The sequence below is a fragment of the Paraburkholderia sp. CNPSo 3272 genome (assembly GCF_024206495.1).
GTDB lineage: Bacteria > Pseudomonadota > Gammaproteobacteria > Burkholderiales > Burkholderiaceae > Paraburkholderia.
The window spans coordinates 1-43,318 of sequence record NZ_JAMBPQ010000053.1 but is presented as its reverse complement, the minus strand read 5'-3'; the positions used below and the strand labels follow the sequence as shown (position 1 = coordinate 43,318).

At 63.6% G+C, this 43,318-nt stretch carries 37 protein-coding genes and 3 pseudogenes; 23 read left to right on the top strand and 17 right to left on the bottom strand.

The genetic code is table 11. From position 1 onward, the window contains the following. From ilvA to M3I53_RS34490, 5 genes are all read right to left on the bottom strand, one after another. On the bottom strand, nucleotides 1-1,275 hold a 1,275-nt coding region (ilvA, locus tag M3I53_RS34510; protein WP_254320265.1), incomplete at its 3' end, for a threonine ammonia-lyase, biosynthetic. A gap of 517 nt (nucleotides 1,276-1,792) precedes the next feature. Continuing rightward, nucleotides 1,793-2,830, bottom strand: a complete 1,038-nt coding sequence (locus M3I53_RS34505) for a ParB/RepB/Spo0J family partition protein (protein ID WP_254320264.1) — start codon at nucleotides 2,828-2,830, stop codon at nucleotides 1,793-1,795. Beyond that, nucleotides 2,820-3,509 (bottom strand): ParA family partition ATPase, encoded by a 690-nt coding sequence (parA, locus tag M3I53_RS34500; RefSeq protein ID WP_254320263.1) that lies wholly within the window; start codon nucleotides 3,507-3,509, stop codon nucleotides 2,820-2,822. Before parA ends, M3I53_RS34505 begins: the two co-directional genes overlap by 11 nt. A 958-nt stretch (nucleotides 3,510-4,467) precedes the next feature. After that, the gene (locus M3I53_RS34495) at nucleotides 4,468-5,841 is read right to left on the bottom strand and encodes a replication initiation protein (protein ID WP_254320262.1); all 1,374 of its coding nucleotides are present in this window, start codon (nucleotides 5,839-5,841) and stop codon (nucleotides 4,468-4,470) included. Nucleotides 5,842-7,341: 1,500 nt separating this feature from the next. After that, nucleotides 7,342-7,566, bottom strand: coding sequence for a hypothetical protein (locus M3I53_RS34490; protein ID WP_254320261.1), 225 nt, complete (start codon nucleotides 7,564-7,566; stop codon nucleotides 7,342-7,344). A 271-nt stretch (nucleotides 7,567-7,837) separates the two neighbouring features. On the opposite strand from M3I53_RS34490, the gene M3I53_RS34485 reads away from it, so the two are divergent. Together M3I53_RS34485 and M3I53_RS34480 are read left to right on the top strand one after the other, a co-directional pair. Further along, on the top strand, nucleotides 7,838-8,206 hold the full coding sequence (locus tag M3I53_RS34485; protein ID WP_254320260.1) for a hypothetical protein: 369 nt from the start codon (nucleotides 7,838-7,840) through the stop codon (nucleotides 8,204-8,206). Continuing rightward, entirely contained in the window at nucleotides 8,188-8,364 is a 177-nt protein-coding gene (locus M3I53_RS34480) for a helix-turn-helix domain-containing protein (RefSeq protein ID WP_254320259.1), read from the top strand. Before M3I53_RS34485 ends, M3I53_RS34480 begins: the two co-directional genes overlap by 19 nt. Before the next feature lie 135 nt (nucleotides 8,365-8,499). Here the strand turns inward: M3I53_RS34480 and M3I53_RS34475 are convergent. The 3 genes and pseudogenes from M3I53_RS34475 to M3I53_RS34465 form a co-directional block, all read right to left on the bottom strand. Then, a pseudogene (locus M3I53_RS34475) lies at nucleotides 8,500-8,628 on the bottom strand (DUF4148 domain-containing protein); the annotation flags it as partial. Between the two features lie 261 nt (nucleotides 8,629-8,889). After that, the gene (locus M3I53_RS34470) at nucleotides 8,890-10,329 is read right to left on the bottom strand and encodes an MFS transporter (protein ID WP_254320258.1); all 1,440 of its coding nucleotides are present in this window, start codon (nucleotides 10,327-10,329) and stop codon (nucleotides 8,890-8,892) included. Nucleotides 10,330-10,373: 44 nt separating this feature from the next. After that, entirely contained in the window at nucleotides 10,374-10,976 is a 603-nt protein-coding gene (locus M3I53_RS34465; RefSeq protein WP_254320257.1) for a TetR/AcrR family transcriptional regulator, read from the bottom strand. 161 nt (nucleotides 10,977-11,137) lie between these two features. Between M3I53_RS34465 and M3I53_RS34460 the strand changes: the two genes are divergently transcribed. Next, nucleotides 11,138-12,229 (top strand): HPP family protein, encoded by a 1,092-nt coding sequence (locus tag M3I53_RS34460; RefSeq protein WP_254320256.1) that lies wholly within the window; start codon nucleotides 11,138-11,140, stop codon nucleotides 12,227-12,229. Nucleotides 12,230-12,247: 18 nt separating this feature from the next. Here M3I53_RS34460 and M3I53_RS34455 read toward each other — a convergent pair whose 3' ends face one another. Next, nucleotides 12,248-13,246: a sodium:calcium antiporter gene (locus tag M3I53_RS34455; RefSeq protein WP_254320255.1), complete on the bottom strand. Its 999-nt coding sequence runs from the start codon at nucleotides 13,244-13,246 to the stop codon at nucleotides 12,248-12,250. A 458-nt stretch (nucleotides 13,247-13,704) separates the two neighbouring features. Between M3I53_RS34455 and M3I53_RS34450 the strand changes: the two genes are divergently transcribed. Together M3I53_RS34450 and ugpB are read left to right on the top strand one after the other, a co-directional pair. Beyond that, nucleotides 13,705-13,851 (top strand): hypothetical protein, encoded by a 147-nt coding sequence (locus M3I53_RS34450; protein ID WP_254320254.1) that lies wholly within the window; start codon nucleotides 13,705-13,707, stop codon nucleotides 13,849-13,851. Nucleotides 13,852-14,229: 378 nt separating this feature from the next. Further along, a complete protein-coding gene (ugpB, locus tag M3I53_RS34445) occupies nucleotides 14,230-15,576 on the top strand; it encodes a sn-glycerol-3-phosphate ABC transporter substrate-binding protein UgpB (RefSeq protein WP_254320253.1) in 1,347 nt (448 codons plus the stop codon). A gap of 117 nt (nucleotides 15,577-15,693) precedes the next feature. Here the strand turns inward: ugpB and M3I53_RS34440 are convergent, their stop codons facing one another. Both M3I53_RS34440 and M3I53_RS34435 read right to left on the bottom strand, forming a co-directional pair. Continuing rightward, a complete protein-coding gene (locus tag M3I53_RS34440; RefSeq protein ID WP_254320252.1) occupies nucleotides 15,694-17,541 on the bottom strand; it encodes an acyl-CoA dehydrogenase in 1,848 nt (615 codons plus the stop codon). Further along, the gene (locus tag M3I53_RS34435; RefSeq protein WP_254320251.1) at nucleotides 17,532-17,942 is read right to left on the bottom strand and encodes an AraC family transcriptional regulator; all 411 of its coding nucleotides are present in this window, start codon (nucleotides 17,940-17,942) and stop codon (nucleotides 17,532-17,534) included. Before M3I53_RS34435 ends, M3I53_RS34440 begins: the two co-directional genes overlap by 10 nt. On the opposite strand from M3I53_RS34435, the gene M3I53_RS34430 reads away from it, so the two are divergent. The 6 genes from M3I53_RS34430 (at nucleotide 17,941) to M3I53_RS34405 (ending at nucleotide 24,236) form a co-directional block, all read left to right on the top strand. Beyond that, nucleotides 17,941-18,054 carry a DUF2345 domain-containing protein gene (locus tag M3I53_RS34430; protein WP_254320250.1) on the top strand — a complete coding sequence of 38 codons (114 nt, stop codon included), beginning with the start codon at nucleotides 17,941-17,943 and terminating at the stop codon, nucleotides 18,052-18,054. The genes M3I53_RS34435 and M3I53_RS34430 overlap by 2 nt on opposite strands. Nucleotides 18,055-18,187: 133 nt before the next feature. After that, complete coding sequence (locus tag M3I53_RS34425; RefSeq protein ID WP_254320249.1) at nucleotides 18,188-18,346, top strand: hypothetical protein; 159 nt, start codon at nucleotides 18,188-18,190, stop codon at nucleotides 18,344-18,346. Between the two features lie 69 nt (nucleotides 18,347-18,415). Then, nucleotides 18,416-19,987 (top strand): triacylglycerol lipase, encoded by a 1,572-nt coding sequence (locus M3I53_RS34420; protein WP_254320248.1) that lies wholly within the window; start codon nucleotides 18,416-18,418, stop codon nucleotides 19,985-19,987. Nucleotides 19,988-20,088: 101 nt separating this feature from the next. Beyond that, on the top strand, nucleotides 20,089-21,057 hold the full coding sequence (locus M3I53_RS34415) for a T6SS immunity protein Tli4 family protein (protein ID WP_254320247.1): 969 nt from the start codon (nucleotides 20,089-20,091) through the stop codon (nucleotides 21,055-21,057). 753 nt (nucleotides 21,058-21,810) lie between these two features. After that, on the top strand, nucleotides 21,811-22,128 hold the full coding sequence (locus M3I53_RS34410) for a hypothetical protein (RefSeq protein ID WP_254320246.1): 318 nt from the start codon (nucleotides 21,811-21,813) through the stop codon (nucleotides 22,126-22,128). Then, nucleotides 22,125-24,236 carry a bifunctional diguanylate cyclase/phosphodiesterase gene (locus M3I53_RS34405; protein WP_254320245.1) on the top strand — a complete coding sequence of 704 codons (2,112 nt, stop codon included), beginning with the start codon at nucleotides 22,125-22,127 and terminating at the stop codon, nucleotides 24,234-24,236. Before M3I53_RS34410 ends, M3I53_RS34405 begins: the two co-directional genes overlap by 4 nt. Here M3I53_RS34405 and M3I53_RS34400 read toward each other — a convergent pair. Genes M3I53_RS34400 through M3I53_RS34385 form a run of 4 tightly spaced genes read right to left on the bottom strand, consistent with a single transcriptional unit; the run spans nucleotide 24,233 to nucleotide 28,876 of the window. Further along, the gene (locus tag M3I53_RS34400; RefSeq protein ID WP_254320244.1) at nucleotides 24,233-25,255 is read right to left on the bottom strand and encodes a CaiB/BaiF CoA-transferase family protein; all 1,023 of its coding nucleotides are present in this window, start codon (nucleotides 25,253-25,255) and stop codon (nucleotides 24,233-24,235) included. The genes M3I53_RS34405 and M3I53_RS34400 overlap by 4 nt on opposite strands. Before the next feature lie 44 nt (nucleotides 25,256-25,299). Next, nucleotides 25,300-26,430 carry an acyl-CoA dehydrogenase family protein gene (locus tag M3I53_RS34395; protein ID WP_254320243.1) on the bottom strand — a complete coding sequence of 377 codons (1,131 nt, stop codon included), beginning with the start codon at nucleotides 26,428-26,430 and terminating at the stop codon, nucleotides 25,300-25,302. A gap of 41 nt (nucleotides 26,431-26,471) precedes the next feature. Further along, complete coding sequence (locus M3I53_RS34390; protein WP_254320242.1) at nucleotides 26,472-28,049, bottom strand: AMP-binding protein; 1,578 nt, start codon at nucleotides 28,047-28,049, stop codon at nucleotides 26,472-26,474. Beyond that, entirely contained in the window at nucleotides 28,028-28,876 is an 849-nt protein-coding gene (locus M3I53_RS34385) for an IclR family transcriptional regulator (protein ID WP_254320241.1), read from the bottom strand. The genes M3I53_RS34390 and M3I53_RS34385 overlap by 22 nt, the downstream gene beginning before the upstream one ends. A gap of 341 nt (nucleotides 28,877-29,217) precedes the next feature. Here M3I53_RS34385 and M3I53_RS34380 point away from each other — a divergent pair, with 341 nt between their 5' ends. The 3 genes and pseudogenes from M3I53_RS34380 to M3I53_RS34370 form a co-directional block, all read left to right on the top strand. After that, nucleotides 29,218-30,411 (top strand): thiolase family protein, encoded by a 1,194-nt coding sequence (locus M3I53_RS34380; RefSeq protein ID WP_254320240.1) that lies wholly within the window; start codon nucleotides 29,218-29,220, stop codon nucleotides 30,409-30,411. Between the two features lie 34 nt (nucleotides 30,412-30,445). Next, entirely contained in the window at nucleotides 30,446-31,225 is a 780-nt protein-coding gene (locus M3I53_RS34375) for an SDR family NAD(P)-dependent oxidoreductase (protein ID WP_254320239.1), read from the top strand. 55 nt (nucleotides 31,226-31,280) lie between these two features. After that, a pseudogene (locus tag M3I53_RS34370) lies at nucleotides 31,281-31,916 on the top strand (crotonase/enoyl-CoA hydratase family protein); the annotation flags it as partial. Nucleotides 31,917-31,928: 12 nt separating this feature from the next. Here the strand turns inward: M3I53_RS34370 and M3I53_RS34365 are convergent. Together M3I53_RS34365 and M3I53_RS34360 are read right to left on the bottom strand one after the other, a co-directional pair. Beyond that, a complete protein-coding gene (locus M3I53_RS34365; RefSeq protein WP_254320238.1) occupies nucleotides 31,929-32,690 on the bottom strand; it encodes an aldolase in 762 nt (253 codons plus the stop codon). A gap of 59 nt (nucleotides 32,691-32,749) precedes the next feature. Next, nucleotides 32,750-33,229, bottom strand: coding sequence for an Lrp/AsnC family transcriptional regulator (locus tag M3I53_RS34360; RefSeq protein ID WP_254320237.1), 480 nt, complete (start codon nucleotides 33,227-33,229; stop codon nucleotides 32,750-32,752). Between the two features lie 115 nt (nucleotides 33,230-33,344). Between M3I53_RS34360 and M3I53_RS34355 the strand changes: the two genes are divergently transcribed. From M3I53_RS34355 to M3I53_RS34315, 9 genes and pseudogenes are all read left to right on the top strand, one after another. Next, nucleotides 33,345-34,559, top strand: a complete 1,215-nt coding sequence (locus M3I53_RS34355; RefSeq protein WP_254320236.1) for a diaminopropionate ammonia-lyase — start codon at nucleotides 33,345-33,347, stop codon at nucleotides 34,557-34,559. A gap of 19 nt (nucleotides 34,560-34,578) precedes the next feature. Then, nucleotides 34,579-35,754: a M20 aminoacylase family protein gene (locus M3I53_RS34350; protein ID WP_254320235.1), complete on the top strand. Its 1,176-nt coding sequence runs from the start codon at nucleotides 34,579-34,581 to the stop codon at nucleotides 35,752-35,754. Next, nucleotides 35,751-35,936 (top strand): annotated as a pseudogene (locus M3I53_RS34345) (Zn-dependent hydrolase); the annotation flags it as partial. The gene M3I53_RS34350 and the pseudogene M3I53_RS34345, both read left to right, overlap by 4 nt. 243 nt (nucleotides 35,937-36,179) lie before the next feature. Next, complete coding sequence (locus tag M3I53_RS34340) at nucleotides 36,180-37,613, top strand: DNA-binding protein (RefSeq protein ID WP_254320234.1); 1,434 nt, start codon at nucleotides 36,180-36,182, stop codon at nucleotides 37,611-37,613. Nucleotides 37,614-37,919: 306 nt separating this feature from the next. Then, nucleotides 37,920-39,149, top strand: a complete 1,230-nt coding sequence (locus M3I53_RS34335; protein WP_254320233.1) for an ABC transporter substrate-binding protein — start codon at nucleotides 37,920-37,922, stop codon at nucleotides 39,147-39,149. Between the two features lie 85 nt (nucleotides 39,150-39,234). Next, a complete protein-coding gene (locus M3I53_RS34330) occupies nucleotides 39,235-40,446 on the top strand; it encodes an ABC transporter substrate-binding protein (RefSeq protein WP_254320232.1) in 1,212 nt (403 codons plus the stop codon). A 28-nt stretch (nucleotides 40,447-40,474) separates the two neighbouring features. Continuing rightward, nucleotides 40,475-41,347: a branched-chain amino acid ABC transporter permease gene (locus tag M3I53_RS34325; protein WP_254320231.1), complete on the top strand. Its 873-nt coding sequence runs from the start codon at nucleotides 40,475-40,477 to the stop codon at nucleotides 41,345-41,347. A gap of 5 nt (nucleotides 41,348-41,352) precedes the next feature. After that, nucleotides 41,353-42,342, top strand: coding sequence for a branched-chain amino acid ABC transporter permease (locus M3I53_RS34320; RefSeq protein ID WP_254320230.1), 990 nt, complete (start codon nucleotides 41,353-41,355; stop codon nucleotides 42,340-42,342). Then, nucleotides 42,329-43,069 (top strand): ABC transporter ATP-binding protein, encoded by a 741-nt coding sequence (locus M3I53_RS34315; protein ID WP_254320229.1) that lies wholly within the window; start codon nucleotides 42,329-42,331, stop codon nucleotides 43,067-43,069. The genes M3I53_RS34320 and M3I53_RS34315 overlap by 14 nt, the downstream gene beginning before the upstream one ends. Nucleotides 43,070-43,318 lie beyond the last annotated feature (249 nt).

Sequence of the window (43,318 nt, the reverse complement as noted above, 5' to 3'; positions counted from 1 at the left end):
AAAGCCGTGATCGACGAAGGTCTTCGCGATCTGCTGCGACTCGCCGCGGTTGCGGATCTGCACGCCCACGAAGATGTGCGCGCGCTCGGCGTCGTCGATGCGGTAGTTGAACTCGGTCACGCTGCGCGTGCCGACCAGCTCGCAGAAGCGCTTGAAGCTGCCGCGCTCCTCGGGGATCGTCACGGCGAACACCGCTTCGCGCGCCTCACCCACCTCGGCGCGCTCGGCCACGAAGCGCATGCGGTCGAAGTTCATGTTCGCGCCCGAGGTGATCGCCACCAGCGTTTGCCCCTCGATGCCCTCGCGCTCCGCATACTGCTTCGCGCCCGCCACGGCCAGTGCGCCTGCGGGTTCGAGCACGCTGCGCGTGTCCTGGAAGACGTCCTTGATCGCGGCGCAAAGGGCATCCGTATCGACGGTGAGCACTTCGTCGAGATAGTGCTGGCACAGGCGGAAGGTTTCCTCGCCCACGAGCTTGACGGCCGTGCCGTCCGAGAACAGGCCGACTTCGGTCAGTTCCACGCGCCTGCCGGCCTTGATCGACTGCGCCATCGCGCAGGAATCGTCGGTCTGCACGCCGATCACCTTGATCTCGGGGCGCACGGCCTTCACGTACGCCGCGACACCCGCGGCCAGCCCGCCGCCGCCAATCGGCACGAAGATCGCGTGAATCGGGGCCTGATGCTGGCTCAGCACTTCCATCGCCACGGTGCCCTGGCCGGCGATCACGTGGGGATCGTCGAAGGGATGCACAAAGGTCAGGCCGCGTTCTTCCTGCAGGCGCACGGCGTGGGCGTAGGCGTCGCTGTACGACTCGCCGGCCTGCACGACCTCGACGGTGGCGCCGCCGTGGGCGCGCACGGCATCGACCTTCACCTGCGGCGTGGTCACCGGCACGCAGATCACGGCCTTCACGCCGAGCTTCGCCGCCGACAGCGCCACGCCCTGCGCGTGATTGCCCGCCGAGGCGGTGATCACGCCGCGCTCCAGTTGCGCGGGCGAGAGATGCGCCATCTTGTTGTAGGCGCCGCGCAGCTTGAAGGAGAACACCGGCTGGTTGTCCTCGCGCTTGAGGAACACGGCGTTGCGCAGGCGCGCCGAGAGGTTCGGGGCGCGCTCGAGTTCGGTCTCGCGGGCGGCGTCGTAGACACGCGCCGTGAGAATCTTCCGGAGATAGTCGTTTTCGTCGCGACGAGACTGCGAGGAATCAGTGGCTTCGGCGACTTCGGTGGCTACGTTTGCTTCGGCGGTGGGGCGGCTCTGATGCACCTGCATGACGGCTCCTGTACTCACTTTCGTTTTGGCCAGGAGGCGGAAACAAAAAACCCGCCTCTTGGGGCGGGTTGTTGTCACTGCTGCCAGACGTGCGCTAACCCACCATTCGTTGAATGGTGCTAATAATCAGCGCAATGGTGGAGAGGCGACAGTTCATCTCATGAACGATGACCGAGGGCGTGGGTGTTGTCAATTGCTTACAACCTTGCCGCTTGGAATGCATTACAAACTACGTATTATTTGATACGTTTCTCGCTCGTCATGGATATCTACATGGTGCCCACGGCGAAAAGCGCAATTTAACTCTGCCCCAGCAAACATGTTTCGTGAAACATTCTAGAAAAGACGATCCAACCCGTTGAATTTAAATGGTTATTGCGGATCCGATAGTTTTCTTCGGCTGTTTCACGGTTTCGACCGCGGTGGTGGCTGGCCTACAGGTCACGTCGCTGCCACAATAAGAAAAAGCGCGTCTACGACGCCCTCCCCTGCTGCTGCTAGCCGATGCTCCCGACGCTCAGGTCGTGGTCCCGGTCGTATCCATTTCCGAAGCCCATTGCTCGATGACTGCCTTCACGCGCTCGGCCAGACGTTGTTGATCGGAAGGCGCGATGCCCTTCAGGCTCAACTCCGCGCGCCCGTCGCCGAACAGCTTCAGCTCGCCTAGCGCGACGCCGTCGGGTCGGTTGAACTGGACGCGGGACTGGTAGTGCGTACGGCGCGGCCCGACGCTGCGCGCGCCGGCTTCAGCCGAGGCCGCAGCCTCGAGCTTGCGCACGCTCGCCTTCCCTTCGACCACCTGCTGAAGCCAATGCTCGGCAACGGTTGCGCCCGCCCGGTCGAAGATCAGTTTGATGTTGTAGGCGTGTCCGAGTCCGACGTCCTTGCGATTCTGCGCCATTCTCTGCAGCAGGTAAGGCGGCAGCGACGTGAGCGCGATCACCTTGCTGATGTGCTTCGGATCTTCGCCTACGGCCACCCCCAACTCGACCTGGTCGACGTAGACGCGATCGTCGAGCAGCTTCTTCCATGCGAGCGCATCGTCGAATACCGTCTGTTCCTCGCGCTCCTTGTTGGCGTGATAGGCACGCAGGTACAGGTTCTGGTTGTCGAGACCCTCGCGGACATCGGCGTCGATAAACTTGTCGCCGCGCGAACGCGCAGCGCGGATACGCCGCTCGCCATCGACGATCACATATTGGCCGGGAAACGCCGCGAGTCTCGTGACCAGGATCGGCGTGATCTGGCCTTGCGTGGCAAAGCTTTCGGCGAGTTCGTCGATCGTCTCGGCACTGTAGAACGCGCGCGGATTGTACGGATTAGAGACGACATCTTCGACAGAAATCTTCCGAACCGCATGCAGCGAAAGCGGCGCTTCGAGCGCTTCGATGACTTCGGCAGGCTGGGCGGCCGACGTATCCGCGACGTTAGGTGCACCCGCGTCGCGCTGCGCGATATTGACGACATCGGCTTCGGCGAGCCGCTCGCCAGCCGAAACGCGCTCGGCAGCCATGCCCGCCCGGACCTTGCTGGTGAAGTTCAGCTTAGCGGCCATGGACCATCTCCTCTTCTTCTTCCTGAACCAGCGCAATGATCTCGTTGTAGACGGCGCTGATCTCGTCCTTCGCGACTTTCGTCCCGCGCACGCCGCGCACATCGAAGACGGTGCGGCCGAGCGCTGCCGTCTGGCGATAGAGTTCGCGCTGTTTGATAGTCGCCGCAAATACGCGGACATTGCTCTCGGCGAGGATGGCGCTCATCTGCGTGTGTAGCAGCGTCTTCGAATTAGATTTATTCAGCAAAATTGCGAACTTTCCGGCCGGATTGGCAACGCGGGTTCGCTCGACCAACTCCATCATCCCTTCACTACTCCAGATGTCGATCGGCGATGCATCCGTCGGAATGACAGTGGCGTCGGCTACGGCAAGCACTCGCGCGGTAGTCAGGTCATTGATATTAGGCGGACAGTCGACGATAACGACGTCGTAGTCATTCGCCAGTGCGGCGATCTCCGGCCCAATCATCTTCTCCAGCTTGTGAATGCTGCCGACTCGAAAAGGCAGAGGGGTTTCGGGACCGGCCGCTGCACACCAACTCATGCAAGATTGCTGGCCATCGGCATCGGCAACATAGACCTTATAGCCTTCAGCCTGAAATGCCCCAGCCAGATTCATGCTGGTGGTGGTTTTGCCAACCCCACCTTTTTGGTTCGCTACGGCTATCACGAGACCCATTCTTTTCTCCATGCAATTGTTCAACAGCGGACGAGCCTCCCAGGCGCACTCTCCACGTGGAGACTTCAGCAAGTCATTCGAGAGTCTACTGGCAACTTAAAGTAAATTCTAGGAATTCCGCCTCTGACGTTGTCAGTTCACAACCAACTACCCGAACGGATAAGGTTTGGACACAACGAAGGGCATTAGCGAGTGGGCGGATCGACTGAATGGGGAAGTCGCAAGGACAGTGGAATCTGATCTCCACGTGGAGATCCCACAATGCCATCAACGATGCGAAGCCTGCCCGTCCACAGGTCGATGAGTCGCAGTATGGCTGCACAGGCGTGTAATGCGCTCGTGACGGTGTGGACAAGGTTAAGGTTGCAGAAGCACCCGAGCGGCATTTACCGGCGGAGGGAGTTGAGAAGTATCGATCAAATCTCCACGTGGAGATTCACCGACTTGACCTCGATTAGCCCGGTGCTGTGAGTGTGGTGCGGAAGAACTAGAAGTGTTCCGGCTGTCCGTGTACATGTTGAATCTCCACGTGGAGACTCAACAATCGGCAAGGAAGAATGCTGTCGCGCGAGCAGGCGCTACGCAGATGGCGGAAGGATGGGTTGTGATGGCAAGCGGAGACTAACCGGCAAGAGTATGCCACCGGAAGCGCAAATTCTTGATTGCCTGAAGCAGTGATTCTCCACGTGGAGATCAATGCGAACAGCGCGAACTAACCAAGCGGTATCTGCAGTACGCCGAGACGGATCACGAACGTCATTGCAGGACACTCAAGCAGCCGAAACCTGGCGTACTACCTAGAATCCAGCCCTCTACCTCGCAAAAATTTTCGGAAAATATATTTAACTACGAGTTCTACGTTGTTATATTTAACCAAATTTCCTTGCGTGCCTAAGCTCATAGCGAATCGCACAAAAAAGCGGCGGCCGAAGCCGCCGTTCTATTACCTCATTCGCGTTCACTCGTCCCGTGCCTTAAATGCAAGATCGATTTCCGCTGCCTGAAGCGCTTCGCCCCCGGCCAGCCCCTGTTGTCCGCTCAACAGGAATTCAAGCAGGTCCCCGGCAGTCGGTTGGCCCCAGGTGTCCAGCACCACCCAACGGAAGAAGTTCGTCGATGCCATCTTGCTCGGCACCTTCGCCGTCGAGACCTTGAGCTTGTCCATGCCGACCGTCTCGTTGTAGCGCTTGATCAGCGCAGTCTGATCATCGTATTCGAGCTCGTTGAAGTAGGCGCGCGCCTCGTTGATCTTCGCGGCAATATAGCGGTCCTTCACCTGATCCTGACTTTCGCGCGCGCGGCCAGCGTCGGCGGCGGGGGAGGCGGCATTCGCACCGGGCAACTCATAGCCATCGCTCAGCGCCTTGCGGAAATACGCCGCAACGTTGGCGAGCGGCGCTGCATTTTTCTGCGCGACTCGCGCCGCGGTATAAGCCACCGCGGTGCGAATCTTGTCCTCGCCGTATTGTTTCAGCAGGCGCCGCGCCTCGGAAACCGGGATGCTGAACTTCGACATCTCGCCAATCAGCAGCGTTTCGTTTGCACGCAGCTCCTGAGACGGATCGGTCTCCGGCTTGCGGGTCACGCGGAACTGCAGGGCGACGACCGAGCGTCCCACCTTGTGCTCGATGAGCTCGAAATTGTGATCCGAAATCTCGTTGACTTCCTTGATGCAGGGAACCAGCACACGGCTCTTGAACTGCTTGTACAGCTTGTACGATTGCGCTGATGTGTCCTGCCCAAGGATCAGGTCACGCAGCGTCGCGAGCGGAAAGCGCGCCGTCACACCCACGGCCTCGTAGCGAACGACGTTCTCCCACAACGCGAGCGAATGCGCCTTCCTGAACTGACGCGTGATGCGCATATCGATCATCGCGTAGATTTCAGGATTGAGCAGTTCGCCGCGAATCTGCTCGGAGAAGGTGTAGCGCAATACCGATCGCTCGAGTTCGGCGCCGGCAAGCAAACCGGAGGCCTTCCAGATGCTGCGTTTGTCCTGTGTGAGATAGTCCCAGTTGACGACCGTGCTGATCAGCGAGTTGATTGTTTCCTTGACGTACTCGGTGTTGTTACTATTCAGATCGACGTCCTGGGAGAGGGCCGAGATCGTGATCTCGAACGACGAGCGGCCGCGGTCGAGGGAATCCTGGCGAATGGCGTTCTTGATCAGCGAGCTGAACATCTTGCGCTGCTGCAGGCTGATCGATCCGGACTTCGGTGCGATATGAATCGCCGGTACAGCCTTGCGGAACAGATCAGGCGGCTGGCCTTGCTGGAATACGAGTGCACCTTGTTTGTCGGCGTCGCCGGCTTCGGCCTTTTTTCTTGCCATATGACCCACGATGAAAGGGAACCTGGTCGGTTGGTAACTGTATACCAAGCGATCAGGTGACTCAAGGCCGCAAACGCAATAGTGGCGCGGCACGACACCCACGGGCGAAGCGCATTGACAGCCGGCGATTCTCTGCCTCGATGGCCGCCAGGAACCCGTCCAGGGCACTCAGGACCGTCACCACGCGCGAACCCATAACCGGTGACCTTAGCATCGCTGCGCATTGGAAACTATCCCATAGTCCGTGACCTTTCGGCAGAATGTGAGTACTCACTCAGTGAATGTCGGTTCAACAGGTAGCCGCCAATGGGATTTTTCACATCGCTATTCTGGTTGTCGCCCGGTGCAGCTCGGCCGAGCTTCGTCATGCTCAAGACTGCCCATAAATGGTGACCTGAACCGGCTCCCACAAATGGCTACCCTTGCGGCGGCAAATACGACGCTGGAACTGTGCGAATCAGTACTTGCCACCATAACCGGTGACCCATGCCGCATCCCATAGACTGTTACCTTGCTCCAGCTAGCGTCTCTGCATGCAAGGACTCATGCGGGGAGCCGATACGTTGCTCGATAGACCCACTATTCCTCTTCCGAGAAGCCACCATATCGGGTTACCCATGCCGGTCCCCAAAAACGGTTACCTGAAACCAGGCTGGTCAGCGTCTTAAATGCGGTCAGGAGGGGCGGCTCCTCCCATAAGCGGCGACCTTCACTGACTCCCATAAACAGTGACCTAAAGGCAAAACTCCTCGTTTCCCCATAGCGGGCAACCTTCCCCCCATATCCACAACCCGTAAGCCCCATGCCCGGCTACCGAAGTCCCATATCCACAACCCCGAACTCCCATACCCGGGACCACAAATCCCATAACGCGCCACCAAATCGGCCGCAAAGCCTTGCCTGGTAAGGCTTTGCGAAGCCTAAAGGTTTACTAAAGTTGTTAAAGCGTAAAAGGTAAACACTGAAACACGCGTTCGATGAGAAAGACGTCTCCCAAAACCGGAGACCTTAACGCATGTAAGTGGTCACCAACCTCCGTAACCCCATTCCTGGTTACCTAGCCCGTCTACCAACGCTTTCCGGGCACCACAGATCACGACCTAAACCCGCTCGTCTTGAGAATCGACATTCAGACACTAAGATAGGTCATTGATTCGCCGACAAAAAACCTTAATGGTGTCCGCTTATGGTGCTCTTCTCCGCTCAAAGGTAACTGCTTATGGGATCCGCTGAATGACTACATTCCGCTGGGACCCGATTGCAAAGCGCTCTGCCAGCCCTGAACACCGCACGATCGAGGTAACCGGAACGAACGACGTTGGAGAAGAGCCCTCGTGGACCCATCGTTCCTCCCATTTTTGGTTACCCAGCTGAGGGCACCAGATATGGGAGTTGCCAAAGGTCCACCGCGACCCAATGAAGGAAAGCTCCGCGCAACCCGGACAAGGTGCACTGCACAAAATCCATCGGTGACCTGCTGCCCGCCTAGCGCCCCCAATCTCAGTCCGAATTCGCGGGAAAGGTCACCGCGGCCGCGGTGTGCTGCGGCAGCCAATCGCTGCTGTACAGGTCGGCGAGACGCTGCTGGGCGGCTTCGATATCGGCGGGATAGGTGTTGTCGTGCGAGTTCGGTTCGGAGCCCACCGCCTCGAGTTCACCGAGTTCCGTATCAGATCCGCATGCGTGACCTCGTGGGCCGGTTTGACGAACGGGTAGCTGTGACATTCCTGCCGCCTCAGATGCGGCGTGGCGACCGCGCTTACGCTCACCGCTCCCATAAACGGCATGCCGCGATTCCGTTGTGTTGAGGGCACGCCACTATGATGGCCACGCAGAGCGCGTCCGCGTTCGGGGTTCGCCAGTGAGTCGTCGAGCCGACCATTCATTGCCATCGGGGGGGAGCCACGTCAGTCAGCGAGAAAGTACCGTGCATCACGTGCACGACCGCGCGCGTACCGGCGCTGCACGACGCTGGGCCCCGTAGACGAGGCGCGCGATGAACCAGCCTGCCTCGGTGGCGCTCGGGCGTGGCCTGCTCGCGCCGGCGCGCGCGATGCCCACGGGTCTTGCGCTGGACCTCGAAGGTGCTGCGCGCGGGCACCGAAGCGTGCTTTCGCTACCGCTCTCGTTCATTGGAAATGCACGAGCGTATGCACGCGCTATGGCGCACACGGCGCACATGGCGCACATGGCGCACATGGCGGCGCGCGGCAGCGGCGCACCGGCCGTCCAGAACGCGCTACAGCTCACTGCGGGTACGCGCGAGATCGCGGAGGGCGCGCGCCGCGCGGAGCTCACACTCCGCGGGTGCTCGTCGAATGCCTGCTGCGTCAAACCGACGTGCGCGTGCCGCGCGGCCAGATGATCCGCTACGCGTGGCCTGAGAAAGAGGACATCGACGCTTCAACCGTCGACCTCGTCGTCTCGCGGCTGCGGTGCAAGCTCGCGCGCGATGGCATCGAAGAGCGCATCGACACCATCAGCCGCTACGGCGATCAACTGACCTTGCCGACGTTCGAGTGATGCGCGCGCTGAGGTAACCGTTTGTGGGAACCGGTTACCTAACCGTGCGCGGACGCATGAGTTTGTTAACTCAAAAAGCAAACGGTACGCTGAGAGCGTGCCGTTCACCCGTGCCTGAAAAGCCCCACCTCGTGCTCAGTGCGCGTAGAGCGTGGAGTTCAGGTACGCAAGCTGACCATCCTGCTTCGCCTGAACGAGTTCGTGATACACATCGGCGTGCGTCTTTTCATGGACCGCTTGCCCATAAGGCGGTACCCATCCGCCGGGCGCCACACCACGTCAAGCCTGAAGGGCTGCTGCGAAATGAAACGCAGCAGAGAGGCGCGACAGCCCATCCAGATAAAGGCGTCCCTCGGTGAGCGAGCGGCTGCGCGTGGAGCAGTTCAGGGAGGCGCATGCTCAGAAAACAAATTTAGAAAGCGACGATTTGCTTTCCCGTCATGGCGGCATTGCGCGCAGGTCGTGTTCATCACGCGGCCCGGCGAATGGCCATCGTTTCATGCAGCGCTCGGGGCGCACTTATTCTTATACCTGCTGATTGTGCAAATGCGGCACGTGATTATTGCGCCCGCCGGCGAGAAACGCCGCGATGAAAAGCAGAATGCCGATAATCGCAACGGTCGTCGCAAATGCGCGAGCCACGTGCGCGCTGCTCGAATCCGGCCCCGCAAGCGCAAAAAACAAGCCGCCGAGCAGCGCCACGGCGAGCGCGGCACTGACCTGCAAAACCGAACTGACGAGCCCGGCGGCAAGACCGGACCAGCGTCTATCCACACATTCGACGTTGCGCCTGACGAGTGCGGGCAGCGCCACGCCCTGGCCGAAGCCGATCAGAAAGAGCGATGCGTTTAGGGAGTGCAGTTGAGCATCGTGAACAAGCATGGCAGTCCAAAGTAATCCGCAGCCCTCGATTACCATGCCGGCCGCCGCCGCACGATAACCGAACTGGCGCACGATCAGCGGATTGAGCAGCGGCCCGATCAGAAGGCCGACGCCCAGGGGCAGAATACGCAACCCGACTTCGAGCGGCGCGAGCCCGAGCGCGCGCTGCACGTAAATCGCGAACATCATGAAGAACGGCGCGAGCGAATAGAAGAAGAGCGTAGCAACGAGCCCGCGCACGAGACCGGGAGCAGCGAAGATGATGGGCGGCACGAGCGCATCGTGCCCGGCAGCTGCGACGCGGGCCTCGTAGCGCCAGAAGATCGCGAACAGGGGCGCGGCGCCAACGAGCAACGCCCACGTCCAGACCGGCCAGCCGCGCTCACGGCCTTCGATCAGTGGAACGACGAGCGCTGCCAGCGCCACGGCGAGCAAGACCATGCCGCCTGGATCGAGCTTAGCGGGGTGGTCCGAGCGGCTTTCGCGCACGAGCCAGTACGCAGCGGGCGCGGCCACCATCACGACAGGCAGGTTGATGAGAAAAATGCTGCGCCAGGCCAATCCGAACACGTTGGCCGAGACGAGCACGCCGCCGAGCGCCTGGCCGGCGACCGAAGCGATCCCATAAGCCGTACCAAACAGGCTGAGCGCAAGCCCCTTCTGATGCGCCGGAAAGAGCGCGTGGATCGACGCGAGCGCCTGGGGCGCCATGACGGCTGCGGCGGCGCCCTGAAGGATGCGTCCCGTCACCAGTGCAGCGGGCGAACTGGCGAACCCGCAAACGGCCGAAGCCGCCGCGAACGCAAGGATCCCCACGAGGAAGATGCGCCGCCGCCCGTACAGGTCGCCGAGCCGGCCGCCCGTTATGAGAAAAATCGCGTAGGTCGCCGCATAGGCCGAAATCACCAGTTGCGCGATGGCGGCGCTCGCATGCAGGCCGGACTGCATGGACGGCAGCGCTACGTTGACGATAAAGAAGTCGAGCGGCGGCAACAGTGTGCCCATCAGCAGCACCGTCAACGCCCACCAGGTGCGGGCGCCCGCTCGCGTGGGCGGCATTTCCAAAGTCGAAATGGTCGTCATACGGCCTCCATATGGAACTAATCGGTTCCTAATTAGCCAAAAAACTAGCGGATGGCGCTCAGCGCGATTTCAGCGATTGCATCCATCGCGTCCTCGCCGGCATCGGTCTTGCCCAGCACGCGCATGCCTTCGATCGTGCAGAGCAGGAAGCGCGCGAGATCGTCGGCATTCTGGTCGGCGGCCAGCTCGCCCGCTGCCTGGCCGCGCCGGATTGCGCCGGCGAGCAGCGCTTGCATGCGCGTGAACATGTCCGTGACCCGGGCTTTCACCTCGGAATCGAACGGCAGGCACTCGGTGGCGGCGGCCGTAACCGGGCAGCCCGCAAGCCCTTCGAGGCCGATGGCAAGGCGCACGTAGTGATGCAGCGCCCTGCGCAGCGCGGTGCGCGCCGAGGCGTGCCGCAGGTTGCGCGTGAGCCGTGCGATACCGCGCTCGGTATAGAAGTCGAGCGCCGCGAGAAAGAGCTGGTGCTTGTCGCCGAACGCCTTGTAGAGGCTGCCGCGCGAAAGCTGCGTACCTTCGATCAGGTCAGGCAGCGACGTTGCGGCATAGCCGCGCGCGCGGAATACCTCGAGCGCATTCTGCACGGCTTCCTGCTCGTCGAATTCGCGTGGACGGCCGGGGCCAGAACGGAGATCGGATTTCATGTCGACATTCTAGACCAAGCGATTCCAAATTGCCGAGAAAATGCGCGCGGCGAGCTCAAACATGCATACAGGATGAATTATATGTACGCACAGAAATATCAATTGTTGATATTCGGCGCGCGTCGGTAATCTGGCCGACATACCGACCAGACGGCCCCGCTATGACCCGCACCGCGCTCATCGAATGGTTCACGAGTTTCGTGCCCAACCCGGCCGCGCCGCAATGGCGCGAGCGGGGGCGACGCTGTGCCGGAGCGTTGATCGGGATCGCACTCACGGGACTCTCGACCCACGTGATGTTCGGCGCGGCGGGCGATATCCCCTTGCTCGTGGCGCCCATGGGTGCTTCCGCGGTGCTGCTGTTCGGCGCGTCGGACAGCCCGCTTGCGCAGCCGTGGTCGATTCTTGGCGGCAACTTCGTCTCCGCGCTGGTGGGCGTAGCGTGCGCGCAATGGATCGCGTCGCCGGTCGCGGCGGCTTCCGTCGCGGTGGCGCTCGCCATCTGCGCGATGTTCCTGTGCCGCTGCGTGCATCCGCCTTCAGGCGCGGTCGCGCTGACCGCCGTGCTCGGCGGCCCTGCCGTTCATGCGCTCGGCTTTCATTTCGTGCTTGCGCCGATCGCGTTCCAGTCCGTTGCGTTGCTCAGTGCGGCGCTCGCCTTCCACGCGCTGACCGGGCACCGCTATCCGCGCGCCGCGTTTCCTCCCGCGCCGCAAGCCGCTGCCGCGCCGCTTGCCGTGCTGTCGCAACATCTACTCGCGCCGCCGGATTTTCCGCGAAAATCGTTCGAACAACTAACTTGTGAGGAGATCATGTCGATCGGCTGTCCCGCCGTGCCCGTGACAATGGGCGCGCGGGCGGCGCACGAGATGTTCCGCCGCCACGGTGCTTCGACGCTCCCCGTGGTCGATGCGATGGATCGCGTGGTCGGCGTCGTCGCGCATCATGCGCTCGGCGACCTTGCGCCGGCGGCTGGGCTCAAGCGATTCTGGACCGCACTGCGTCGCGCTGCGCTGCGCGAATCGGCGCGCGTGGAAGAAACGGTCGAAGCCGTGATGGCAGCCGGCGTGCACGCCGTCCATCGGGCCACGCCGCTCGCGCATCTGGTGCCGATCTTTATCGAGCACGCCTATCACGACATTCCGGTGATGGACGATGCGCGTCGGCTGGTCGGCGTGGTCAGGCATTCGGACATGATCCGCTGGCTCCATCACCACGCGGGCGCCGCCCAGGCCGCCGCTGCGGCAGCCTGAGCCCGGCGCCAGGCCGCGTCACACCACGAACAACAACACCGCGAACACTGCATAGAGCCAGCCGACATGTGTGAGCTGACGGCTACGTACCTTCGGCGCGCGAAACGCCCATTGCAGGATCAGGATGGCGATCATGGTCGTCACGGCCGCGAGAATCGAAGGCGTGCCGAGATGCCACGGTGTGAAGAAGAGGCCGAACGCCGTGGGAATGGTGGCCTGAATCATCATGGCGCCGCTGATGTTCGCCAGCGCCAGCCGCTCCTTGCCCTGGCGCACCCAGATGATCGCGTTCATGATCTCAGGCAGCTCGGTGGCGATCGGGCTGAACAATACGGCGGTCAACTGGGGGCTGAGCCCAAGCCACGGTCCCACCGCACCGATCTGCTGCACGAACAGATGCGAGGCCGCGAAGATCACCGCGAGCGCGCCCAGCGTCTGCAGCAGAATCCACACCATAGCCGGATTGTCGTCGTGCGGCCGCAGCTTGAGCGGCTCGAGATCGCCTTCCACCTCGCCGCTGTCTTCGGCGGAAAGCTCCTTCCAGCAGTAGAACGCGTAGGCCGCGAGAAACGCGATCCCCAGCAACGGCTTGAAGCTGAACACCACGAGCCCGAGCGCGATCTTCGCGACGAAGATCGCGAGGAACCAGAGCTGGTCGCGGCGCAGACGGCGCGTATTCACATCGACGGTGGCCGCGCGCTCGCGGCCCACGCGCTTCGCTGTCGCGAGCAGCGCGAAGCCCACGACGGCATAGGCGATCGTGCTGAGCGCCAGCGGGCCGCCAATCGCAGCGCCTACGCCAATTTCCTTGTGCGCGGGATCGCCGCCGAAAGCGACGGCAACGAGTGTGACCACGCTCTCGGGCAGTGCGGTGCCGAATGCGGCGAGGATCGTGCCGGTGGCGGTTTGCGTGACCTTGAGCTTGTGGCCGAGCCACTCGACGCTATTGACGAAGCTCTCGCAGGACAAATAGATGATGCCGGCCGCGGCAATGAGCAAGGCGAACGTCAAGATCATGACGAACGCTCCGTGGCGCAAATGAGGTGGTGATGCGGGGCGAGACGAGTCATTGTTATTGCCGTGATGTGCGAGCCGGGCACCGAAACCATGACGCTTCCCTTCGCCCGGCCCGGGTGGAAGTGAAAACGTCATAGGTCTCGTCAGGCCGCGCCATTGCAGCGATTGGCTGCAATGATTTGCAATACGGCTGCCGGCGCCATGGTGCAGGGGCACCAAATATGTTGACGGCGGCGCAACGCCAAAGCAGGCGTTGCAGACTACTCCCCTAAGACAGGGGGCGATTATAGCCGAAGTTCAGGGCGGCGAGCGAGTTCCAGCGCGCTCGCCGCGCGTGGCTCGCGCGAAGGCGAATCAGAACTTGTGACGCAGCCCGACCATCACCATCGCCTGCTTGTGGTTGGTCGCATCGTTGCCGAAATCGCCGAACGAGGCGACCGCGTCGATCGTCTTGCCCGATGCCTTCTGGTAGCCCGCGAGCGCTCGAAAGCTGGATCGTGTTGCTCGACGTTAGCGGTCTTGATTTGCGTGCGCTGCGCGAGCCGCTCGACCCGCGCAGCGGCAAGCCCGCTTCCGTGCTGTTCATGGCGCAGCGGCGCGGCTGACACCGCCCCGCGCGCCGCTGCAAACGAGGAGGCAAAGTGCCGACGAGGCCGCGCCCGGTCTGCGCCCGCGCTATCACCCGCACTACTACGGCGCGTACTTTCGCGACCCGAAGGCAACAAGCTCTGCGTCTGTTGCCACGATCCCCCGAACCACTGACACGCCGCGTCACGAGCCATCACACGGGTGTCCTATTCGCTGTGCTACCCTTGCCCTGCCTCGGGCCGAGGGTGTCGTGCGCGAGCGACCGCCGCCGGACGGCCCGGTGTATCGAAGCCGAAAATCGAAGCCGAAAATCGAAGTCCTGAACCAAAGTCCCGAGCCGCGCCTTTGAGCGCGCATGCGCCGGGACAACGACCAATAACAGGAAGAAGACCCAGATGAAAAAGCACGAGATACAACGCGCAGGTTCGCGCGGCCGCTTGCGCGCGCTGATCGCCGCTGTAGTGCTGGCGGGCGGCGCTCAAGCCGCGCATGCCGCCACGGAAATCCAGTTCTGGCATGCCATGGAGTCTCAGCTCGGCGAGCGCGTGAATGCGATCGCCGAACAATTCAACGCGTCGCAAAGCGAATACAAGATCGTGCCCGTCTTCAAGGGCACCTACGACCAGACGCTCGCTGCCGGCATCGCGGCTTATCGCAGCGGCGACGCGCCCGCCATTCTGCAGGTGTACGAAGTCGGCACCGCCACGATGATGAACGCGAAGAAGGCCGTGCTGCCCGTGTACGACGTGATGAAGACCGCCGGCGTGCCGCTCGACGAAAAGGCCTTCGTGCCGACCATCGCGAGCTACTACAGCGACGCGAAGACGGGCCATCTGGTGTCGATGCCGTTCAACAGCTCGACGCCGGTGCTCTACTACAATCGCGACGCCTTCAAGAAGGCCGGCCTGCCCGACGCGCCGCCGAAGACCTGGCCCGAAGTCGCCGACGCCGCAGCGAAGCTCAAGGCCTCGGGCATGAGCTGCGGCTTCACCACCGGCTGGCAGGGCTGGATCCAGATCGAGAACTACAGCGCGTGGCAAGGCGCACCGATCGCGACGCGCAACAACGGCTTTGACGGCCTCGACGCGCAACTCGAAATCAACAAGCCGTTGCAGGTCGCGCACATCGCCTTCCTGCAGAACATGGCGAAGCAGGGCACCTTCACCTATGTGGGCCGCAAGGATGAAGCCACCGCGAAGTTCTATAGCGGCGACTGCGGCATCATGATGGGCTCGTCGGGTGCGCTGGCGAACGTGCAGCAGTATGCGAAGTTCAAGTTCGGCACCGGCATGATGCCGTACGACCCGAGCGTGAAGGGCGCGCCGCAGAACGCTATCATCGGCGGGGCGAGCCTGTGGGTGCTGGGCGGCAAGAACCCCGAGGTCTACAAGGGCGTGGCGAAGTTCCTCGCGTACCTGAGTTCACCGGCCGTGGCCGCAAAGTGGCATCAGGACACGGGCTATCTGCCGGTGACGAAGGCCGCGTACGAACTCACGCAGCAACAAGGCTTCTACGCGTCGCATCCCGGCGCCGACACGGCCACGAAGCAGATGCTCAACAAGCCGCCGCTGCCGTGGACCAAGGGCCTGCGTCTTGGCAACATGCCGCAGATCCGCACGATCGTGGACGAGGAACTCGAACAGGTGTGGACGGGCGCCAAGACGCCGCAACAGGCGCTCGATTCGGCCAACTCGCGCGGCAACGATCTGCTCAGGCGTTTCGAGCAGCAGGCCGCGAACTGACGGCCCGACGCACGTGAAGTGAACCGATGCCTCGCGTGAGGAATCGGGCAGCGCCCCAAAAGGCCGACTCCAGTCCGGTTTTTTGGGGCGCTTGGCTTTCGCTCTGTGATCGCGGCTTTAGAACCACGCGTCCTGCATGTCGAGCGTGGTGCGGTCGAGCGAGGCGAGCAGATCGAACTGCGCGCCAGTTTTCGGCAACTCCCATGCGAAGAAGTAAGCGGCCGCCGCGAGCTTGCCGCGATAGAAGGCCGCCCCCTCGCCGTGGGTTTCGGCGAGCGCCGCGCGTGCCACGAGCGCCTGTTCGAGCCACACCCAGGCGAGCACAACGTGGCCGAACGCTTCCAGGTACACCGAAGCATTGGCGAGTGTCACCGCGGGGTCGCCTGCTGCCCACAACTGCCGCGTGACTTGCGTAAGCCGCTCGAGTGCGGCTGCGAGCGCGCTCGCGTGGCTGGCCTCGTCTGCCGCGCCCGAAATGCGTGCGCGTTCGAGCGTAGCCTGCACGCGCTCCACGAATACCTTGAGCGCCGTGCCGTCCTTAATGACGACCTTGCGGCCTAGCAGGTCGAGCCCCTGAATGCCGTGCGTGCCTTCGTGGATCGGATTCAGACGGTTGTCGCGATAGAACTGTTCGACGTTGTATTCGCGCGTGTAGCCATAGCCGCCGTGCACCTGGATGGCGAGATCGTTGGCCGCGAGACACCATTGCGAAGGCCAGCTCTTCGCGATGGGCGTGAGCAGGTCCAGCAGCAGCGATAGCGGCTCGCGCTCCGTGCTGCTGGCGGCGCTCGCTTCGTCCACCAGTTTGGCGCACCAGAGATTGAGCGCGAGCGCGCCTTCCACGTAGCTCTTTTGCGCGAGTAGCATGCGGCGCACGTCGGCGTGCTCCACGAGCCGCACCTGCGGCGATGCCGGATCTTTGCCCGCCGCGCCCACGGGACGCCCTTGCGGACGGTTGCGCGCGTAATCGAGCGCATGCAGATAACCGGTATAGCCGAGCATCGTCGCGCCGAGCCCCACGCCAATGCGTGCCTCGTTCATCATGTGGAACATGTACGCGAGCCCGTGAGGCGCCTCGCCCACGAGATAGCCGATCGCGCCCGCGCGGCCGCCCGGCGTGTACCGCGTGCCTTCGCCGAAATTCAACAGGCAGTTCGTCGTGCCGCGATAGCCCATCTTGTGATTGAGGCCCGCGAGCACGACGTCGTTGCGCTCGCCGCGCGAGCCGTCCTCGTTCACGAGGTACTTGGGCACGACGAACAGCGAGATGCCTCTGACACCCGCAATGAGCTTGCCGTCGGGACCGGGGATCTTGGCGAGCACGAGATGCACGATGTTCTCCGCAAGCTCGTGCTCGCCGCCCGAGATCCACATCTTGTTGCCACGCAGACGATATTGCGCGCCGAGCGGGGAGTCGCATTCGAAGTCGGCTCGCGTGGCGACATCCGAAAGCGACGAACCCGCTTGCGGCTCGGAAAGGCACATCGTGCCGAAGTAGCGGCCTTCCAGTTCGGGGCGTACGAAGGTATCGATCTGCCTCGCGCTGCCATGCGCGAGCAGCAGGTTCGCGTTGCCGATGGTGAGGAACGGATAGGCGCTCGTGCCGACGTTCGCCCCCTTGAACCACGCGAAGCCCGCCTTCTCGACGACGAGCGGCAACTGCATGCCGCCGTATTCGTAGTCCTGGCCGGCGGCCAGCAAGCCTGCGTCGCTGAACGCCTTCAACGCCATCTTCACTTCGGGGATGACGGTGACCGTTTCGCCGTCGAAGTGGGGCTCGTGCTGATCGTTCTTCTTGTTGTGCGGCGCGAAGAGGTCAGTGGCGATCTTCTCGCAGGTGTCGAGCGCAGCGTCGAAGGTCTCGCGCGTATGGTCGGCGTAGCGCGGAATGCGCGTGAGGCTTTCGACATCGAGCCATTCGTAGAGCAGGAAGTTCAGATCGCGGCGGGAAAGGATCAGCGACATGGCGGAACGGTCTCGCATCTTGAGAGGAGAAGGCGCCTAGCGTACCCAAAATAGAACGATCGTGCTATTGGTAGTTTCGCCAGAGGCGCAGCAGCGCTGACTCTTTCGCTCGCTGCTAAGTATCGCTGCGGCGACACGCTCATGACACGCTTGAACATCGTCGAAAACGCCGCGGGGCTGCCGTACCCCGATTCGTAAGCGACGAGCGTGACCGACTCGCCCCGGGTTAGCCGGGCGACAGCCTCGATCAGGCACGCTTGCTCGCGCCACGCAACGAAGCTGTTCCCCAGTGGTTCGCGGAAGTCGTCCGATGAAGGAAGATTTGTGTCAGCGCTGCAGCACACATCGGTGAAGAGACGCGCACTGCCGATGCCGTGATTCCAGTCACAAAGCGACGACATGGATTTGATTTCCGACAAAAACCTGCAAATCAGGAGTGCCAATGGACGTGTCACTATCGAGCCAAAGGAAGAACTCCTTCTAAAATGCGGTGGATCGTACGTCCGAATTTGATTGACTGGTATCGAGGATGGAACGAAAGGCAATCGGACTATCAAATCGACGGCCTTCAGCCGCCTAGGGGACCAGTTCACTCGCGGATGCCGGCAATGACGGAAAGCATGCGCTCTTCGACGACGAGTACACCTTGAAGTGGCGCTTCAGCGACGAACCGGTGCACAACCAGAAGCTCTCGATTATTCGCGACGACAACAACGTTATCCAGGGCAGGACAGATGCATCGGGAAAGACGGGGCTGCAGCGCGGGGTGGACGCCGAAAGCGTACGCCTGCGGATTGAAGATTAATCAGCATGATCCCGAGCAAATACATAACGCAGCAAGCGCACATTTGCTTCAAAAAGGGAAATCCCGGACATGACCACGACTGAACGTATCATTCCCGCGACCATAGCAGAGGATGGATCTGCGCACTACACGTCCGTCATGTCGGCGCCGGACGACAGCACAGCGGTTTGTTATATGGTTCCGAATCGCGTCATCCCTGTGATCTTCGTTCCGGGGGTCATGGGAAGCAACCTCATGGGGACTAACGGGCAATACAAGGGCAGTCCGGTTTGGTTGGCCAATGGAGAGGGAGGGATGGCGTGGGGTTGGATAGGTAGGGGCGCTGAGGTACGAAAGAAAAAACTGGATCCGAATACAACGGGGGTCTATGAAGATGGTGATATTCCGTCCGGGACCGCGCAGAGTGAGGTGGAATTGCGCCGGCGCGGCTGGGGGACGGTGGCGAAGATGAGTTATGGAACGTTCCTTCCCTTCCTGGAAAATGCACTGAACGATGCGCATGAGTGCAAGGCAGGTTTCCGGGCGAGCCTAATGAAAAAACTTGTGGCCGATGCCCCCGGCGTAAGCGTGCTGTCACATGATGAAGTTGCGCTGTCATACAAGTATTGCATGCCAGTTCACGCGGTCGGATATAACTGGCTGCAATCCAACTCGGATTCGGCAAAATATCTTGCGGCAAAGATCAAGGAGTTTGCCGACTACTACAAAAAGCAGAACAAGCTCTGCGAGAAAGTCATTATCGTTACCCATTCCATGGGGGGGCTCGTGGCACGGTATTACTCGGAAGTCGATGGGCATCGTGACAAGGTACTGGGGATCGTCCACGGCGTGATGCCAACCACCGGGTCAGCGACAGCCTACAAGCGTGTCACGTCCGGCAGCGAAGGGGCTGCTGGCCCGGTGCTCGGGCCGGACAATTCCACGATGACACCGGTATTTGCGCAGTCTCCGGGGCCGCTGCAACTGCTTCCGGCCGTGGAGTATGGGATGGGGTGGCTCAAACTCAGGAACGGCAAGGAGCAGACCTCACTCCCGGTGAAGGATCCCTATCGTGAGGTGTACGCACGACGAGGCCAATGGTGGAGTCTCGTCAACGACAAGCAGATCAACCCGATGGATCCGGAGAAGAAGAATATTGATGCGGACTGGGATGCCTACGCATCTTTAATAATGAATAGTATAAAACCGTTCCATGAAGCGATGCGGGGGAAATTTCATCGTGCCACCTATGCGTTCTACGGCAACGATGAGAAGCATAAGACATGGGGTGATGTGGTCTGGGAGAGCAAACTGAACCCGGTGCTGAAGTGGACCGATTCATATGCGAAGGTCGACCACCTCGAAAATGGACAGGTACTACAGGACAGTGGGACTGGTAATCAGTCGCTTCTGCAGCGCAGTGGAGGCGACCCGATCTATATGCAATATAACCTGATGCCACCCGCTGAAAACGGCGACGGAACGGTACCGGTCCGGTCCGGTCGTGCCCCTGCGGGGCAATCCGGTGTGCAGGCCTGTGTGGCCTACCCAGGGGTTGACCACGAGGGTGCGTACAAGAACCGTCCACAGCAGTACTTCGCGCTATGGGCTGTCACCAGGATAGTTTCCAACGTCAACGGTACGGTATTGGAATACAAGTGATGACGCTCCGAGAAAACAAATGGTTTTTTTTGCTTCCATTGCTGGTCGTTTCCGCGTGTGGACGCCAGTTGGCCCCCTTGACCGAGCAGGAGAGACATCACATGAGTGACCTGACCCAGAACTTAAAACCGTATTGTACGGGGCGGTATCTGATTGACATGCCGGCCGATGTGCTGATGACGGGTGGCGCGACCGTGCAGGGCGTGAGGATCGAATCGAAGGCAATGACGCATGAAGCGTATCTGCAGGAGGTCGCGAGCCGCAAGGCGGAACTCCGGGGGACGAAGAGCATTGACCCGTATCCATTTCTCTATGCCGATGATGCGATCGACGGTCCGGATACGCACTACTTTGTCTATCGAGGGAACTTGAGTGATGGGCCGGCGAATCGCGTTTTCGAAGCGTACAAGTGGGATCGTGGTTATCGATTCAAGCTTGGAATCGTAGGGACGGACTTTCTTCATCCGGATCAAACAAGCGATCCCATTGTTCAGCAGATCAACATAAAAAATGATGTTCCAAGAAAGACACAACTCATATTCGACCTCGTCAAAAGACTCCGCTGGCGCAGCGAGGATGAAATACCTCGGGAACCGGGTCTCTGCTTTTTTGGTGCTTTTCTTCCTGGGAAAGCAACGGACAAGGAAGATGTCGGGACACAGTTTGTGTTTCGGGAAAATCTGGATGTGAGTATCGGCGTAGGCAGCGATTCAGATATTCGCGAGTCCAATACGTTATTGCAGCGCAGTGCCGAAGTCAGCCGCGATCTGAGTGCGATTGGGGGAAAGACTGTGCGCAAAGGCACGGTCAAATTGCAGGGCATTGACGCGGAGGAGTGGCTCCTTACCGGCAAGACGGATCTGGGCATTCAAGGGACCAAGTGCTTACTTGAGGCGAATTCAACGACGAGCGACGCACAGTCGCCGCTGCTGACACTTGAGCTGAACACAGGCTCCCCAAATGCCTTTATGCGGGATCGCATCAATGCCGCGTCGATGAGCGTGAGCGAAGCCGTTGCCGTGTGGGATATCGTGTCCCGCACACTTCGTCCGCGCCCGAACGGTTTCTGAGGCAGGAACGGATGCCTCTAGATTTTGCCAGACTCCCCCGGAAAGGCCCATACCGGATGACCCGCCCTCGCGGCTCCGCTGGACGATTGTTCTTTCCTGATGCGATCGTCGGCGCTTTCGTCGTGCTGTTTCTCTGGCCAAAGGGCGAACCAACCCAGACGCCGTGGTTCTGGACCTGCGTGACGGTTTAGCTGTACGGCGTCGCCGCATTCGTGGTCCTGCGGCGCTACAGTGCTTACGAGGGCCGCCGGCGGGGCGCCATCGTGTGAAACAACGCCCGTGAAAACTATGTGACCGACGTGTTTGGGCGGACCGGTCGTCCGCTCGGCGTTTTTGCCGCGACCACAATGTTTGCCAGTGAGACGAGCGAGAGGCGATTGGAAATTGCTGGAAGGGTCAGTCAAGCTCGAACCGCGGACGGCTCTGAAGCCCGACACTCAACGCGCCTTGTCTCGAGCCGCCGGACAGAACCATCGATGGGATCCGGTTCAGGAACGACGACGAGCGCTGACGGCATGTCCTCGCACGCGCGTTCAGCGAGGTGACTGACGCGGTCGCGGAAGCGGTACATTCGTTGCCACCACACTTGCGATTGAAGACGTTTCAGATGCTCAAATAACTGGGGCTCGAGCCAAATACAAGGAGAGAGTGCGATCGAAACGCTGTAAACGTTTGCGAACACCTGTCCCCTTAAAGCGTCTCCTGAAGTTTATTTATTTGCTGCCGTAAACTCGTGCGCGCGTCCCGATTTTCTTGTCGAGCCCGCCAACGAGTCGCGCCGACGTCATTACGGCGGCTCTTTTTGCAGCTGAATTCAATCAGGCGCATCAAGGTCCACCAGCCGCCGCCGCATTAACGCCTACCCGCAACTTTTTTTCCTCCATCCAGGTGTCGTTCATGCTGGCAGATTCGCCGGGTCGCGCGCAGTCGCTTCGACCATCAGGCTCGCGACCGCGCGCGGCCATTCGCGCGCTCGATGAGGTCGCGCGCGCCGCCGACGCGGTGATGTATCCCACGCTCGCGTGCGACGGGCGGGGTGAACGAGTGGTGAACAAGGAGATTTTTCCATGATGAGCGTGGCGGGCTGCATCGTCTACAAGCACAACGTGTGGCTCGTCGTCGTCGCGCTGCTGATCTGCGCCGCGGGCTCGTGGGTCACCGCGCGGCTCGTCCTGCGCGCATTCGCCACGCATTCGCTGCAGCGCATGGGCTGGTCGTTCATCGCGGCCGTCGTCGCCGCCGCCGATATCTGGTGCACGCACTTCGTCGCCATGCTCGGCTTCGAACCGGGCGTGCCGATCGCCTTCGACCCCGTGCTGACCATCACGTCGCTGCTTATCGCGCTCGTGGGCAGTTTCGCGGGATTCCTGCTCGCCACGAGTCAGTCCGCGAATCGTCTCACGCGTGCGGCGCCCGCGCTGGGCGGCGCGATCGTCGGGCTGGCGGTCGCGCTCATGCATTACGCGGGCATGCTCGCGTATCGCGTGGAAGGCATCGTGATCTGGAATCGCATTGGGATCGGCTTGTCGTTCGTGTTTGCGCTCGCGATCAGCGCGCTTGCGCTGCATCTCGCCGGCGTGGCCGCGAAGCGCCCGCAGGAAAACGCGGCCAGCGCGCGCGCCAGCGCCGACGCGTCCGCGCGCCTCGTGGCGGGCGTGCTCGCCCTGGCCATCGCCGCGCTGCATTTCACCGGCATGTCCGCGTTCCAGGTCGTGCCGATGCCGCTCGACGGACACTTTTCGAATCCCGCCGCGTTGCACGCGCTCGCGCTCGCCGTGGCGTGCATGGCGCTCGTGATCGCGGGTGCAGGCTGCGTGAGCTTTCTGCTCGACGACAGCGTGCGCGCCGAATCCGTCGAGCATCTGCGCACGATGGCGATGAGCGACATGCTCACCGGCCTGCCCAATCGCGCGAGCTTCAACGCACGCATCGACGCCGAACTGGCGCGCACGCAGGACACGCGCAAGCTCGCGCTCATCGGCATCGACCTGAACCGCTTCAAGGAAATCAACGACCTGCATGGCCACCATGCCGGCGACGAAGTGCTGCGCATTCTCGCGCGGCGTCTTTCGAGCCTGATGCACGAAGGTGAGTTCGTGGCGCGCGTGGGCGGCGACGAGTTCGTGGCGCTTACGCGCTTCGCCTCGCGCGAGGAACTCGGCGATCTGCTCTCGCGCCTCGAGACCGCGCTGTACCGGCCGGTGCGCTACGACGACGCCGAAGTGCTCTCGGGCGCCAGCCTTGGGGTTGCCATCTACCCCGACGACGCCACCACCAAGACCGTGCTCATCAACAACGCCGACCTCGCCATGTACCGGGCGAAGGCGGACCTGGCGCAGTCGGTGTGCTTCTACGAGCCGGCGATGGACGAGATCGCGCGGGCGCGCCGCTCGCTCACGCACGACCTGCGCGAGGCACTCGCGCGCGGGCAGTTGAGCGTCCACTACCAGGTGCAGACCTCGATCGCGAGCGGCGAGATTTGCGGCTATGAGGCGCTGCTGCGCTGGGAGCATCCGCGGCTCGGCTTCATCTCGCCCGCCGAATTCATTCCGCTCGCCGAAGAGAACGGCCTCATTCTGGGCATCGGCGCCTGGGTGCTGCGCGAGGCGTGCATGCGTGCCGTTTCGTGGTCGCCGCCTTACAAGGTGGCCGTGAATCTTTCGCCCGTCCAGTTCTCGCACGCGGACCTGCCGAAGCTCGTCGAGACCGTGCTGGTCGAGACCGGCCTCGCGCCCGAGCGACTGGAACTGGAACTCACCGAAACGACAATTTTCGCGGACCGCGAGCGCTCGCTCGACGTGCTGCAGCGAATCAAGGCGATCGGCGTGAGCATCGCGCTGGACGACTTCGGCACCGGCTACTCGTCGCTCGACACGCTGCGCTCGTTCCCGTTCGACAAGATCAAGCTCGACCAGTCTTTCATCAGCGAAGCCGAGTCGAGCCGCCAGGCCACCGCGATCATTCGCGCGGTGCTCGCGCTCGGCAAGAGCCTCGGCATTCCGGTGCTGGCCGAAGGCATCGAAACCGAGGCGCAGCTCACGCTGCTCGCCGACGAAGGCTGCGACGAAGTGCAGGGCTATCTGCTCGGCCGCCCGGCGCCGCTCAGCCATATCGTGGCGAGCGGGCAGCTGTCGCTGCTCGCCGACGACGAAGAAGCGCTGGGCGCGGTGCGAGGTTAAGCGCTCTCGCCGCCGTAGTCCACGAAGCGCGGCGCGCATTGCGGCTGCCATGCGCCGCCGCTGTTCGCGAACGCGCCGCGCGCCGTGTTGTGCGCATCGAGCGGCGCTTCCGCAAGACTCAGCACCGGCGTGACGCACGCGTCGCTGCCTTCGAATACGGCGGTCCATTCATCGCGCGTGCGCGTGGCGACCGTTTGGGCGATCCGTTCCTGTACACGCGGCCAGTGCGCCCGGTCGCGCTGCGGCAATTCGAGGAGGTCTTCGGCGCCAATCGCTTTCATGAACGCGGCGTAGAACTGCGGCTCGATGCAGCCCACGGCGATATAGCGGTCGTCCGCGCAACGATAGGTGCGATAGAAGGGCGCGCCGCCGTCGAGCAGATTCGTGCCGCGCTCGTCCCGCCAGTGCCCCGCCGCGTAGAAGCCGTACATCATGCTCATGAGCATGGCCGCCCCGTCGGTCATCGCGGCGTCGACCACGCAGCCTTCGCCTGTCGAACGCGCGCGCAGGATGGCGGCCACCACGCCGAACGCGAGCAGCATGCCGCCGCCGCCGAAGTCGCCGACCAGGTTCAGTGGCACCACGGGTTCGCCGCCCGCGAGGCCCACCGCATGCAGCGCCCCGGAAATCGCGATGTAATTGATGTCGTGGCCCGCTGTGCGCGCGAGCGGGCCCGTTTGCCCCCAGCCCGTCATGCGTCCGTAGACGAGCGAGGCGCGCCGCGCGCGACACACGTGCGGGCCCAGCCCGAGCCGCTCCATCACGCCCGGGCGAAAGCCTTCGATCAACGCATCGGCGCTCGCAATCAGGTCGAGTGCGCGTGCCATGTCGTCTCGGCTTTTGAGGTCGAGCGCGACGTATTCGCGCCCGCGCGCAAGCGGCCCGAACGGCGCGGGGGCGCCCTCGCGGCCGATGCAGATCACGCGCGCGCCCATTTGCGCGAGCAGCATGCCGCAGAACGGTGCCGGGCCGAGCCCCGCGAATTCGACGACGGTAACGCCTTCCAGAGGCTTGATCATGTGTGCTTTCCTGCCCGCTTGCCAGTGTGTCGATTCACGCGCCCTCACAGCGTGCGCGCGATGATTTCCTTCATGATCTCGTCCGTGCCGCCGTAGATGCGCATCACGCGTGCATCGACCCACGCGGTGCCCACCACATACTCGGACATGTAGCCGTAACCGCCGTGCAGCTGCAGGAATTCGTCGAGCAGCTGGTTCTGCAGTTCGGTCGCGTTGAGCTTCGCCATGGCGGCGTCCACGGGCGACAGTTCGCGGCGCAGGTGCCGCGCGATGCAGTGATCGACATAGGTGCGCACCATCTCCGCCTTCGCGCGCGCATGCGCGAGCTTGAAGCGCGCATTCTGGAAATCGAAGATAGCCTGGCCGAACACCTTGCGATCGCGCGTATAGCGGATCGTGCGCTCGAGCATGCCCTCGATCGACGCGGCAGCGCGCACCGCGATCACGAGCCGCTCCTGCGCGAGTTCGCGCATGAGGTACGAGAAGCCCTGGTTCTCCTCACCAAGCCGCTGCGTGACGGGCACGCGCACGTCCTCGAAGAAAAGCTCGGACGTGTCTTGCGCGCGCAGGCCGATCTTGTCGAGCTTGCGGCCCTTGCTGAAGCCATGCGTGCCCTCTTCGACCACGATCAGCGAGACGCCCTTGCCGCCCAGTTCGGGCGCAGTCTTGCAGACCACCACCACGAGGCTCGCATTCTGTCCGTTCGTGATGAAAGTCTTCTGGCCGTTGATGACGTAGTGGTCTCCATCTTTGCGCGCGGTGGTGCGCACGGACTTGAGATCGCTGCCGGTGCCAGGCTCCGTCATGGCGATGGCGCCGATATGCTCGCCGCGCGCGAGCTTCGGCAGCCACTCGCGCTTTTGCGCCTCGGTGCCGTACGCGAAGATATAAGGCGCAACGATGTCCGAATGCAGCGGAAAGCCGATGCCGCTCGCATTCACGCGCGCCAGCTCCTCGATCATGATGGCCGCGTGGCCGAAGTCGCCGCCGCCACCACCGTACTCTTCGGGAATCGTGCAGCACAGCAGGCCTTCCTCGCCCGCACGCCGCCAGACCGACTTGGGCACGATGCCTTCTAGTTCCCATTGATGATGGAACGGCACGATTTCGCGCTCGATAAAGCGGCGGGCCTGATCACGGAAAATCTCGTGATCGTCACGGAATACGGTGCGCATAGGGGAAGTCTCCAGTGTCTCGTGCAATTTCGTTTTCCGTATCAAACCGCGGTCTGGCGGTAGCGTTCCTTGAGAATGCGCCGCAGCAGCTTGCCATTGTCGTGGCGCGGCAGCGCCTCCTCGAAATCGACCGAGCGCGGCACCTTGATATGCGAAAGGCGCTCGCGGCAGAACGCGATCAGCTCCTCGGCGAGCTGCGGGCTCGCGGCGTCGCGCTCGCGCGGTTGCACGACCGCTTTCACGGCCTCGCCGAACTCGGGGTGCGGCACGCCGATCACCGCGGCGTCGGCCACGGCGGGATGCTCGGCGAGCACGTTTTCGATCTCCTGCGGATAGACGTTCACGCCGCCGCTGATGATGAGGTCCACCCGCCGGTCGCTCAGGTACAAATAGCCTTCCGCATCGACATGCCCGATGTCGCCGTAGGTCGCCCAGCCGTGGCGGTTGTAGACGCTGCGCGTCTTCACCGGATCGTTGTGGTACTCGAAAGCGGGGCCGCCTTCAAAGAACACGCGGCCAACCTCGCCCACAGGCAGTTCGCGATCCTCATCGTCGACGATATGGATCTGTCCGTATTTTGGGCGCCCGACCGAGCCGCGATGCGCGAGCCATTCGCCGGAGTCGATCGCCGTGAGGCCCACGCTTTCCGAGCCCGCGTAGTACTCGTAGATCACGGGGCCGAACCACGCGATCATCTGCTCCTTGATGTGCGGCGGGCAGGGCGCGGCGGCGTGGATCGCCACACGCAGGCTGCTCACGTCGTATAGCGCGCGCGTGGTCCCGGGCAGATTCAGGAGGCGGATGAACATCGTCGGCACCCACTGGCTGTGCGTGACACGGTAGCGCGCGATGGCGTCGAGCGCGGCCTCGGCGTCGAACTTCTGCAGCACGATGGCGCGAGCGCCCGTGTGCAGCACGCGCATGAGGTAGCGCAGCGGCGCGGCGTGGTAGAGCGGCGCGGTGCTCAGGTAGACGGAATCGGCGCTGAAGCCGAACGTCTTGCGCCATGCCGCGGTTTCGGTGTCGTCGGCGTCGCGCTGTTCGAACGGCACGAGCGGCTTGCGGATGCCTTTGGGCAGGCCGGTCGTGCCCGATGAATAGAGGAAGTCGCGTCCGCGCGGCAGCGGCGGCAACGGCGCGCTCGCATCGACCGCGGCGAGCGCCGCTTCGAACGAAGCAAAGCCGGGCAGCGTTCCACCCGCACCCGCACCCGCACCCGCACCCGCACCCGCACCCGCAACGAAGCAGGCGACGCCCTGCGCCGCGCCTTCGGCCACGAGCGTGGCGGCGAGTTCATGCATGGCCTGTGAAACGATCAACACGCGCGCGCCGCAGTCCTTAAGGACGTGCGCGGCCTCGCGTGTTTTCAACTGGATGCTGATGGGGGTGTAGTAGAGACCGGCGCGCTCGGCGCCGATGGCGATGACGGCGAGCGCGGGCTGATTCTCGAACAGCAGTGCGATGCCGTCGCCGGGTTGCAGGCCGAGGCCAAGGAGCCAGTGCGCGATGCGCTCCGCGCGTGCGTCCAGCTCCCGGTAGGTGATGATCTGGTTGAGTGCGGGGAAGCACAGGGCTTCCCGCGTGGGTGCTGCTACAGCTAGTTCCCGGACACGCTCCACGGTCTCGTCTCCATGTCATGCGCGGCGCCAGTCATGCTGCCGAGCGCTGCCTCCACGCGCCTGACGAGCGACATCAGCCGAGGGGCGATGTCGTCGGTCAGCTGGTTGCCGCTGATGTTGAAAACTGCAATCGAACAGCTAAAAACCCAATACTCGTCGTCGATCGGGGCGGACAGCGGAATCGCCACCGAATGGATCTCGCGCTGCATGTCGCCATGCGAGAGCGTGCAGCCGTGCGCGCGCAACTCCTGGTGTGCAAGCTCGAGGCGCTGCGCGAGCAACTCGCCCTTGGCGGGGTCGCGCGCGAGCGTTTCCTGCAAGTACTGCTCGCGCTCTGCGCCCGGCGCGGTCCACAGATACGCGCGGCCCGACGCCGTGCGCGAAAGCGAGAGCCGCGTGCCCGTTTCCGAGCGATACACCGCGCTGCCTTCGCCCTGAATCACTTCGGCGTACGCCATGTTCAGGCGGTAGCCCACCGCGAGAGTCACCTGGCCGTGGCAGTAGTCGGCCAGCTCCTGCATCATCGGCCGCGCGATCTGCCGGATCGTCATGCGGCCGAGCGCCGGGGCGGCGAGGCTCAGCATCTCCGTGCCGAGCACATACTTCGAAATGCGCTCCGAATAGCGCAGCAAGCCGAACTCCGCGAGCGTGTTGATGAGCCGCAGCGCCGTGGGCTTGGGCAACCCCGTGCGCTCGACCAGATCGCGCGCCGACAGCTCCGCGTCTCCCATCGAAAAGCACTGCAGGATCCGGATGCCGCGCGCGAGCGCGCTCACGAGCTGCGAGTCGGCGGCGTCGTCGGTGCGGGAGTTGGCCTGATCGTTCATTTCGGGTCCTTCGTCGGGGTAAGGGCGCGGCGCGCCGGTGCGGCTCGCGGCAAACCCCGGATTCTAGCTTCCTGTCGCACGCCGGAACAATTTTTTAAGACAGCTGGCTCATTTTTCCGCGTTCTTAATGCCGCGCCGCTCGCAGCCGCGTGCTGACGTCTCTTTTTTCGATCTCTGGGGATCAAGTCGCCTAAACAGTGTCGCGGAACGTGAGGCAGAAATCAATAAAAATGAGTCATAAGTACCGAAATATGTTTATCACTATTGAAATTGCGAGCTGGTGACGTGTATTTTGAGTCATGTGATTCATTTTTTTGTCACTTTCAACCGTTGAGAGAACCATGACCAACAGCGCGGTAATCGTCGACGCAGTGCGCAGCCCAATGGGCCGGACCAAGGCGGGCGGCGCTTTCGTCGATCTGCATCCCGTGGATCTGCTCTCGCAGGTCCTCCAGCAACTGATCGTGCGCAACGATCTCGACCCCGGCAGCGTGGACGACGTGATGATCGGCTGCGTGAGCCAGGTGGGCGAGCAGGCCTCCACGCCCGGCCGCCTCGCGTGGCTCGCGGCGGGCTTTCCGGAACACGTGCCGTCCACCACCATCGAGCGCAAGTGCGGGTCGAGCCAGCAGGCGATCCATTTCGCGGCGCAGGCGATCATGGCGGGTGTGAACGAGATCGTCGTGGCCGGCGGTGTCGAGTCGATGAGCCGCGTGCCCATGGGCTCTTCGCGCATCGGCCGCGATCCGTACGGCGCGCTGTACCACGCACGCTATCCCGAAGGCATGGTCGGGCAGGGCGTGAGTGCCGATCTCGTGGCGCAGAAGTGGGCGCTCACCCGCGAGGCGCTCGACAGCTACTCGGCCGAGTCGCACCGTCGCGCCGATGCCGCGCGCGCCGCGGGCCAGTTCGCGCGCGAGATTGTGCCGATCGACGTGCCGGGCACCGAAGGCGTGCGTCGCGTGGACCTCGACGAAACCATCCGCGCCGGCACGACCGTCGAGCGGCTCGCGGGCCTCGCGCCCTCGTTCGAGAGCGCCGAACTCGCGGCGCGCTTTCCGGGCATCCGCTGGAACGTCACGGCGGGCAACGCCTCGCAAATCTCGGATGGCGCCTCGGCGCTGCTCATCATGAGCGAGCAGAAGGCCGCGCAATTGGGACTGAAGCCGCGTGCGCGCATCGTGGCGTTCGACGTCTGCGGGGACGATCCGCTGATGATGCTGACCGCCCCCATTCCCGCCACGCAACGTCTGCTGAAGAAGCGCGGCCTCACCATCGACGATATTTCGCACTTCGAAGTGAACGAGGCATTTGCCGCCGTGCCGCTCGCCTGGCAGAAGGCGCTGGGCGCGGACGCGGCGCGGCTGAACCCGGCGGGCGGCGCGATTGCGCTCGGGCATCCGCTCGGCGCCTCGGGCGCGCGGCTCATGACCACGATGCTCAATTCGCTCGAAGTGAACGGCGGTCGCTACGGCCTGCAGACGATGTGCGAGGCGGGCGGCATGGCCAACGCGACCCTCATCGAACGCCTCTAAAGCGCGACCACGAACAACGAAGGAGAAACGACAGATGGACGAACAGAACAAATTCGCCGGCACGGTAGCGGTGGTGACGGGCGGCGCTTCGGGGCTGGGTCTCGCGAGCGCGAAGCGACTGCTGGCAAAAGGCTCACAGGTCGTGATCGCCGACCTCGCCAGCTCGCGCGGCGCGGCGGTGGCCGATGAACTCGGCGCGCACGCGAGCTTCGTGGCTGCCGATGTGACGAGCGCCGACGACATGAACGCTGTATTCGAGGCGGCTACGGAGCGCGGCACGCTGCGCTCGCTGGTGCATTGCGCAGGCCGCGGCGGCGCAGTGCGCCTGATCGAGAAGGACGGCTCGCCGGGCTCGCTCGAAGCCTATGAAAACGTGGTGCGCGTGAATCTCTTCGGCACCTTCAACGCGCTGCGCCTCGCGGCGGCGGCGATGGCGCGCAACGAGCCCGATGCGGGAGGCGAGCGCGGCGCTTGCGTGCTCACGGCTTCGGTGGCGGCGTATGAAGGGCAGATCGGGCAGGTGCCGTATGCGTCGTCGAAGGCGGGCGTGGTGGGCATGACGCTCGTGGCCGCGCGCGACCTGGCGAGCAAGGGCATCCGTGTGTGCACGATCGCGCCAGGCCTCTTCGACACGCCGCTGCTCGCGCGTCTGCCCGAGGAGATTCGCGAATCGCTCGGTCGCATGGTGCCGTTCCCGCCGCGACTGGGTGAAGCCGACGAATTCGCCGCGCTCGCGCTGCACATTCTCGAGAATCCGATGCTCAACGGCGAGACCATTCGCCTTGACGGCGCGATTCGCATGCAGCCGCGCTGAGCGAGGCCGACCATGAGCGACGAATTGCTGATCGAATTCCGCGACGGCATCCAGATCCTCACCTGATCTGCGGCTCGCCATCATCACCGGCGCGGGCGGCACGTTTTGCGCGGGCATGGACCTGAAGGGCTTTCTCAAAGGCGAGCGGCCGAGCCTGCCGGGCCGCGGCTTTGCCGGGCTCACTGAAGCGCCGCCGCGCAAGCCGCTCATTGCGGCGGTCGAGGGCTATGCGCTTGCGGGAGGATTCGAAGTCGTGCTCGCGAGCGATCTCGTCGTGGCCGCGAACAACGCGCAGTTCGGTTTGCCCGAAGTGAAGCGCGGGCTATGCGCCGCGGCTGGCGGATTGTTGCGTCTGCAACAGCAGTTGCCGGAGCGCATCGCGATGGAACTCGTGCTCACCGGCGACATGTTCGGTGCGCAGCGGGCCTTCGAGTTCGGCCTCGTCAACCGTCTCACCGCGCCGGGGGAAGCACTGGCGGGCGCAATTGAACTCGCGCAGAAGATCGTGGCAAACGGCCCGCTCGCGGTGGCTGCGAGCAAGCGCGTGATGCGCGAGTCGCGAGACTGGTCCAGTATGGAGATGTTCGCGCGTCAGCGCGAGATCACGGACCCGGTGTTCGCCTCCGCCGACGCGCGAGAGGGCGCGGCGGCGTTTGCGGAGAAGCGCATGGCGGTGTGGCAGGGCAAGTAGGGTTCCCTTTCGTCAAGCGTGCGTGAGCGTTCTTCGCAGTGCCGCGAAGAACAACTCCGACTGCAATCGCTCGCCCTGAATCTGGTCGGCCACGCGCTGCGCGAGGCCGGCCGCCACGGGCCGCAACGCGCGCCCGGTGGAGACCGCGAGCACCTGAGCGGCGCAGGCGCGCTCGAGGTAATAGAGGTCGTCGAACGCGTAGTCGATGCGCTCGCCGCACACCACTACGCCGTGGTTGCCGAGGAAGCCGATATCTCTACCGTCGAGCGCATGCGCGATGCGCTCGCCTTCCTCGGGGCCGAGCGCGAGCCCGTTGTACTCGCGGTCGAGGGCGACGCGGCCGTGATAGCGCATCGCGTTCTGCGACAAGGTCGTATCGAGCCCGCAGTCCTCCGTGAGCGTGAGAGCGGTTGCGTACGGCATGTGGGTATGCAGCACACAGGCCTTCTTCGCAATGCCGTGGATGGCGGCGTGGATGAACATCGCCGTCGGCTCCACGGCATGGCGGCCCGCCATCACATCTCCCTGTGAGTCGACGATGACGATATCGTCCGCCATCACCTCGCTCCACATCAGGCCGCGCGGGTTCAGCAGAAAGAGGCCGTCTTCGCCGGGCAGCGCGACGCTGAAGTGATTGCAGACGCCTTCGCCGAGCCCGAAATGCGCGGCGGCACGCAGCGCGAGCGCGAGGTCCGCGCGCAGCGTCGCGATTTCCGGGTGGTGGAACAGCTCGTCGCTCTCAATGGCTCCAGCATGATGCACAGCGTTGCTCATGGGTCGTGGCTCCTGTTGTTCAAATGACCGCGTTGCGTCTGCCTCGCAACCCGCGTTCCTCATTCGCCGTCCAGCGCGAGCGGCACTTCGAGCCCCACCTTCACGCGGCTCATGCTCACCAGCGTCTTGAACCGCTTCACGTTGTTGTTCGAGAAGAATAGCTCGCGCGTGAGTTCCGTGTACTGGTCCATGTTTCGCACCGCGAGAATCAGTACGAAATCCCACTCGCCCGCGACGTAGTAGCACTGCTGAATCTGCGGACAGCGCTCAAACGTGCGCTTCATCGCGTCGAGCAAGTCGATCTGCTCGCTTTCCACCTCGACGGTCGCGACGATCGTGATGGGATGATCGACCTTCTCGGGCGAGACGATCGCCGCGTAATGGTCGATCACGCCTTCGTCGGCGAGACGGCGCAAACGCCGGTTCACAGCAGCCGTGGAGAGGTTCACGCGCACGCCGAGTTCGTTTTGGGGAGTCTGGGCGTCGCGCTGGACTTCCATCAGGAGTTTGCGGTCGAAGGAGTCGAGATGTGTCGCCATTTACGCAGGAGCCTGAAAGTCGATATTTTTTTGCGTGACGTGACCGCATTATGAGACTTTTTCGCGAGGGCTGCGCAATATCATTTCGACATCGCAAGTCCACCGGAGCCTACCCATGCTGTTCGCCAACCCGCGCGCCACGCGCCATGCCTATCCCGAAACGCTCGGAGCCATCCTGAACGTGAAGTCGGGCGACGAGAGCCGGGCATGGCTCGCCGGTTGGTCGCTAATCAGCCCGGAGTCCACGCCGCTCTGGGATCTGGACGGTGCAGCGGCGCGTCTGGGCGTTGCTCGCATTGCACTCAAGGACGAATCGTTTCGTTCTCCTCTTGGCAGCTTCAAGGCGCTGGGCGCACCCATCGCGCTGATGCGCCTCATCATGCGCCTGTGGCCCCTGCAGGAGATCGATCCTCGCAAGCTGATCGAGGGCCGGTACGGCGAAATGGTCACGAACCTCACGGTCATCAGCGCGACCGATGGCAACCACGGCAAGGCGCTCGCCGCAGCCGCGCAATCGATTGGCTGCAACTGCGTGATCGTGCTTCATGCGAACGTCAGCGCGGAGCGCGAAGCGGCGATCGCCGCGTACGGCGCGCGTATCGTTCGCATCGCGGGCAACTATGACGAATCGGTCGAACATGCGGCGCAACTGGCGAAGGCGAACGGCTGGCACGTTGTTTCCGATACGTCCTATGACGGCTATGAGGCGATCCCGCGCGACGTCATGCAAGGCTACGGCACCATCGCGGCGGAGGTCATCGAACAGTCCGGCGATGCGTGGACGCACGTGTTTCTGCAGGGCGGCGTGGGCGGGCTCGCGGCCGGCGTAGCCAGCTACCTGTGGGAGCATCATGGCGCGGCGCGTCCGCGTTTCATCGTGGTCGAACCGCGCCAGGCCGACTGCCTGTATCAAAGCGCCATCGCCGGCCGGGCAGCGAAAGCCACCGGGTCGGTCGATTCCGTGATGGCGGGCCTTGCGTGCGGGGAGACGTCGCCGCTCGCGTGGCAGATACTCGAGCAGTGTGTCGATGACTTTATGCTGATCGACGACGAGGACGCCGTAGAAGCGATGCGTAGCCTCGCCACCGGCGCGGCAGGCGACGTGCCGATCGTATCGGGCGAATCGGGCGCGGCAGGGCTCGCGGGCCTCGCGACGCTCATGCGCGATCCCGCTCTTGCGCGTGCAGCAGGGCTCGACGCTACCTCACGCGTGCTGCTGATCAGCACCGAGGGTGCCACAGCGCCCGGCGTGTACGCGGAACTGGTCGGCGTTTCCGCGGAAACCGTGGCGGCACGCCGCGACGCCTGGCTGAGCCAGGTCGCGCAGTAACCGAAAAGAGGACACCCACATGGAAAGCACACTGCAAGGCCAACTCAAAAGCTGGCGACAGTATCTGCACCAACGTCCCGAAACCGGCTTCGAGGAGATCCATACCGCCCATTACGTGGCGAACATCCTGGAGACACTGGGGCTCGAAGTGCACCGCGGCATTGGCGGCACGGGGCTCGTGGCGAACCTCACGGTGGGCGACGGCAAGCGCGTGATCGGTGTGCGCGCCGATATGGACGCGCTCAATATCGCGGAGCAGGCGCCGGGCCGAGCGCATGCCTCGTTGAACGCGGGAAAAATGCACGCATGCGGGCACGACGGCCACATGTCGATGGTCCTCGGTGCAGCGCGGCTGCTCGCCGAGCAACGCGATTTCGACGGCACGGTGCGGTTCATCTTCCAGCCGGCCGAGGAGCACGGCCGCGGCGCCAAGGCGATGATGGCGGACGGCCTGTTCGATCGGTTTCCTGTCGATGCGATCTTCGGCGCGCACAACATGCCGGGCATGCCCGCCGGCACTTTTGCCACGCGCGCGGGCGGCATCATGGCGAGCGAGGATAACTTCGTCATCCATATCAAGGGACGTGGCACGCACGCGGCGCGCCCGCACATGGGGGCCGATCCGATCGTCATCGCCGCGCAAATCGTGCTCGCGCTGCAAACCATCGTGTCGCGCAATCTCGATCCGAGCCTGCAGGCCGTGATCTCCTGCACGGAGTTCATCACCGACGGCATTCGCAACGTGATTCCCTCGAACGTGATCATCAAGGGCGATACGCGCAGCTATTCGAAGGAGGTGCAAGCGCTGCTAGAAACCCGCATGCGGGAAGTCAGCGTCGGCATTTGCCGCACGCACGGCGCCGAATGCAGCTTCGAGTACACGCACGAATTCGCGCCGACCGTGAATTCGGAGCAGTTCGTCGAACTGGCGGTGAGCGCCGCGCGCAACGTGGCGGGAGACGCAGCCGTGGACGCCAACGTGCAGCCGATGATGATCTCCGAGGATTTCGGCGCGTTCCTGCAGGTCGTGCCCGGGAATTTCATCTTCATCGGCAACGGCGACGCGCCGGAGCGCGGCGGGATTCCGCTGCACAACGCCGGCTACGATTTCAACGACGACATCCTGATGACCGGCGCCCGCTACTTCGCGGAAATCGCGCGCCTGGCGTTGCCGGTCGGAACCAACCGATCATGAATACGCTGAATCTGAACGGCGAAGTGCTGCTTCGCCAACTGCGCGAACTGGGTGAAATCGGCGCCGATCCGCAAGCGGGTGGGCGCACACGCATCGCGCTCACCGACGACGAAAAAGACGGTCGCGACCGTGTGGTTGCGTGGATGCGCGAACTCGATCTCGACGTGCACATCGACCGCATCCGCACGCGTGCCGTTCTTCTGCGCGTGAGCGGCTCCTGGGATGTCTTCGGCTCAGCCGGCGCTGGGCGCCGCCTACGCCGTGGCGGCGCCCGCCCGGGCTGCGGCAGCGGCTCGCACCACGCCTGGCGGCGCAATCCTGTGAACACCTCCCCTTAAACCCGGCTTTTCGAGCGATTAACCGGGGGAGGGTTGCCCGACAATCTCTAGAAACGCGGGGTGGGCTCGCACTTTCTCGAGGCAGATATGTCAAGCAGCATTACGATCACGGACGAACTGGTTGCTGAAATCGCGGAACGGATGGCCGATGAGGGCCAGAAGGTTTCTCCCATGGCCATCTGGTCCGAGGTTCATACCGGCTCGGTGGTCGCAGTGGCTGCCTCGCTGCGCAAGTGGCGCGAGGAGCGCGCGCCGCGCGTGCAGCAAGTCGTGGAACGCCCTGCGTTGCCGGAAACCGTGACGGATACGATGCGCGACGCGCTCGACCGTCTGTGGACGTCGGCGCAGGACGAGGCCGAGCGCGCCGTGGCGCGCCGCCTGCAGTCGATGCGCGAGCGCGTCGAGGACGCGTGCAATGAACGCGACAACGCGCTCGAAGAGTTGCAGACCACGGTCCAGGAACTCGACGCCCTGCAAGTGCAGCTGGATAAGATGACGCGCGCCTACGAGACGAAGGCCGATGCCGGGTCGGGTCTCGAGGAAGACATCGCGAGCGCGATGCAGCGCGCCGACGCAGCGGAAAAGCGCGCTGAGGAACTGGCCGAGCGCGTTTCGGCGCTCGAGGCAGAGCTGGAACGCGCGGTCGCCGAACTGGCCGCGGAGCGCGAAGCGCACGCGGCCCAGGCCGCGCAAGCCGAAGCCGCTGCGGCAGCCGCAGAGGCGGGCGAGCAGGCCGAGCCGGCTGCCTCGAGCGGGAGTGACGAAGCGGAACGCGTAGCGCTCGAAGCGGCCCATGCGGAAGCGGTTGCGAAGCTCGAGGGCGAACTGGAAGCGATTCGCGTGGCGCTGCAGGCCGAGCAGGAAGCGCACGCGGCCCAGCGTGAACAGGCCGCCGGTGCCCAGGCGGAGCGCGATGCCGCCGCCACCGAACTGCAGAATGCCCAGCAGCAGCTCGCCAGCCTGAGCGACGAGCGCACGGCCGACGCCTCCGAAATCGCGCGTCTCACGGCGAGCCTGACCGAGGCGCAGGAGCGCGCCGCCGCCGCGCAGCAGCAGGCGACCGAACTCGCCGAACTGGGCGAATTCGCCAAGGCCGCGGAATCGAGCGAAGCCGCAGAGGGCGCAGCCGAGGCACAGCCCGCGGCCGCCGATCCGGAGGAAGTCGAGACGCTGAAGGCCCAGCTTGCCAGCGAGGCCGCCAAGCACGTTGCCGCGATTACCGATGCGCGCGAGAACATCAAGCGCTGGTCCGAGTACGCGAACGGACTGAAGCAGCAACTGGCCCAGGCCAACGAAAAGGCGATCGTGGGTCTGGCCCGCAGCGCCGGCGAAGCCTCGCTGAGCCGCCGCCTCGCCGCCGAGCTGGGCCAGGTCGTGCCGGAGCATGAACTGCTGCGCAAGGAGTCCCAGCAGCAAGTGGTCGTCGAAGCGGTCAGCGCCCATCTCGAGCAGCAGGGCTATGCCTACGACGCCAAGACCGGCATGGTGACGAAGCTGAGCACCGAAAACGCGCCGGCTTGAGCGCACCGTAGCCCTTTGATGGCGCATCGCGCGTGCGATGCGCCGAGCCGTTTCTCCATGCCCGCTGCCTCAGTGCAGCGGTTTTTTTTGCCTCTTCCCGAGGGATCCGCTGACTGCCCGTGCGCGGGCATCGGGACAAATGCCGACTTCCAGCCAGCCGAACGCCCGCTTTCCCGAAAACGAATTGTTGGCTTTGCGCGCCTGAACCACACTGGCACCTGTCCAGTGGCGCGCACAAACGAATCAGGCGGCCGCCGCGCAGCAGACTCCAAAGCACACATAAGCCCCCAAGGCAAAGGAGGAGACATGACGCGACCCGAGACGCAGCACGGGAGCATCGGCAAACAGGGACGCGGACGGCCCGCACGGGCGAACCTGCGCGGCGCGCTGGCGGCGGCGCTGGCCATCGCGCTCGCGCCGTCGTTCGCGCACGCCACGGAGTGGCGCGTGGGCGTGGAACTGCCGCTCACCGGCGCGCTCGCGCAGGCGGGCACCGAGATGTACCGCGGCATTCAGGTGGCGGCCGACATCTACAACCGGCGCCATCCGCAGGACAGGATCACGCTGGTGGCCGTCGACGACGAATCGAACCCGGCCAAGGCCGTTGCCGCCGTCGAGCAGCTTGCCTCGCAGCACGTGGTTGCGATTGCGGGCGCAGCCAATTCGAACTGCGCCGGCCCGGCTTCGGAAGCCGCGAGCAAGGCGGGACTCGTCTATGTGACGTCCGGCGGCACGAGCGATGACATGGTCACGCGCGGCCTGAAGAACTTCTTTCGCGTGAGCAACACGCCCGGCTACACGAAGGGCATGGTGGGGCTCTTCAACACGCTGGGCGTAAAGTCGGTGGCGATCGTCTACTCGACGAAGGATGCGACGAGCGACCTCGCCAGACAGCTTGATACGGCGCTCAAGGCGCAGGGCGTGAAGACCTTCCTGCATGCCTACGATCCCTCGATCAGCGACTTCAAGCCGCTCGTCAACAAGGTCAAGCTGCAGGACAAGCCCGACGCCATGGCGATGCTCGGCTATGAGAACGACTACGTGGGCATTCTGCGCGCCTCGCGCGTGCTCAAGCCCGACCTGAAGGCGATTGCGGCGCCATGGGCGTTCGCGAGCCCGAAAATGGCGCAGTCGTTCCCCGACCTCGTGCCGAACGTGTATGGCGCGACCGTGCTCTCCTCGCCGGCTGACTACCGCTCGGCGGACCAGCGCGAGTTCTCCGATACGTACCAGCGGCTCTTCAAGACCACCTCGAACTATCAGTCGCAGACGTCGTTCGTCTACGCGCAACTGCTGTTCGACGCGATCGCGAACGCGCAGAAAGCGGGCACGCTCGGCAATGGCGGTCTGGCCGACACCCTGCGCGCCACCCGGCGCGACGACACCTTCATTGGCAAGGTCGCGTTCGACGCACGCGGCGACAACGCGAACTACGTGGCGCACATGGGCCAGTTCGCGCGCGACGGCAAGCTTGCGCTCGTCTGGCCCGCGACCTACGCGACGGCGAAGCCGGTGTATCCGGGCGTGCCGTGGTAACAAAAACATAGAACAACGAAACAGGGCGAGCGCCGCATCTGAACGGCGCCGCTTCCTATTACCGAGACTCAGGTTTGGAGGTTCGATGGTCCGCTTCGCGACTCGCAGCAAGCCGTGCGCCCTCGTGCGCGCACTCTTTCGCATCGGCGTGGGCGCCGCAAGCGCCTGCGCGCTGCTCGCCCACACGCCCGCCGCATTTGCCGACACGCTGCCCGTGGGGGTGGAGTTGCCGCTCACCGGCTCGATGGCACGCGCAGGCAACGCGCAGCTCGAAGGCGTCCGGCTCGCCGCCGATCTCTTCAACAATGGCAACGGCAAGCACAAGGTCGCGCTCACCGTGGTCGACGACGAGGCGCAGCCCGCCAAGGCCGTTTCGGCGGTGGAAAAGCTCGCATCGCAGGGCGTGCTCGCCATTACGGGCGGCTACGGCTCCAATTCGGTGAGCCCGGCTTCGGAAGCGGCCGACAAGGCGGGCATCGTCTATATCACCTCGGGGGCCGTGGACAGCGCGATGACCACGCGCGGCCTCAAGCACTTTTTCCGCATCGGGCCCGCATCGGGCTACTCGAAGGCCGTGGTGGGACAGCTGAACGCCATGGGCGTGAAGTCGGTTTCGATTCTCGCCTCGACGAAGCAGGCCACCAGCGACCTCAGCAACGAAGTCTCGACGCAACTGCACGCGCAGGGCGTGACGGTGACGGTGCACGCGTTCGACCCGGCGATGACGGACTTCAAGCCGCTCGTGAACAAGGTGCGCCTGCAGGACAAACCCGAAGTTCTGCTGATGATCGCTTACGAGAACGACTATATCGGCATTCTGCGTGCGGCCAAGGTGCTGCGCCCGCAACTGAAAGCCGTGATGGGTGCGTGGTCCATCGTCACGCCGAAGATGACCGCCGACTATCCCGATCTCGTCAACAATGTGATCGGCTGCGCGATGCTGCCGTACCCCGCGGACTTCGGCACGGCCGACGGACGGGCCTTCGTGCAGGCATATCAGGCTGCGTATCACAAGGAGCCCGACTACCTGGCCGAATTCGCCTACGTGCAGTCGCGGCTGCTGTTCGACGCCATGGCGCGCGCCGCGGACGCGGGCACGCTCAAGCAGGACGGCATTGCCGCCGAACTGCGCGCGAAGCCGCACGACACGCTGATCGGCAAGGTGAGCTTCGCGCCGAACGGCGACAACCCCGCTTTCCTGAACAACATGGCGCAGATCCAGGGCAACCGCATCGTGCTCGTGTGGCCGAAAGAGCGCGCCACGGGCAAGTTGAAATACCCCGCGCTGCCTTGGTAAATGCGCGCGCAACGAAGGAGGAGCCGCGATGACGGACCTGTTGCTGCAATCGCTGTATTCGGGCGTGCTCGTGGGCGGCGCCTACGCGCTCGTCGCGCTGGGCCTCGCGCTGGTGTTCGGCTCGATGCGCATCATCAATCTCGCCCACGGCGAGCTGGTGCTGCTTGCCGCCTATATCGCCTACACGTTCGAGACGAAGCTCGGCCTGAACCCCGTGTTCGCGATTCCGGTGGCGATTCCGGTGGTCTGCGCCGCCGCCGCCGCCGCGTGGTATCTGGTTAGCCGCATCAAGCGCGACCGCGAGCTGAACTCGCTGATCCTGACTTACGGGATCGGCATCGTGTTGACCAACGCCGTGCTGCTGGGCTGGGGGGCCGACGTACGCTCGACCGGCAGCGCATGGCTGCAGGACAGCGTGATGCTCGGCAACCTGCTTTCCATGCGCAGCGAAGTGCTCTCGTTCGGTATCAGCGTCGCGCTGATGCTCGCGCTCTGGTGGTGGCTCTCGCGATCGTGGTATGGGCGCGCCGTGCGCGCGATCTCCAGCAACCGCGACGCGGCGCGTCTGATGGGCATCGACCCGCGCAAGACCGAACTGATCTCATTCGTCGTGGCGGGCCTGCTCGCTTCGTGCGCGGGCGTATCGATCTACGCGTCGAGCGCGATCCAGCCTTCCATTGGCGAAGCGCTGACCGTCAAGGCGTTCATCATCACGGTGCTCGCGGGCGTGGGCTCGATTCCCGGCGTGCTGGCCGGCGCGATGCTGCTCGGCATTACCGAGGCGCTCACCGTCACGCTCGCCAGTTCGGCGCTGCAGGAACTCGCGGGCATGCTGCTGTTTCTGCTCGTGCTCTACGTGCTGCCGGACGGCCTGTTCGGTGTGGCGAAACGAAGGGGATGAGATCGATGTCGACATTGAAAACCACAACGGGCTGGTCCGGCCCGCGCCTGGCTGGGCTCGCGGTGGCGCTGGCCGTGCTGTATGCCGGCGTGCCGCTCGTGTTCGGGCAGAACCTGTATCTGATGAGTCTGGCGGTGGCCTCGCTCACGATCGCGGGCGTGGCGCTCGCGTGGGCGCTGCTCGGCAATCTGGGCGGCATGGTGAGCTTTGGGCACGCGGCGTTTTTCGGCGTGGGTTCGTATGTCTCCGCGCTTCTCACGCTCAAGGCCGGCTGGCCCGTGTTTCCCGCGATGCTCGCGGGTGGCGTGGGGGCGGCAGTCGCCTCGCTTGCCATGGCGCCCGCGCTGCGCCTGAAGGGGCCGTACTTCGCGCTTGCCATCCTCGCCTATGCGCAGATCTTCCGCATCATCGCGACCGAATGGTCCGATCTCACGGGCGGCGCGAGCGGCCTTTCCAGCATTCCGGCGCTGCCGAAGGTCGCGGGCTTCGATTTCAGCAGCAAGAGCGGCGGGTATCTCGTCGTGCTCACGCTGGTGCTGGTGTTCGCCGCGATTTACGCGCGGCTGCGCGGCAGCCATGTGGGACTCGCGCTGCGGGCGATGCACGAGTCGGAGGACGCGACGCGCGTGGTGGGCGTGAACAGCGTGATGCTCAAGCTCGCCATGCTGATGCTCTCGGCGCTGATGACGGGGCTCGTGGGCGCATTCAACGCGCACTACATCAATTTTCTCGAACCCGATTACGCGTTCAACGCGAGCTGGGCCGTCGTGCCGATCATCGCGGCGATCTGCGGCGGCTATCGCACCATCCTCGGACCGCTCGTGGGCGCGGTGACGGTCTACCTGGTCGATCAGCTCGTGCTCAAGAGCCTGCTGCCGACGGGGCATCAGATCGTGCTGGGCATCCTGCTCGTGGCGATGATCATCGTGAGCCCCGCGGGTCTGACCGCGCTGCGCTTCAAACGTACCCGGCGAGGTGTCTATGCAGCAAGCTGAACAAGCAGCCGAACTGCGCCTGCAGGATGTCTCGATCCGCTTCGGCGGCATCACGGCAGTCAACGGTGTATCGCTCTCGCTCGGCACACGCGACGTGGTGGGGCTGGTCGGCCCGAACGGCGCGGGCAAGACGACGCTTTTCAACGCAATTTCGGGGCTCGTGCGGCCCACGAGCGGATCGATCCGATTCGCCGACGTGGATCTGTTGAAAGCGCCGCTCTATCGGCGCGCGCGCCTTGGCATCGGGCGCACGTTCCAGGTGCCGCAGCCCATGCACGAACTCACGGTGCGCGAAAACCTGATCGTCGCGCAACGCTTCGGCACGGGGCGAGTGGACGAGGCGCGCATCGACGAAATCCTCGCGTTCCTGGGACTCGAAGGCAAGGCGCAGCGCGACGCGGCCACGGAACTCGCGCTCACCGAACTGAAGGCGCTGGAGGTGGCGAAGGCGCTCGCGACGGGGCCGAAGCTGCTGTTGCTCGACGAAGTGCTGGGGGGCCTCGAGACGGCCACCAAGCGCCGCTTCATGCAAACGCTGCTGGCGGTGCACGAGCGATACAACGTAGGCATCCTGATCATTGAGCACGATATCGAAACCGTGATGAACCTGTGCAGGCGCGTGTGCGTGCTCAACTTCGGCAAGCTGATCGCCGATGGGCCGCCTGCCGAAGTATTCCGCGATCCCGAGGTCGTGCGCAGCTATACGGGGGAGGCCGCCCATGCTTGATGTCGATGGCGGTCTAAATCCGCGCAAATCTGGCGGCGTCACATAGAGGCGGTGTGACGCGAGAGCAAAAAAAGAACTCGCGGAAATGACCAACGCATCGTGACCGGGGCTAGTTGATGCAGGGCACGGTGAAGGGAGCCCGTAGGGCGACTGGAGACGTGCCCTGCATCGGGGCGTGCCGTCCGCATGGTAGAAAGGCGTTTGCCGAAGAAGAACAACAGGTGCAGCGCCGGCCTCAACCGCCAAGTC

What these genes read in the sequence shown, in the direction of transcription:
- M3I53_RS34415 (WP_254320247.1), top strand. Translation starts at nt 20,089, where the DNA reads ATGAGTGACCTGACCCAGAACTTAAAACCGTATTGTACGGGGCGGTAT.
- M3I53_RS34465 (WP_254320257.1), bottom strand. Translation starts at nt 10,976, where the DNA reads ATGAAATCCGATCTCCGTTCTGGCCCCGGCCGTCCACGCGAATTCGAC.
- ugpB (WP_254320253.1), top strand. Translation starts at nt 14,230, where the DNA reads ATGAAAAAGCACGAGATACAACGCGCAGGTTCGCGCGGCCGCTTGCGC.
- M3I53_RS34485 (WP_254320260.1), top strand. Translation starts at nt 7,838, where the DNA reads ATGAACCAGCCTGCCTCGGTGGCGCTCGGGCGTGGCCTGCTCGCGCCG.
- M3I53_RS34325 (WP_254320231.1), top strand. Translation starts at nt 40,475, where the DNA reads ATGACGGACCTGTTGCTGCAATCGCTGTATTCGGGCGTGCTCGTGGGC.
- M3I53_RS34355 (WP_254320236.1), top strand. Translation starts at nt 33,345, where the DNA reads ATGCTGTTCGCCAACCCGCGCGCCACGCGCCATGCCTATCCCGAAACG.
- M3I53_RS34455 (WP_254320255.1), bottom strand. Translation starts at nt 13,246, where the DNA reads ATGATCTTGACGTTCGCCTTGCTCATTGCCGCGGCCGGCATCATCTAT.
- M3I53_RS34450 (WP_254320254.1), top strand. Translation starts at nt 13,705, where the DNA reads ATGCCTTCTGGTAGCCCGCGAGCGCTCGAAAGCTGGATCGTGTTGCTC.
- M3I53_RS34375 (WP_254320239.1), top strand. Translation starts at nt 30,446, where the DNA reads ATGGACGAACAGAACAAATTCGCCGGCACGGTAGCGGTGGTGACGGGC.
- M3I53_RS34360 (WP_254320237.1), bottom strand. Translation starts at nt 33,229, where the DNA reads ATGGCGACACATCTCGACTCCTTCGACCGCAAACTCCTGATGGAAGTC.
- M3I53_RS34320 (WP_254320230.1), top strand. Translation starts at nt 41,353, where the DNA reads ATGTCGACATTGAAAACCACAACGGGCTGGTCCGGCCCGCGCCTGGCT.
- M3I53_RS34395 (WP_254320243.1), bottom strand. Translation starts at nt 26,430, where the DNA reads ATGCGCACCGTATTCCGTGACGATCACGAGATTTTCCGTGATCAGGCC.
- M3I53_RS34460 (WP_254320256.1), top strand. Translation starts at nt 11,138, where the DNA reads ATGACCCGCACCGCGCTCATCGAATGGTTCACGAGTTTCGTGCCCAAC.
- M3I53_RS34330 (WP_254320232.1), top strand. Translation starts at nt 39,235, where the DNA reads ATGGTCCGCTTCGCGACTCGCAGCAAGCCGTGCGCCCTCGTGCGCGCA.
- M3I53_RS34385 (WP_254320241.1), bottom strand. Translation starts at nt 28,876, where the DNA reads ATGAACGATCAGGCCAACTCCCGCACCGACGACGCCGCCGACTCGCAG.
- M3I53_RS34505 (WP_254320264.1), bottom strand. Translation starts at nt 2,830, where the DNA reads ATGGCCGCTAAGCTGAACTTCACCAGCAAGGTCCGGGCGGGCATGGCT.
- M3I53_RS34400 (WP_254320244.1), bottom strand. Translation starts at nt 25,255, where the DNA reads ATGATCAAGCCTCTGGAAGGCGTTACCGTCGTCGAATTCGCGGGGCTC.
- M3I53_RS34495 (WP_254320262.1), bottom strand. Translation starts at nt 5,841, where the DNA reads ATGGCAAGAAAAAAGGCCGAAGCCGGCGACGCCGACAAACAAGGTGCA.
- M3I53_RS34315 (WP_254320229.1), top strand. Translation starts at nt 42,329, where the DNA reads ATGCAGCAAGCTGAACAAGCAGCCGAACTGCGCCTGCAGGATGTCTCG.
- M3I53_RS34335 (WP_254320233.1), top strand. Translation starts at nt 37,920, where the DNA reads ATGACGCGACCCGAGACGCAGCACGGGAGCATCGGCAAACAGGGACGC.
- parA (WP_254320263.1), bottom strand. Translation starts at nt 3,509, where the DNA reads ATGGGTCTCGTGATAGCCGTAGCGAACCAAAAAGGTGGGGTTGGCAAA.
- M3I53_RS34350 (WP_254320235.1), top strand. Translation starts at nt 34,579, where the DNA reads ATGGAAAGCACACTGCAAGGCCAACTCAAAAGCTGGCGACAGTATCTG.
- M3I53_RS34470 (WP_254320258.1), bottom strand. Translation starts at nt 10,329, where the DNA reads ATGACGACCATTTCGACTTTGGAAATGCCGCCCACGCGAGCGGGCGCC.
- M3I53_RS34420 (WP_254320248.1), top strand. Translation starts at nt 18,416, where the DNA reads ATGACCACGACTGAACGTATCATTCCCGCGACCATAGCAGAGGATGGA.
- M3I53_RS34380 (WP_254320240.1), top strand. Translation starts at nt 29,218, where the DNA reads ATGACCAACAGCGCGGTAATCGTCGACGCAGTGCGCAGCCCAATGGGC.
- M3I53_RS34430 (WP_254320250.1), top strand. Translation starts at nt 17,941, where the DNA reads ATGGATTTGATTTCCGACAAAAACCTGCAAATCAGGAGTGCCAATGGA.
- M3I53_RS34365 (WP_254320238.1), bottom strand. Translation starts at nt 32,690, where the DNA reads ATGAGCAACGCTGTGCATCATGCTGGAGCCATTGAGAGCGACGAGCTG.
- M3I53_RS34490 (WP_254320261.1), bottom strand. Translation starts at nt 7,566, where the DNA reads ATGTCACAGCTACCCGTTCGTCAAACCGGCCCACGAGGTCACGCATGC.
- M3I53_RS34440 (WP_254320252.1), bottom strand. Translation starts at nt 17,541, where the DNA reads ATGTCGCTGATCCTTTCCCGCCGCGATCTGAACTTCCTGCTCTACGAA.
- M3I53_RS34435 (WP_254320251.1), bottom strand. Translation starts at nt 17,942, where the DNA reads ATGTCGTCGCTTTGTGACTGGAATCACGGCATCGGCAGTGCGCGTCTC.
- M3I53_RS34405 (WP_254320245.1), top strand. Translation starts at nt 22,125, where the DNA reads ATGATGAGCGTGGCGGGCTGCATCGTCTACAAGCACAACGTGTGGCTC.
- M3I53_RS34340 (WP_254320234.1), top strand. Translation starts at nt 36,180, where the DNA reads ATGTCAAGCAGCATTACGATCACGGACGAACTGGTTGCTGAAATCGCG.